A 57,671-nucleotide genomic window follows, 5' to 3' on the forward strand; every position below is an offset into this window, starting at 1 on the left:
ACCGCTTTCGGCGCTGACCTCGTCCTCAAAGTCCAGTCTCCCACCGAAGCCGAGTTGCCGCTCCTGAAACGCGGCGCGGTGCTGATCGGCATGCTCGATCCGTTCAACACGGAGAATGCGCAGAAACTGGCCGCGGCCGGCGTCACCGCCTTCGCGCTGGAAGCCGCACCGCGCACGACGCGAGCGCAAAGCCTCGACGTGCTGTCCTCCCAGGCCAACATCGCCGGATACAAGGCGGTGCTGCTTGCCGCGACGCTGTATCCGCGCTTCATGCCGATGCTGATGACGGCCGCAGGCACCGTAAAGGCCGCGCGCGTGCTGATTCTCGGCGCCGGCGTGGCCGGTCTGCAGGCAATCGCGACTGCGAAACGCCTTGGCGCCGTGATCGAGGCATCCGACGTGCGCCCGGCCGTGAAAGAGCAGATCGAATCGCTCGGCGCCAAGTTTCTCGACGTCCCCTACGAAACCGATGAAGAGCGCGAAGCCGCGCAAGGCGTGGGCGGCTATGCGCGGCCCATGCCGCCGTCCTGGCTCACGCGCCAGACGGCGCTCGTCCACGAGCGCGCAAAGCAGGCCGACGTGGTGATCTCCACCGCGCTGATTCCGGGCCGCGCCGCGCCCACGCTGCTGTCCGTCGAAACCGTGCAGGCGATGAAACCCGGCTCCGTGCTCGTCGACCTCGCCGCGGGCCGCGGCGCGGAATACGAAGGCCGGCGCGGCGGCAACTGTCCGCTCACCGAAGCGGACAAGGTCGTCGTGCGGCACGGCGTGACGATAGTCGGCTACACGAATCTCGCCTCGATGGTGCCCGCGGATGCGTCCTCGCTCTACGCGCGCAACCTGCTCGACTTCCTGAAGCTGATCGTCACCAAGGAAGGCGCGCTCAACATCGACCTCGCCGACGACATCGTCGCGGCCACGCTGCTCACCCGCGACGGCGACGTCGCGCGCAAGGTATAAAGCGAATTCACCTGGAGAAACGGCGATGGAAGTGCTCAACCACACCGTCATCAACCTGATTATTTTCGTGCTGGCGATCTACGTCGGCTACCACGTGGTCTGGAACGTCACGCCCGCGCTGCACACGCCGCTCATGGCCGTGACCAATGCGATCTCGGCGATCGTGATTGTCGGCGCGATGCTCGCCACCGGTCTCACGCTCGGCACGCCCGGCAAGTTCTTCGGCACGCTCGCCGTCGCTCTTGCGGCGGTGAACGTGTTCGGCGGTTTTCTCGTCACGCGGCGAATGCTCGAGATGTTCCGCAAGAAGGAGCCGAAGAAGCTGATCGCCGATAAATCGCAAAGCGGCAAGGAGAACGCGTAATGAGCCTGAACGTCGTCACGCTGCTTTATCTCGTCGCGTCGGTCTGCTTCATTCAGGCGCTCAAGGGGCTGTCGAATCCGAAGACCGCGCGCATCGGCAACACGTTCGGCATGGTCGGGATGGCGATTGCGATTCTCACGACCATCGCGCTAATCGCGAAACAGGCGAACGCGCTCGGCTCGAACCTCGCGCTCGGGCTCGGTTTGCTGCTGGTCGCGCTGATTGTCGGCGGGGCGATTGGCGCATTCGTCGCCGCACGCGTCGAGATGACCAAGATGCCGGAGCTGGTTGCTGCCATGCACTCGCTGATCGGTCTCGCCGCGGTTTGCATCGCGTATGCGGTGGTGTCCGAGCCCGCGGCGTTCGGTCTGATCGATCCGGAAAATCCGGTGCCGGGCTTCCTGCCTTACGGCAATCGCGTCGAACTCTTCATCGGCACGTTCGTCGGCGCGATTACGTTCAGCGGTTCGGTAATCGCGTTCGGCAAGCTGTCGGGCAAGTACAAGTTCCGGCTGTTCCAGGGCGCGCCGGTTGTCTACGCGGGCCAGCATCTGATCAACCTGATGCTCGCGGTCGCGATGCTCGGCTTCGGCATCATCTTCTTTTTCACGCAGTCGTGGCTGCCGTTCATCATCATGACGGCCATTGCGTTCGTGCTCGGGGTGCTGATCATCATCCCGATTGGAGGGGCGGACATGCCGGTGGTCGTCTCCATGCTCAACTCGTACTCGGGCTGGGCGGCAGCGGGCATCGGCTTCTCGTTGAACAATCCGATGCTGATCATCGCGGGCTCGCTCGTCGGGTCGTCGGGCGCGATTCTGTCGTACATCATGTGCCGGGCGATGAACCGCTCGTTCTTCAACGTGATTCTCGGCGGCTTCGGCAACGACGCGGGCGCGGCGGCCGCGGGCGGCACGGCGGAACAGCGTCCGGTGAAGTCCGGTTCAGCGGACGACGCCTCGTTCATGCTCGGCAACGCCGAAACGGTGGTGATCGTGCCGGGCTATGGGCTCGCGGTGGCGCGCGCGCAGCATGCGCTGAAGGAGTTGACCGACAAGCTGGTCGAGAAGGGCATCGAGGTGAAATACGCGATTCACCCGGTGGCCGGGCGCATGCCGGGTCACATGAACGTGCTGCTCGCCGAGGCGGAGGTGCCGTACGACATGGTCTTCGAGATGGAGGACATCAACGGCGAATTCGGCCAGGTCGACGTGGTGCTGGTGCTTGGCGCGAACGACGTGGTGAACCCGGCGGCGAAGAACGATCCGAAGTCGCCGATTGCCGGCATGCCGATCATCGAGGCGTACAAGGCGCGCACGGTGATCGTCAACAAGCGTTCGATGGCGGCGGGCTACGCGGGTCTCGATAACGATCTCTTCTACATGGACAAGACGATGATGGTGTTCGGCGACGCCAAGAAGGTGATCGAGGATATGGTCAAGGCAGTCGAATAAAGCCGGGGACTTTCACGCGGTGCGCGAGCGCCGCGTCGAGCCGCGTGGTCCAGCGCAACCTTCACCTGCGCCTCGCGTTCACGTGCCGCAACAGGTCGGCGAGGCGTCGGCCTTCCTGATCCGGATACTGCTCCCGCACTGCGAGCTGCTGGATTTTTTCGAGCCCGAAATTGCGGAACTCGCCGCGCAGTTCGCACCATGCGCCGAGCGTCCAGCGCGCGCCCCAATACGCGAGCGCGAGCGGCCACACGCGCCGCTCGCTGGCCGCTCCGTTGGCATCCGTGTATGCAAAGCTCACCACGTGCCGCGTGTCGATCGCACGGTGCAGCGTGTCGAGCTGGTCCGAAAAATCGCTTCTGATGTGAAACGACGGTGCGAAGATCGCGAGTCTTTCGAGCGATGCGCGCTTGTCCGCGGGCATCGCCGAGGCGATCTTGGCGAGCGCGCCGCGCGCGCCGCTTGCGAAGCCGGCGCCGCCCCACGATTCGAGCATGCGCGCGCCCGCAGCGAGCGCCGCGAGTTCGTCCGCGGTGAAGGTGAGCGGCGGCAGGCTCGCGCTGCGGCTCAACCGGTAGCCAATGCCCGCCTCGCCTTCAATCGGCACGCCCGACAACTGCAGATCGCGCACGTCGCGATAAACGGTGCGCAGCGAGATGTCGAGCCAGTCGGCGAGTTGTTGCGCGGTGGTCAGGCGCCGGCCGCGCAGCAGTTCGGCGATCTGGAACAGGCGGTCGGCGCGGCGCGTCATCGTGGGCGTTTTGTTGAAGAGGACAGGGACAGTCCCGCGATGATAGCGCCGCATGCCGCGCTCCGGTCAGCGTTCGGGTCAGGTCTCGGTGGCGTTCCCGGCACTTTTGTACCGGCGTCCAGCTGGCGAGCGCGGCGCGCGAGCGGCGACACGCGGCCCCCCTCGAGGCCCCCTGAAGGCCCGCTTTGCGCTCAGCCGTTGGTCCGCGAATGCAGGCCGAGGCGATTGCCTTCGCTGTCGATGAAAAACGCGATATAGCCGATCTCCTGCGGCAGCTTGATGACCGGCCCGTCGGTCTTGCCGCCGGCCTCTTCGATGCGCGCGAGCGCCGCGTCCACAGTCGGCTGCGCGTTCAGGTAGACGAGCACGCCGTCGCCATTCGGCTTCATCGACGGGTTGTGAACGATCGCGCCGCCGGTCGCCGGTTCTTCGTAGCCGAATACGGCAATCGGCTGGCCGCCTATTTCCTGGCGATTCAGTTTGACGTCGAGCGCGGCTTCATAAAAGCGCACGGCGCGGTCGAAATCGACGGAAGGAATTTCGAACCAGGCAACGACTTTGGGCGATGCGGACATGACACTCTCCTGTGAACGGCAGATAAGCCGGATGAATTGCCGGATGGCATGACGAGGAGTGTGCGTGGGTGCTACTGACAGCGTGGTGTCAGTAGGGTGAGCCTGCGGGCATGGGGACGCGGCCTTTGGCGAAAAAAACCGCGGAACGGTGTCCGCGGTTTTCGGGGCTGTGTGGCCATTTGCGCTTGTGTGTAACGTATCGCGTTTTGCCTGTCGCGCGGTCCACAACACGGCTCCAGGCTCGAACGACGCGACGGCGACTCAACCGGGATTGCCCTTTGGCCGGATTGAAGGCCGTGCTAGCCGCGCGCGTCTCAACCCGCCGGTGTCTCACCCTGTGTGCGCTGCCGTACGCTGCCCGCGATCAGATTGAAGCGGAACAGCCGGCATTCCAGCGCGCCGTTAAAGAGCGGCGTCTTGGTCGATTCGCGCAGACGCAACTGACCCGGCAGTTTGCGATCCGATGTCAGGATGAACGCGTGCCAGCCAGTGAAACGCTGCTTGAGCGCGTCACCGAGCGACTGGAAAAACTCGCTGTCCGGCGTTTCTTCCTGGGCGCGGCGAAAGCCGTCGTCTTCACGGTTGTCGCGATTGCGTCCTTCGCGGATTTCGCCGCGCGCGTTGCGCCCGCGAACTTCGATCCGCTCGCCATACGGCGGATTGGCGACCAGAATGCCCGGCTCGGTAGTGGGCGGCGTCATGCCGCGAGCGTCGACCTGTTTCAGCGGAATGGACGGCAAGCCCGCGCGGTTGAAGTTCGCGCGTGCTTTGTCCAGCATGTCGCCGGAAATGTCGCTGCCGAAAATCTGCAGGTCGGCGCGCGAGCTGCGCGCGGCGTGCTTCGCGTCGAGCGCGGCGGCTTTTAGCGTTTGCCAGGTCTTGCTGTCGAATTGCTTGAGCTTTTCGAAGCCGAAGCGGCGCTCCGCGCCCGGCGCGATGTTCAGCGCGACTTGTGCGGCTTCCGCGAGGAACGTGCCGCTGCCGCACATCGGGTCGTATAGGGGCGTGCCGGCATTCCAGCCGGTCAACCGCAGAATGCCCGCCGCGAGATTTTCGCGCAGCGGCGCCGCGCCCTTGTCCAGACGCCAGCCGCGCTTGAAAAGCGGGTCGCCGGAAGTGTCGAGATAAAGCGTGCAGTCCGTCGCGGTGAGAAACGCAAACACGCGCACGTCGGGCATGCCGGTGTCGATGCTCGGACGCGCGCCGCTCACTTCGCGCAGACGGTCGCAGATCGCGTCCTTCACGCGCAGCGTGGTGAACTCGAGGCTGCGCAGCGGTGACTTGATCGCGGTCACGTCCACGCGCAGCGTCTCGTTGGCGGAGAACCACTGCTCCCAGCGTTGTTCGACGGCGAGCGCGTAAATGTCCTGCTCGCTGCGATACGGACGATGCGCGATTTTCAGCAGTACGCGGCTCGCGATGCGCGAATGCAGATTCGCCGCCATGCCGGCCGCCCAGCCGCCGCGAAAGTGCACGCCGCCCGGCACTTGCGAGCCTGCCGTGAACGGCGCGCCGTGCAGATGCTTTGCCGCTATTTCGGCGAGTTCGGAGGCGAGCGACGCTTCAAGGCCGCGCGGGCAGGGGAGGAAGAAATCGAAGGACATGGGTGGGGCGAGCCGGAGGGCGGTGGGTAAGGGCGTATTGTACGCGGTCGCGGTAACGCTTCTTTAGGCCTGCGGCGGGTAGGCGGTTGATGGATTCGACGACTGGAAACCGCCGCCGCCGTACGCGCTACCTTACAGCCACTGATCCCGCTGCGACTTCAGACGGACAAGCCGGCACGCCTGCACGAACAACCCGCTTGTTGGCCGCCGAAGCGGAGGCAGCGGTAGCAGGAGCTGAAGCCGGGTTGGACCCAGATGTCGCCGAAGACGCCACCGCAGCCGCCGCCATCGCCTGCACGGCCCCCGCCACCTGCGCGGAAATTCGCTGCAACGCCCGCCGATGCCCATCGACAAGCGAGTCATAGCCACTGCCGACAGGCTCGCTCACCACGCTCCTGCATGTCATCACAGCCGTGCTGCGCACAGCCCGCACGCTCCACACCGCGTCGATCAACGCGTGCGATCCGGGCCACGATTCGAACCGCTGCACATTCATGCTCACCCGATACACGGGCGTCGTATCGGAATAAGCGGCGCCGTACACGTCGATCGTATTCAACTGCTGCGTGAGACTGGTTGACAGGGCACGGCGCAACTCGTCGCCCGGCAGCGACGCCCAACGCTCCTCCTCGAGCACCTTCACCTGCGTCGGTCCTGTCTGCACGACCAACTGGTTCTTCGCGACCTGCGGCGGCACATCGATCGGCGCGACCGCGATCAGCCACGCCGGCGCGGCCGCAGTCCGCACGCTCGGCGCGGCAGCCGGTGCGCCCGCGCTCACGTCGCCCAAGGTATAGAACCGGCTATTCGGCGACGAACACGCTGCAAGCGCAAACGCCGTGGCGAGCGCGCCGGCAAGAACGGTGCCGCGCACGGATCCACGCGGCAGGCGGGGGAGTCGATCGAACATCATGGTTTGTCTCCAGCTTTACCGCGCAACAACGATTCCGGATGGCGTTCCAGATAATCCGACAGCGCATTCAGTGACTGCAAGGTGCGCGTCAATTCCTGCAACGCCTGATGCACGTCCGACTGCAACGGCGAGTCCTGCTGCAAGGTCGCCTCCGCGGAGCCGAAGGTCTGCTTCGCGGCCGCGAGCGTGTCGCGGGCCTGCGGCACGACTTCGGAGTCGAGCCGCTTGAACAGCTGATCGGCATTCTTCAACGCGCTGTTCAGGTTGTTGCCGATCTGGTCGAAAGGCACCTTGTCGAGCTTTTTCGCGATGTCGGCGACCTGCAGCTGCAACTCGTCGAGCGTGTTCGGGATTGTCGGCAGTTCCAGCGGATCGCTTGCAACGTCGACGGTCGCGGGCGGCGCCTTCGGGAAGATGTCGAGCGCCACGTACAACTGGCTCGTGATCAGATTGCCGGTACGCAACTGGCCGCGCAAACCATGCTTGACCAGTTGTTGCAGCATGTTCTGACCGGCAAGGCTGCCCGGCGCGGGCGCGGTTTCGCGGAAGCGCTTGCCGAGGCGGTCCGGGTAAAGATTCATGGTCACCGGCATGGTGAAGCTGCGCGTTTTCGGATCGTAGTCGATGCCGATGTTCGTCACCTGACCGAGCACGATGCCCCGGAAATCGACCGGCGCGCCGACCGACAGCCCGCGCAGCGACTGGTTGAAGTTCATCACGACGCGCAGCGGCACGCCGTCCGGTTCACGCATCGCGTCGGCTTCGTCGGAACCGAGCCGGAAGGTCATGTTGTTCGGCGCCTGCGCGCCCACGCCCTGGCCCGGCGGCGACTGGAACGACAGACCGCCGACTATCACCGTCGCGAGCGATTGCGTGTTCAGCTTGAAGCCGCTCGAATCGAGCCGCAAATCCACGCCGCTTGCGTGCCACCAGCGCGAATTCGTGCCGACGTACTGATCGAACGGCGCGGACACGAATACCTGCATGGTCACGCCGGTGCCGTCCTTGTCGAGTGAGAAACCCACCACCTGGCCGACCTGCACGCGCCGGTAAAAAATCGGCGAGCCGATGTCGATGGAGCCGAGCGAATCGCCGTGCAGGATGAACTGGTGGCCCTTCTGGTCGCCGGTCACCGGAGGCGGTGTTTCGAGCCCGACAAAGTTCTTCTCGCTGTCCGGCGAATGGCCGGCGTCCGCGCCGATATACGCGCCCGAGAGCAGCGTGGTGAGGCCGGACACGCCGCTCGCGCCCACGCGCGGGCGCACGACCCAGAAGCGCGAATCCTTGACCGCGAAGTCTTCGCCTTCCTTGGTCAGTTGCACTTGAACGAGCACATGCGACAGGTCTTTGGACAGCCTGATTGACTTCACCGCGCCCACGTCGACGTCCTTGTACTTGACCTTGGTCTTGCCGGGCTCGAGCCCTTCGGCGCTGATGAAACTGATCGTGATGGTCGGGCCTTTCTCCGTTACCGACTTGATGACGAGCGCAATGCCGATCAGCGCGGCGATCAGCGGAATCAGCCAGACGAGCGACGGCAGCCAGCGGCTGCGGGGTTCGATGTCAGGGTCGGGCAGTTGGGGCGGCAGCTTCGGTCCGTTCGAATCGTTGCGCGGCGCATCGGAGGCGGGCGTCGGTCCTTGCGGGCTAGTCATGTTCGAGATCCTGAGGTTTTTGAGTACTGCCGTCCACGTCGTCCCAGATGAGTCGTGGATCGAATTGCATGGATGCCATCATCGTCAGGATCACCACCGAGCCGAACGCAATCGCGCCGGGGCCGGCCGTGATCACGGCAAGCGACTTGAAGCGCACCAGCGCGACTGTCAGCGTGACGACGAACACGTCGAGCATCGACCAGCGGCCGATGCGCTCGACCATCCGGTACAGCGTGGTGCGCTGCTGCGGCCGCCAGCGCGAGTGGCGCTGCACGGTGATGGTGAGCAGCGCGAGCACAGTGAGCTTGAGCATCGGCACCATGATGCTGGCGATGAACACGATCACCGCGAGCGGCCAGTCGCCGGATGTCCAGAAGTACACGACGCCGCTCATGATGGTGTCGTCCTCCGAACCGACCAGCGACGAGGTGTGCATGACCGGCAACAAATTTGCCGGAATATACAGCAAGGCCGCGGCGATCAGCAGCGCCCACGTGCGCATCAGGCTGTCGGGATTGCGCGAGTGCAGACGTGCGCCGCACCGTCCGCAATGCTGCGGCGTGACCGAGCGGATGCGCGGCTCGACGCGCCCGCACGCGTGGCAGGCGAGAAGCCCGGCGCGTTTCGCGGTGACGTACTTCATTGCGCGGGCCGTCCCTGGTGAGGCGTGGGCGCTGTGCCGGGGTTCGCGTCGCTCGGGCCGCCCGTGCCGCCCGTGCCTTCGTCGGGTTGCAGCAGCGGCGCAGCGGGCGGGCCGCTCAGCGAGCCAAGCGCGGCCGCCGCGCTGTCGGCCGAAGTGCGCGGCAGCGGGCGCCGGCTGCGCGCGCCGAGTTCGTCGGCAAGGTCCCATAGAATGCGCGGATCGAACGTGACGACGACCGCGAACATCAGCGTGAGCGCACCGAAAGCAAATAGTGCCGCCTCCGGGATCACGCGCGCAAGACTGACCATCTTCACGATGGTGATCAGCACGCCGAGCATGAACACTTCAATCATGCCCCACGGCCGCACGAACTGGATCGCGCGCAAGACGCGGTTAAAGCCCGCCGGCACATAGCCTGCGCGCAACGGCACCAGCACGTAGAGCAGCGCGACGAGTTCGGTGAGCGGAAACAGAATGGTCGAGCAGAACACCATGACAGCGACAATCTGCATGTTCTCGTTCCACAGCGCGACGAGCGCGCCGAACAGCGTGGTTTGCGAGGTGATGCCATTGGTTTCCAGTTCGACGATGGGAAAGCCCTGAGCGATCACGAACGTGATCAGCGCGGCAAGCGTCATTGCGCTGATGCCGTCGAGCCTGCGCGACACGCCGCTGTAGAGCGTCGCCCCGCAGCGCGGACAGCGGGCGACCCTGCGCCCGACAAGCCGCGGCTTGCGGAACAGCGTATCGCATTCATGGCACGCGATCAGGTTGTCATGTTCCATACGGCAGCGGGCCAACGAAAGGTGGGAAAGCGTGCAATGCCGGTCGCGAGGTGAGTCGATCTTGCAGGTTTGTGAAAAAATGTGCAGCAATAGTACCAAAACGCGTTCCAGCGTCGCGTCGGCGGGCTCAGGCTCGCCGGTTCACACTTTATGACCGTTCCGGTCCCCAATTGTTCAGCCGCGCGGCCAGGTGCACGCAATCAGCCTTGCGGTAAATTGCCGACGGGCGCAGCCAGCTTTTTCCGCTTCGGGTAGCATGGCGGCCTGGCGCGTCGCCAACCCTGCGACGCCAGGCCCTCTGCCGATGGACTTCAGGTCGGCGGGGAATAGCGGGGCATGCCGCGCCGTTAACCTCTCTTAGCAAGCGTTGACCTGTCATGGCACATAATCCTTCATTCGGTGGCTCGGAGTCGTACACGCGGACCGCCATTGCCTTTCATTGGCTGATCGCATTGCTGATTGTTTGCGGCTTTGCGCTCGGCTGGGTGATGACCGACATCCCCGGCTTCACGCCCACCAAGCTGCGCTATTTTTCCTGGCACAAATGGATCGGCGTGACCGTGTTCGCACTGGCTGTACTGCGCATTCTGTGGCGCGCCACTCACGGCGCGCCGGCAATGCCGCGCCGCATGCCCGCGTGGCAGCGCGGTGCCGCGCATTTCGTGCACCTGCTGCTGTATGCGTTGATGATCGTCATCCCTCTTTCCGGCTATCTGTACAGCTCGGCCGCGAACGTGCCGGTCGTCTATCTCGGGCTGATTCCGCTGCCGCGGCTGATCGCGCCTGATCCGCACCTGAAGGAACTGCTCAAGAACGTCCATATCGCGCTGAATTACACGCTGCTGGTGCTGGTCGGAATGCACGTGGCGGCGGCGCTCAAGCATCAATGGCTGGACCGCGACGGCCTGCTGTCGCGCATGCTTCCCTTCCTCAAATAAGGACAATCATGAAGGTCTCGTTTTATCGCTACATGCTGGCGGCATTCGCCGCTGCCTCGCTGAGCGCGGCCGGCGCCGCGTGGGCCCAGGTCGACACGGCCAAAAGTTCCGTGACGGCTACGTCCAGGCAGATGAACGTGCCCGTCGAAGGCAAGTTCGGCAAGTTCACCGCGCAGCTCAATTTCGATCCGGCCAAGCCCGCCGAAGGCAGCGCGCAGTTGAATATCGACGTGTCGAGCTACGATCTCGGCGACGAAACCTACAACGAGCAGGTGCGCGGCAAGGAATGGTTCGACGCGAAGACCTATCCCAGCGCGAGTTTCGTTTCGAGCGCGATTGCGCCGGCCGGCGGCAACCAGTACAAGGTGACGGGCAAACTTACCATCAAGGGCAAATCGCAGACGGTGGTGGTGCCCGTTACCGTGACGCAGCAAGGCCCGACGCAGACGTTCGACGGCTCTTTGCCGATCAAACGCTCGCAGTTCGATATCGGCACCGGCGAGTGGAAAGATACCTCCGTGGTGGCCGACGAGGTCGTCATCAAGTTTCATATCGTAGCCGCGCGCAAGTAGTTGAACTGCGCGTATAAAAAGCAGCCGTTCTTTCCTGACTGGGAGCATGACTTGAAGACATCCATGTTGATTGCCGCCGGTGCATTGGCCTCGTGTGTTTCGCTTGGCGCATTCGCCGCCGACACCTATCAGCTCGACCCTACTCACACCTATCCGAGCTTCGAGGCGGACCACTTCGGCGGTCTGTCGGTGTGGCGCGGCAAGTTCACCAAAAGCTCGGGCACCGTCACGCTCGACCGCGCGGCCAAAACCGGCACCGTCGAGGTCAATGTCGACGCCGCTTCGATCTCGACCGGAAACACCAAGCTCGACGATCACCTGAAAGAGGCCGAATTCTTCGACGTCGCGAAGTTTCCGACCGCAACGTACAAAGGCACGTCGATCCGGTTCGACGGCGACAAGCCGGCTGAAGTGGTCGGCAGCCTGACGCTGCACGGCGTGACGAAGCCGCTGAACCTGAAGATCGAGTCGTTCAAGTGCATGCCGCACCCCATGCTCAAGCGCGAAGTCTGCGGCGTGGAAGCCAGCGCACAGTTCAACCGCGCGGATTACGGCATGGATTTCGGCAGCAAGTACGGCTTCAGCATGGAGACCAAGCTGCATATTCAGGCTGAGGGCATCAAGCAATAAATGCCTGCCGTGCGCGCAGGCAGCCAGCCTGCGCAGGCGCTCGCGTTGCCGCTTGCGCGGCAGCCTGGCGCGCCGACGGGCACCCCGGCTTCCTGATGGTGCCGATGCCGCTGCGGCGTGGGCGCACCTGAGGCGCCGGTCGCGTGACCTGCCTCATCGCTTTTCCGACCGCTTCGTTCGCCTTTGCGACGAAGCGGTTTTTTCATGGCATCGCGGAAAAAGAACGACGCGAAATACTGGACGCGCTAAGGTAGAGCGCAACGGCCTCAGCCGTAAACGCCTACGGGCGCTCCTAAAGCAGGCAGTTGCGAAATTTCGCGCTCGCTTCGGTTTAATTTTTCAGGTACATAAAGCGTTGCACCCAAATTGGTTGTGCGCGCATCCAATCTGGAGAACTCGGGCCTGGACCCGCACCTATAAGATCAGCGCGCAATGGAGATCTGCATGAACGCAACGACAGCAGCAAGCCTTGCGGGAAGCCGGAAAAATTCGTGGCGGGCGGTGATTGCCGCATCCATCGGCAACGCGCTCGAATGGTTCGATCTGGTCGTCTACGGTTTTTTTGCGGTGGTGATCGCGAAGCTCTTTTTTCCAGCGGGCAACGACACGGTGTCGCTCCTGCTGACGCTCGGCACGTTCGGCGTATCGTTCTTCATGCGGCCGCTCGGCGCCGTTGTGATCGGCGCGTATGCGGACCGCGCGGGGCGCAAGGCGGCGCTCACGCTGTCCATTCTGCTGATGATGGGCGGCACGTTTATCATTGCGGTCTTGCCGACCTATCAGAGCATCGGCCTCGCGGCGCCTGTCATTCTGGTGCTTGCGCGTCTGATGCAGGGCTTTTCGGCCGGCGGCGAATTCGGCAGCGCAACGGCTTTCCTCGCGGAGCATGTGCCGGGCCGGCGCGGCTTTTTCGCGAGTTGGCAGGTGGCGAGCCAGGGGCTCACCACGCTCTTGGCGGCGGGCTTCGGCGTGCTGCTGACCGGCAGTCTGTCGCCGGATCAGATGGCTTCCTGGGGCTGGCGCGTGCCGTTCTTCTTCGGGCTGCTGATTGGGCCGGTTGCCTGGTACATTCGCACCAAGCTCGACGAAACGCCTGAGTTTCTCGCCGCGGAGACTACCAGCACGCCGCTGCGCGACACGTTTTCGAGTCAGAAACTGCGGCTCGTGATCGCAATCGGCACCGTGGTGCTGGGCACGGTGTCCACTTACCTGGTGCTGTTCATGCCCACCTTCGGCGTGAAGCAACTGGGGCTCGCGCCTTCGGTCGCTTTTTCGGCGATCGCGCTGACCGGGCTCATTCAGATGGTGTTCGCGCCGCTCGTCGGGCACCTGTCCGACCGGCACGGCCGCACCACGATCATGCTGATCGCCGGACTGTTGCTGCTCGTGCTGATTTATCCGGCGTTCGTCTATCTGGTCGCGCATCCGACCTTCGGCACGCTGATCGCGCTGCAAGTCGTGCTCGGCTTTCTGATGACCGGCTATTTCGCTGCGCTGCCGGGCCTGCTTTCGGAGATGTTCCCGGTGCAGACGCGCACCACCGGCATGTCGCTCGCGTATAACATCGCGGTGACCGTGTTCGGCGGCTTCGGGCCGTTCATAATCGCGTGGCTGATCAGCTTTACCGGCTCCAAGGCGGCGCCGAGTTACTACCTGATCTTCGCCGCGCTTCTCAGTGTGGCGGCGCTGGTGGCGGCAAGGCGGAAGCTGGGGTTCCGGTAGGCGGGGAGGGTCGCTAAAGGCGACAAAAAAAGGCCGGTTCATCACGAACCGGCCTTTTTCATTGGGACACTCGATTGCAGCTTTCAGGCGCCGTTATCAAAAGTCAACGTCAAGCGCCGTCCGCAAGCACCTTCACACCTGCGCGCCCGCATTCGGATCGTTAGGATCGACGCGTTCTTTCTTGTCCTTCACCAGGTCTTCGCGCTTCACGCCGAACCACATCGCGAGCGCTGCGGCGACGAACACCGACGAGTAGATGCCGAAGAGAATACCGACCGTCAGCGCCAGAGCGAAGTAGTGCAGGGTCGGGCCGCCGAACAGGAACATCGAGAGCACCATCATTTGCGTACAGCCGTGCGTGATGATGGTTCGCGACATGGTGCTGGTGATCGCGTGGTTGATGACTTCGATCACCGTCATCTTGCGCTCGCGGCGGAACGTCTCGCGAATCCGGTCGAAAATAACCACCGACTCGTTCACCGAATAGCCGAGCACCGCCAGCACGGCGGCCAGCACCGAGAGCGAGAACTCCCACTGGAAGAACGCGAAGAAGCCGAGAATGATCACCACGTCGTGCAAGTTGGCGATCACGCCCGCCACCGCGTACTTCCATTCGAAGCGGAACGACAGATAGATCACGATGCCGACCACCACGCAGGCGAGCGCAAGCAGGCCGTCGGTGGCGAGTTCCTTGCCGACCTGCGGGCCGACGAACTCGACGCGCTGCAACTGCACCTGCGGCGTGTCGGTCTTGAGCGCGCTCATTACCTGGTCGCTCTGCTGCGCGGAGGTCAGCCCCTGCTTGAGCGGCAGACGGATCAGCACGTCGCGCGAGGTGCCGAAGTTCTGCACCTGCGCGTCGGCATAGCCGAGGCTGTTCAACGTGCCGCGCACTGGATCGAGCGGCGCGGCGCCGGGATACTGGACTTCGATCACCGTGCCGCCCGTGAACTCGACCGACAGATGCAGCCCGCGGTGCAGCAGAAAGAACACGGCGGCGAGGAACGTCAGCAGCGAAATGGCGTTGAAGATCAACGCACGCTGCATGAACGGAATGTCTTTGCGGAAGCGGAAAAATTCCATGGTCTTGTTCTCCGGGACTCAGCGGGATGAACCCGGTTTTTGCGTCGTGCCCGGCGTGCCGGGAGCGTTGCGGCGACGCACGGTCGGCTTGCCCGCGCGCGATTGGGCGGCCGCGGCCGGCGCTTTCTGCTTGCCTGCCGCCGCGCTTGTGGCGCGCATGGCTGCTGCGGTGTCGGTGGCGTCGTCGTTGTTGGCGAGGTAGGCAGCGGAACCCGCGGGCGCGGCCTCCGGACGCCACACCTGGCCGATTGCCAGCGTCTTGAGCTTCTTCTTGCCGCCGTACCAGAGGTTGACGATACCGCGCGAGAAGAACACCGCGGAGAACATCGACGTAAGAATGCCGATACAGTGCACGATCGCAAAGCCGCGCACCGGCCCGGAGCCGAACGCGAGCAGCGCTACACCCGCAATCAGGGTGGTGACGTTCGAGTCCAGAATCGTCGCCCATGCATGCGCATAGCCGTTCTGGATGGCCAGTTGCGGCGGCGCGCCGTTGCGCAGCTCTTCACGCACGCGTTCGTTGATCAGCACGTTCGCGTCGATCGCCATACCGAGCGCGAGCGCAATAGCGGCAATGCCCGGCAAGGTGAGCGTGGCCTGCAGCATCGACAGCACCGCGATCAGCAGCAGCAGGTTCACCGAGAGGCCGATCATCGAGATCACGCCGAACAGCATGTAGTACGCGACCATGAAGACGGCGATGGCCGCAAAGCCCCACACGACAGAGTGGAAGCCCTTCTTGATGTTGTCGGCGCCGAGGCTCGGGCCGATGGTGCGTTCCTCGATAATGTCCATTGGCGCCGCGAGCGAGCCGGCGCGCAACAGCAGCGCGAGGTCCGCGGCGGCTTGCGGCGTCGGCTGGCCGGTGATCTGGAAGTGGTCGCCGAGTTCGGACTGGATGGTCGCGACCGTCAGCACCTCGCCCTTGCCCTTTTCGAACAGCACCATGGCCATCGGCTTGCCGATGTTGTCGCGCGACACGCTGCGCACCGCGCGCCCGCCTGCCGAGTCGAGGCGAATGTTGACGGACGGACGCTGATGATCGTCGAAGCCCGCCGACGCGTCGATAATCCGGTCGCCGGTGAAGATGATCTGCTTTCTCAGCAGCACGGGTGTCTGGTTGCCTTGCGTGAACAGCTCGTCGCCCGGCGGCACGGGGTCGGACGGGTTCGGACGCGTGTTGACCGGGTCGGCGAGGCGCGCTTCGAGGGTCGCCGTGCGGCCGATGATGTCTTTCGCCTTCGCCGTGTCCTGCACGCCGGGCAGTTCGACCACGATGCGGTCGGCGCCTTGCTGCTGGATGACCGGCTCGGCCACGCCGAGTTCGTTCACGCGGTTATGCAGCGTGGTGATGTTCTGCTTGAGCGCGGCGTCCTGCACGGCCTTCTGCACCGTCGGCGTGAACGTGCCGACGAGCTGCACGGAGCCGTCCGGACCGTTCTGCGACGCCCATTGCAGCTCGCCGATGCTGCGGCTCAACTGCTTCGCCGCTGCGTCGGCAGTTGCCTGGTCCGGGAAATTGATGACCACCGTCTGGTTGACGCGGTTCACGCCGCCGTCGCGGATATTGTTGTCGCGCAACAGCGTGCGGGCGTCCGACGCGTCGGAGTCGAGCTTCTTGTTCAGCGCGCCCGCCATGTCGACCTGCAGCAGGAAGTGCACACCGCCTCGCAAGTCGAGACCGAGGTACATGGGCAGCGCGTGCAGGGCGGTCAGCCAGCGCGGCGACGCGCTTTGCAGGTTGAGCGCGACCACGAACTGCGGATCGCTCGGGTCGTTGTTCAGCGACTTCTGCAGCAGGTCTTTCACGCGCAGCTGCATGTCGGTGTCGACGAGCCGCACGCGAATGTTCGCGTTGGCCGACGTGTTGTCGAACGTGACGTCTTCCGGCTTGATCTGATTGGCTGCAAGCGTGGCTTCGACCGCCGACAGCGTGGTCGAGTCGAGCTTGACCGTTGCCTTGCCGCTCGACACCTGCACCGCCGGCGCTTCGCCGAACAGGTTGGGCAGCGTGTAGACGAGGCCGATGACGAGAGCCACCAGCATCACGGCATATTTCCAGAGGGGGTAACGATTCATGAGTAGTCCAACGGGAGGTTGGCTTGAAAGCGATGCGCCCGGCGATGAGCGCGGGCGACCCGCAGCAGCTTTGCGTGGATCGCCGGCGAGGCCGCGCCGGACGCGAGAGCAGGCCTTACAGCGACTTGATCGTGCCCTTCGGGAGAATCGTCGTGATCGACGCTTTCTGCACGGTGATTTCCGTGCCTTCCGAAATTTCGACGCCGACGTAAGCCTCGCCCACCTTGGTCACCTTGCCGACGATGCCGCCATTCGTCACCACTTCGTCGCCCTTGGCCATTGCGGCGAGCATGCTGCGATGTTCCTTCTGGCGCTTCATTTGCGGGCGAATCATGATGAAGTACAACACGCCGAACATCAGGATCAGCGGCAGGAAGCTCATCAGATTCGACTCGACGCCACCGGCTGCGGTGCCTTGGGCGAAGGCATTGGAAATGAACGACACGTTGGTCTCTCCGTTATAGATCAATTCAATCAAAAAAATCAGCCGGTCATTCTACCACCGGCATCGTGCGCGTCGGCGCGGCGATTCGGCTTTGCGATCAACCGCTTAAAGCCGATTTTCGCCGTCCGCGAAAGTAGATTGTAAGGTTTTCCGCAAGCCGCTGACGGATTGATTCGCATGATCCGACAGCGTTTGCCGTCACGGCGCCTCGTCTATGCCGCGTGCGCGGTTCTCGTGAAAGCGCTTGCGGAACGGCTCGAACATTTTCGCGTCGATCGCATCGCGCATTTCCTGCATGAGTTCCAGGTAATAGTGCAGGTTGTGAATCGTATTCAGCTGCGCGCCAAGAATTTCCCCGACACGATGCAGATGATGCAGATATCCGCGAGTGAAATTTCTGCATGTGTAGCAGCCGCATTGTTCGTCGAGCGGACGCAGCGAATTCTTATGCGTGGCATTGCGGATCTTGATGTCGCCAAAGCGCGTGAAGAGCCAGCCGTTGCGCGCGTTGCGCGTGGGCATCACGCAGTCGAACATGTCCACGCCGGCTGCGACGCCCGCCACCAGATCTTCCGGCGTGCCCACGCCCATCAGGTAGTGGGGCTTGTTGGCCGGCAGCTTTGGACCGATGTGGTTGAGCACGCGCATCATGTCTTCTTTCGGCTCGCCGACCGAAAGCCCGCCGATCGCGAGGCCGTGAAAATCTTTCTCTGCGAGGCCGGCGAGCGACTCGTCGCGCAGGTCCTCGAACATGCCGCCCTGAACGATGCCAAACAGCGCGTTCGGATTGCCGAGCCGGCGAAATTCGTCGATCGAGCGCTGCGCCCAGCGCATCGACATACGCATGGAGTCGGCTGCTTCCTGACGGGAGGTCGGCACATTATTGGTCGCGTAGGGCGTGCATTCGTCGAACTGCATGACGATGTCCGAGTTCAGCACTTTCTGAATCTGCATCGACACTTCCGGGGACAGAAACAGCTTGTCGCCGTTGATGGGCGAGGCGAACGTCACGCCGTCTTCGGTGATCTTGCGCAGCTCGCCGAGCGAAAACACCTGGAAGCCGCCGGAGTCCGTCAGGATCGGCTTTTTCCAACCCATGAAGCCGTGCAGGCCGCCGTGCGCGGCGATGGTTTCCAGCCCCGGACGCAGCCACAGGTGAAACGTGTTGCCGAGGATGATCTGCGCATGCATTTCCTCGAGCTCGCGCGGCTGCACCGCTTTGACGGTGCCGTAAGTGCCGACCGGCATGAAGATCGGCGTCTCGACCACGCCGTGATTGAGCGTGACGCGGCCGCGGCGCGCGAGGCCGTCCGTGCCGAGCAGTTCGAACTGGAGGCCGTCGGCGGGTTGGGGGAGGGGATGACCTGTGGTCATTGAAATAACTCCAAAAGCAACCGGAAAACAGTCCGGCGCGATAAGAAAGCACCGCCGCGAGCATTCGCGGCGGCTGCGAAGAACCACAGAACCAGAACGCGGTGTGTCAGATCAGCCGTCGCGCCGCGTCAGCAGCATGGCGTCGCCGTAGCTGAAAAAGCGGTAGCGCTGCTCGATTGCGTGACGATACGCGGCGCGTATCGTCTCCACGCCCGCGAATGCGGACACCAGCATCAGCAGCGTCGACTTCGGCAAATGGAAATTCGTGACGAGCCGGTCGACCACGCGAAACTGGTAGCCCGGCGTGATGAAAATGTCGGTTTCCGTGCTCGCGGCGGCAAGCGGGCGGCCGGCCGCTTCGGCGTCGCGCGCGGCGGCTTCGAGCGCGCGCATCGACGTGGTGCCTACCGCGATCACCCGGTTGCCGCGCGCCCGGGTCGCGGCGATTTTATCGGCGAGCGATTGCGGCAGGTGATACCACTCGCTGTGCATCTTGTGCTCGGCGAGGTTCTCCACGCGCACCGGCTGGAACGTGCCGGCGCCAACGTGCAGCGTCAGCGTCGCGCGTTGCACGCCGCGCGCGTCGAGCCGCTCGAACAGCGCGTCGTCGAAATGCAGACCCGCCGTGGGCGCCGCCACCGCGCCTGGGTTTTGCGCGTACACGGTCTGATAGCGGGTTTCGTCGGTAGAGTCGGGATCGTGCTCGATGTATGGCGGCAGCGGCAAGCGCCCGTACTGTTCGATCAGCGTCAGACAGTCGGCGGGAAAGTGCAGCGTGTAGAACGGCTCGACGCGCTCGCCGACCGTCACGTCGAAAGCGTCTGCCAGACGGATCGTGGTGCCCGGCTGCGGGCTCTTGCTCGCGCGAATCTGCGCGAGCGCCGTGCGCTCGCCAACCAGGCGCTCGACCAGCACTTCGATCTTGCCGCCACTGGCCTTCTGGCCGAGAAAGCGCGCCTTCAGGACTTTGGTATCGTTAAAGACCAGCAGATCGCCGGCGTTGATGCATTCGGGCAGCTCGGAGAAGCGGCGGTCGGTCAGACGCGCGGCGCGGTCGGCGTCGGCCGCGTTGTCGACCTGGAGGAGGCGGCTCGCGCTGCGCTCTGGCAGCGCGACTTGCGCGATCAGCTCGGGCGGCAGGTCGAAATCGAAATCGGAAAGCGTAAGCATGCGAACCACTGGAAGCGAATGGAGACGGAATTGAGCCGAAGCCTCGGCCGGGCGGCTATGATTGCGGGACGCCGCGGCGGCCCGCGAGCCGGCGCGCTTGCGCGGCGGGCACACAGCCGTGCAGCCTTCGATATTTTTGACAGCCGATATTGTACTTGCGAAGCAGCCCATGCCTTTGTCCGATCGCCGATTGCCTTCCGCTACCGATGAAGTGAGCGCCGAGCCGGCAGCCCGCGTCGCGCAGGGCGGCGAATCGGCGCAGCCGGCGGCGAGGTCGGGGAGGTCGGGGGACAAGGTTGCCAGCGGGTCTGCCGGGCAGCCCGCGGTCGAGCCCAAGGTTAAGTCCACGGTCAAGACCACTACGAAGCCCGCCGACAAAACCGCGGTCAAAACCGCCGTCAAAACCGCCGTCAAAACCGCCGACAAACTCGCCAAGCTCGGCCTTACGCGCGACATCGACCTCGTGCTGCATCTGCCGATGCGCTACGAGGACGAAACCTCGCTCACGCCGATCGGCCATCTGCTGCCCGGCGGCATTGCGCAAACCGAAGGCGTGGTGTTCGACAACGAGATCGCCTATCGTCCGCGCCGCCAGTTGCTCGTCAAGCTGCGCGACGATGCGGGCGACGAGCTCGTGCTGCGCTTTCTCAACTTCTACGGCTCGCAGGTCAAGCAAATGGCGATCGGCGCGCGCCTGCGCGTGCGCGGCGACGTCCGGGGCGGCTTTTTCGGCATGGAGATGGTGCACCCGGCGGTGCGCGTCGTCGACGAAGACACCCCGCTGCCGCAAGCGCTCACGCCGGTTTATCCGAGCACCGCGGGCGTGACCCAGGCGTATTTGCGCAAGGCTATCGACAACGCGTTGTCGCGTACGTCGCTGCCCGAACTGTTGCCCGAAGCAGTCGCGCGTCAATGGCTGGAGCCGCTGGGCGTGCCCTCGCTGATGGACGCGGTGCGCACGCTGCATCATCCGGGCGCGCAATCCGACGAGACCGCGTTGATCGACGGCACGCATCCGGCGTGGGTGCGCATCAAGTTCGAGGAACTGCTCGCGCAGCAGATGTCGCTCAAGCGTGCGCACGAAGAGCGCCGCACGCGCGCCGCCCCCGCCATGCCGCGCCGCAAGCTCGGCGACGAATCGGCGCTGGTCGCCCGTCTGCTCGCAGCGCTGCCGTTTTCGCTCACGAAGGCGCAGGAGCGCGTGGGCGGCGAAATCGCACTCGACCTGACGCAGCCGCACCCGATGCAGCGCCTGCTGCAAGGCGACGTCGGCAGCGGCAAGACGATCGTCGCGGCGCTGGCCGCCGCGCAGGCAATCGACGCGGGCTACCAGGCCGCGCTGATGGCGCCCACCGAAATCCTCGCCGAGCAACACGCGCGCAAGCTGCGCGGCTGGCTCGAGCCGCTCGGCGTGAGCGTTGCGTGGCTCGCCGGCAGTCTCAAGGCGAAGGAAAAGCGCGCCGCCATCGAGGCGGCCGCCCTCGGCACCGCGCAACTCGTGATCGGCACGCACGCGATCATTCAGGACACCGTGGAGTTTGCCCGGCTCGGGCTCGTGATCGTCGACGAACAGCACCGCTTCGGCGTCGAACAGCGGCTTGCGCTGCGCGCCAAGGCCCGCAACGCAGCGGACGGCGCGCGCGATTTCCAGCCGCATCAACTGATGATGTCGGCCACGCCGATTCCGCGCACGCTCGCCATGACCTATTACGCCGACCTCGACGTGTCGACCATCGACGAATTGCCGCCCGGCCGCACGCCGATCCTGACCAAGCTCGTCTCCGACGCGCGCCGCGAGGAAGTGATCGGCCGGGTGCGCGAAGCCGCGTTGACGGGGCGCCAGGTCTACTGGGTCTGTCCGCTGATCGAGGAAAGCGAGACGCTGCAATTGCAGACCGCCGTGGAAACTTACGAAACGCTGGTGGCCGCGTTGCCCGAGCTGAACGTCGGTCTGGTGCACGGGCGGCTTGCGCCCGCGGAGAAGGCCGCGGTAATGGACGCATTCACACGCAACGAGGTGCAATTGCTGGTTGCGACCACGGTGATCGAAGTCGGCGTCGACGTGCCGAACGCGTCGCTGATGGTGATCGAGCACGCCGAGCGCTTCGGACTCGCGCAGTTGCACCAGTTGCGCGGGCGGGTAGGGCGCGGCAGTGCGGCTTCGGTGTGCGTGCTGCTCTACACCGGTCCTCTTTCGATGACGGCCCGCGCCCGGCTGCAAACCATGCGCGAGACCACCGACGGTTTCGAGATTGCGCGCCGCGATCTCGAGATACGCGGCCCCGGCGAGTTTCTCGGCGCGCGGCAGTCCGGCGCGGCGATGCTGCGCTTCGCCGACCTGGAAAACGACCAATGGCTGATCGAGCCGGCGCGCGAAGCGGCCGCGGCCTTGCTCGAACAGTACCCGCACGTGGTCACGCAGCATCTGACGCGCTGGCTTGGCGCGCGCGAGCATTACCTGAAGGCGTGAGCGGGTGCGGCAAAGCCGCACGCCTCGGCCTTGTGCGCTCGCGCTGGCCGATTTCGCAGGCAGCGACAGGGCAAAACCCGGCGAACCGGGTTGGCGAACCGACCCTATGGGTGTATAACTAGAACCTATCGAATCCATCGCCCTGATTGGTCCCCCAATGACGCTCACCGAATTGAAGTACATCGTTGCCGTGGCCCGCGAGAGGCACTTTGGCCGGGCCGCCGAAGCGTGTTTCGTCAGCCAGCCGACGTTGTCCGTGGCCATCAAGAAGCTGGAGGACGAGCTCAACGTGCAGATTTTCGAGCGTGGCACAAGCGAAGTGAGCGTCACGCCCATCGGCGAGCAGATCGTCACGCAGGCGCAGCGGGTGCTGGAGCAGACGCTCGCCATCAAGGAAATCGCCAAGCAGGGCAAAGACCCGCTCGTCGGACCGCTGCGGCTGGGCGTGATCTATACGATCGGGCCGTACCTGCTGCCCACGCTAGTCAAGCAGATGATCAAGCGCGTGCCGCAAATGCCCTTGATGCTGCAGGAAAATTACACCCTCAAGCTGATCGAACTGCTCAAGCAGGGCGAAATCGACGTCGCCATCATGGCGCTGCCGTTTCCGGAAACCGGGCTGATGCTGCGCCCGCTCTACGACGAGCCGTTTGTCGTCGCTCTGCCGTCGGGCCACGCGTGGGAAAACCGCCCCAAGATCGACGCCGACGACCTGAAGCAGGAAACCATGCTGCTGCTCGGCAGCGGTCACTGCTTCCGCGACCACGTGCTAGGCGTGTGCCCGGAATTGATGCGTTTCTCGCAGAACGCCGACGGCATCCAGAAGACGTTCGAGGGATCGTCGCTGGAAACCATCCGCCATATGGTGGCAAGCGGCGTAGGCATCACGGTGTTGCCGCGCATGTCGGTGCATGAGGTGAAGCCGCACGCGGGCGGCATCGACTCGGGCCTGCTTTCCTATGTCGCGTTCGACGAGCCGGTGCCCGACCGCCGCGTCGTACTGGCGTGGCGCAAGAGCTTCACGCGCATGCCCGCCATCGACGCGATCTGCGACGCAATCAGCGCTTGCGATCTGCCCGGCGTGAAAAAACTGGACCTTCCGGTCGCGGTGAACTGACCGGCTGGCGGTTGACGGCAGGCGGCAGACGGCAGACGGCAGCGCGTGCGGCGCTCGCGCGAGCCGCCGCGCCGCCCGCCTCGCTTCGCCGCTTTGCGTTGCCCCCAAGGGCCAACGAGCGCCTATCAGATAGATAAAATTTATAAAACACGAGAATTCGATAGTCTTGATATAGTCGTCTCCATGGATCGCCCGATCGTTTGTAACCGGAGTACAACATGACGCAATCGAATTTGCCGCAAACTGCCACCTTCGCTGCTGGACCGGCCGCTGCACCGGCCGGTCTTGCGGCGGCCATGCTGGGCGTGCGCACGGTCGCGCTGTCGTTGCTGGTGGACCGCGCCTTGTCCGCATAATCGCGCGGGCAGTGCGTTCGCGCAGTTGCCCGCCCAAGCGTTCCGCGTTGCCTCGCCGCGCTTCTCCCACAATCCGCTTTAACGAAAATCAACCAGGAGTCCCGCATGTCCGAACGTAAGCTCACCAATGCCGCCGGCGCGCCCGTCGCCGACAACCAGAATTCCATGACCGCCGGCGTGCGCGGCCCGGTCGTCCTGCAGGACGTGTGGCTGCTCGAAAAGCTCGCGCACTTCGACCGCGAGGTGATTCCCGAGCGCCGTGTTCACGCCAAAGGCTCTGGCGCCTTCGGCACGCTGAAGGTGACGCACGACATCTCGCGCTACACGAAGGCCAAAGTGTTTGCCGAGGTCGGCAAGGAAACGCCGCTGTTCATGCGTTTTTCGACGGTGGCGGGCGAGCGCGGCGCGGCCGACGCGGAACGCGATGTGCGCGGTTTCTCGATCAAGTTCTACACCGAAGAAGGTAACTGGGACGTGGTGGGCAACAACACGCCGGTGTTCTTCATTCGCGATCCGCTGAAGTTCCCCGACTTCATCCACACGCAAAAGCGCGACCCGTACACCAACCTGCGCAACAACATCGCCGCGTGGGATTTCTGGACGCGTCATCCGGAATCGATGCATCAGGTCACGATCCTCATGAGCGATCGCGGCATTCCGAAGAGCTACCGCCAGATGCACGGCTTCGGTTCGCACACGTACTCGTTCATCAACGCGAACAACGAGCGTTTCTGGGTGAAGTTCCACTTCAAGTCGCTGCAGGGCATTGAGAATTTCACCGACGCGGAAGCAGCGCAAGTGGTCGCGCAAGACCGCGAAAGCGCGCAGCGCGATCTGGTGGGCAACATCGACGCCGGCAATTTCCCGAAGTGGCGCTTTGCGATCCAGGTCATGCCGGAAGCCGAAGCCGCCGCGTATCGCTTCAACCCGTTCGACATCACGAAGGTGTGGTCGCAGAAAGACTACCCGTTGATCGACGTCGGCACGATCGAATTGAACCGGAATGCGGCCAACTATTTCGCGGACGTCGAGCAGGCAGCGTTCACGCCGGCCAACGTGGTGCCGGGCATCGGCTTTTCGCCGGACCGTCTGTTGCAGGGCCGTCTGTTCTCGTATGGCGACACGCAGCGCTACCGCCTCGGCATCAATCACCATCAGATTCCGGTGAACGCGTCGCGCGTGCCGAGCCCGCATTCGTTCCATCGCGACGGCGCGATGCGCACAGACGGCAACCTCGGCGGCAACGTGAACTACGAGCCGAACCGCTTCGGCGACTTTGCGCAGGACGCCAACGCGTCGGAGCCGCCGCTCGCAGCGGGTGCGGTCGATCGCTACGACCATCGCGCGGATGACGACTACTACACGCAGCCGGGCATGCTGTTTGCCCTCTTCGACGCAGCGCAGCGCGAGCGTCTGTACGGCAACATCGCGCGTCATATCAACGGCGTGCCGCAGGAGATCGTTGCGCGTGCAGTCGAGCATTTCCGCCGCATCGACCCGGCGTATGCCGAAGGCGTGATCGCGGCAATGGCCGAACTTGCGGAAGGCGGCAAGAAGTAACGCAGTAAGCGAAGCGGGGCGCGTGGACGTCCCGCGAGTACCGATACGAACCGGAGCACGCTGATGATAGACATGATGAAAGCCACTATCGGCAGAACGTCCGCCGGGCATCGCGCGCAACAGCAGCATGCGCTGAAGTTGCGCAGAGCCGTGGGCCTTGCGATTGTGACGAGCGGTCTTGCGCTGATCGCCGTGCAAGCGCTGCAACACGCGCTGTAACACACGTTCGGCGGCTGAGCAGCGCGAAGCCAGGCGGTGTTCGCGTGCGCATCGCACAAGGCCGAGAGGCGCGAGGCGCAGTGGCGTCACGCCACACGAACATTTCGTCTTTCTAAGATAAACTGTCGAGCGCTCGTTTTGCCGGACCTGACGTTAGCGGGCTTCTGGCATTCCGTTACTTCACTGCCGGTTCGTATCACTCTTCGAAGGAGTCATCATGGCCAAAAAAGAAGCTGTACAGCACGTCAATATCGGGATCAGCGACAAGGACCGCAAGAAGATCGCGGAAGGTCTGTCACGTCTGCTCGCGGACACCTACACGCTGTACCTGAAGACCCACAACTTCCACTGGAACGTGACGGGTCCGATGTTCAATACGCTGCACCTGATGTTCGAAACGCAATACAACGAACTGGCGCTGGCGGTGGACTCGATCGCTGAACGGATTCGCGCGCTCGGCGTGCACGCACCGGGCAGCTACAAGGATTTCGCGAAGCTGTCGTCGATTCCCGAGGCGGACGGCGTGCCTTCCGCGGAAGAGATGATCCGTCAGCTGGTGGAAGGTCAGGAAGCCGTGGTGCGCACCGCGCGCGCGATTTTCCCGTCGACGGAAGCGGCCAACGACGAGCCCACCGCCGACCTGCTGACGCAGCGCATGCAGACGCATGAAAAGACGGCGTGGATGTTGCGCTCGATGCTGGCTTGATCGTTCCCAGTGGATGCTCGCTCAGACCGGTTCGCAAAACCGGACGAGCCGGACGCAGGCAGATGCAATGAACAAAGCCTCCCTTTGCGGGAGGCTTTGTTTTTCTGGCTACAGCTTTGATAGCTCTGCGCCCCGTCGACGCACAAGCTGGTAGTCGCTGCGCCTCACGGCCAGGGAGGCTGCCGCCCGCATCCCGTAAAATAGCGGCACCGTCATTGCAATCCACCCGCGTTCGCCGAGTCCGTCATGTTCGCCCGACTTCCCCTGTATCTGCGCCTCGTGCGCATGGACAAGCCTATCGGCAGCCTGCTGCTGCTGTGGCCGACGCTCAACGCGCTGTGGATCGCCTCGGACGGTCATCCGTCCTGGCCGCTGCTCGCTATCTTCACTATAGGCACCGTGCTGATGCGCTCGGCGGGCTGCGCGATCAACGACTACGCGGATCGCGATTTCGACCGCTACGTGAAGCGCACTGAAAATCGCCCGATCACGTCCGGCAAGATCAAGGCGTGGGAAGCGGTGGCGCTCGCGGCCGGACTGTCGTTGCTGGCGTTCCTTCTGATCCTGCCGCTTAACACGCTGACGAAGGAACTCTCGGTGGCGGCGCTGTTCGTAGCGGGTTCGTATCCGTTCACCAAGCGCTTTTTTGCTATCCCGCAGGCGTATCTGGGCATTGCGTTTGGCTTTGGCATTCCGATGGCGTTCGCGGCGGTACAGAATCAGGTGCCCGTGCTCGCCTGGGTCATGTTGCTTGCCAACGTGTTCTGGTCGGTCGCGTACGACACCGAATATGCGATGGTCGATCGTGACGACGACCTCAAAATCGGCATCCGGACCTCGGCGCTCACATTCGGCCGCTTCGACGTGGCCGCGATCATGCTGTGCTATGCGGTAACGCTCGGCATCTACGCCGGCATCGGCGTGCTGCTCGGTTACGGCGTGGTGTACTGGCTTGGATGGGCGGTTGCGGCAGGCTGCGCGGTCTATCACTACACGCTGATCCGTAACCGCGAGCGCATGCCGTGTTTCAAGGCGTTCCTGCACAACAACTGGCTGGGCGGCGCCTTGTTCGTCGGCATTGCCGCGCATTATGCGGTGGCTTCGTTTTAGGTTTCAGGTTCCAGGCGCGCCACGGGTGGCGCTTGCCGCCGTGGGCGCGCGGTCCGCTGTTGCAGACTTAGGCCAGTAGAGGCCGCGCGCCGACGGTGTACTCCGTTCCCGCAAACGGCCACTCGCAGACAGCAGTCGATAACCGTCTACTGCCTGCCGAACTCCTCGCCCATTTCTTTCGCGCGCGCATCGGCGGCGAGCGCGCCGCGCACGATCGCGTCCTTCACGCCGCTCGCGTCGAACGACGCTAGCGCCGCGGCGGTCGTGCCACCCTTCGAGGTCACGCGTTCACGCAATACGCTCGGCGGTTCGTCGGAGTTTGCCGCCAGTTGCGCGGCTCCGGTGAAGGTCGCAACCGCGAGCGCGCGGCCCTGGGCTTCGTCCATGCCGAGTTGGCGCGCGGCCTCCTGCAATGCTTCGATGAAGTAGAACACGTAGGCCGGGCCGCTGCCCGAGATCGCGGTGACGGCGTCGATTTTCGCTTCGTCGTCGAACCATACGGTTTCGCCCACCGCGCCGAGTACCTGCGAGGCGAGCGCGCGGCCCGCTTCGTCGACGCTTGCGGTCGCGGTCAATCCGGCGACACCCATGCCGATCAGCGCGGGCGTATTCGGCATGACGCGCACGACGCGCGCGTGACCGTTCAGCCAGCGCGACATGTCGTCCATGCGAATGCCGGCGACGATGCTGATGACCAGTTGCGACGCCTTCAGGTGCGCCGCAAGCGCCCCGGCGACGCTTTTCAGGATCTGCGGTTTCACCGCGAGCACGACGGCGTCATAGTCGGCGAGCGCCGCGTCGGCGGCCGCGCCGGTCTTGATACCGAACTGCTCTTCGTTGCGCTTGCGCGCGTCTTCATTCGGATCGATCGCATACAGGTCGGCGGGCGCGACGCCGCGCTTGATAAGGCCGCCGATCAACGCCGCAGCCATGTTGCCGCCGCCGATAAAAGCAATTTTCATGATGTTCCGCGAAGGTTTGATTGAGATCGTGAAGCTGGACTGGTCAGGACTGCGCAGCCGCTGAATGAACCTGCATGAGCACGACGTGAGCGCTGCATGGGCACTTGCGCAGCCGCTAATGCGAGTAGTCGCGTGCGCCGAATATCGCAGTGCCCACCCGCACGATCGTCGCGCCTTCGAGCACGGCCGCCTCGAGATCGCTCGACATGCCCATCGAAAGGGTATCGAGCGGCAAGCCTTCGCCTCGCAGACGTTCGAATAGCTCCCGTAGGCGGCGATGCGGCACCCGTTGCTGGTCGATGTTGCCGGCGGGCTCGGGAATCGCCATGAGCCCGCGCAACCTGAGCCTCGGCAGCGCGGCGATTTCTTTTGCCACCTGCACGGCCTCTTCGGCGCTGACGCCGCTTTTCGACGCCTCGCCGCTGATATTGACCTGCAAGCACACGTTCAGCGGCGGCAGGTGCTCTGGACGCTGCTCGGAAAGGCGCTGCGCGATCTTCAGCCGATCCACCGAATGCACCCAATCGAAATGCTCGGCCACTGGCCGCGTCTTGTTCGACTGCAACGGACCGATGAAATGCCATTCGAGGGAAGTGCGCAAATCGCCGAGCGTTTCGATCTTGGTGAGCGCTTCCTGCACGTAGTTTTCGCCGAACGCGCGCTGGCCGGCCGCGTGGGCGGCGCGCACGTCTTCGGCGGGAAAGGTCTTGGACACCGCGAGCAGCGCGATGGAACGCGCGTCGCGTCCGGCAACGTGGGCGGCCGTTGCGATGCGTTGCTGCACCGCTTCGAGGTTATGAATCAGATCGGGCATGGAGCGAACTGGAGCGAACCTGAGGTCGATAAGGACAATGCCCCGATTATACGGACAGCATGTGCTCGACCAGTTCGATCCAGTGCGCGACCGGCGTCGACGTACCGCTTTGCAAGTGCGAAATGCAGCCGACGTTCGCCGAGACGATCACCTGCGGCTCCTGCGCATGCAGCCGTTCGAGCTTCTGGTCGCGCAGCGCGTAGGAGAGCTTCGGCTGCGTCAGCGAGTACGTGCCTGCAGAGCCGCAGCACAGGTGGTTGTCCGTGGGCAGACGGACTTCCACGCCGAGCTTCGTCAACAGATGCTCGACCCTGCCGCGCACCTGCTGTCCGTGCTGCAGCGTGCATGGCGGATGAAACGCTACCGTGTGGATCGCGCGGCGGCGCGTAACCGCTGCGAGTTCTTCCTCGAAGTCCGGCAGGATCTCGGCAATGTCGCGTGTCAATTCGACGATGCGGCGCGCTTTCTCCGCATACGCCGGATCGTGCCGCAACAGGTGCGCATATTCCTTGACGGTTGCGCCGCAGCCCGACGCGTTCATCACGATAGCCTCGACGCCCGTTTCGACATGAGGCCACCATGCGTCGATGTTGGCGCGCATGTCGTCGAGCGCTTCGTCGTTGTAGCCAAGATGCAGACGGATCGCGCCGCAGCAGCCGGCATCCGGCGCGACCACCGTTTCAATGCCGAGCGCGTCCAGCACGCGCGCGGTCGCGGTGTTGACGTTGGGCATCATCGACGGTTGCACGCAGCCCGCGAGCATCAGCATCTTGCGGTCGTGTTTGGCGCTCGGCCACGCGAGCGGACGCTGCCGGGCCGGCACCTTGTCGCGCAGTTTTCTCGGCAGCAGCGCGCGGAAATGCTGGCCGAGTCGCATGGTCGGCGTGAAGAGCGCGCTATTCGGCACGAAGCTCGCGAGCAGTCTGCGCGTAAGGCGCTGGCCGAGCGGGCGCGTCACTTTTTGCTCGGTGATCTTGCGGCCGATTTCCACCAGCTTGCCGTACTGCACGCCGGACGGGCAGGTGCTCTCGCAATTGCGGCAAGTGAGGCACCGGTCGAGGTGGACCTGCGTGCTGCGCGTGACCTGCGCGCCTTCCACCATCTGCTTGATCAGATAGATGCGACCGCGCGGACCGTCGAGCTCGTCGCCGAGCAGTTGATAGGTCGGGCAGGTGGCCGTGCAGAAACCGCAGTGCACGCAGTTGCGCAAGATGGCGTCGGCTTCGTCGCCATCGGGGGTGTTGCGAATGAAGTCCGCGAGATTGGTTTGCATCGCGCGCTCAGAAGTCGGGGTAGAGACGTCCGCGATTGAAGATGCGGGCCGGATCGAAAGCGGTTTTCAGGCCGCGATGGATCTTCATCAGCGGCGCGGGAAGCGGTGTGAACACGCCGGCGCCGCGGTCGTAGCCGAGGCCGGTGCGAAAAATCGTGGCGTGGCCGCCGGCCTGTTTCGCGCTGATGCGCACCGTTTGCGCGTCGGTGTCCGTGATCCACCAGCGCTGGGCGCCGCCCCATTCCATCAGTTGCGCGCCCGGCAGTTGCAGCGGCTCTGTGATGGACGGCAACGCGAGCCGCCAGAGCGCGGCTTTCGGCGGAATCGCGGCAAAGAACGAGTCGGTCTGCTCGCGCAAACCCGCCCAGAAGCGCTCCGCCTCGACCGCGTCGACGACTTCGCCGCCGAGCGACGAACGCGCCGACTTCACCGCACTTTCTGCGCCTGCGAGACGCACGGCGAGTGTGCCGTGACGCCAGGCGCTCGCGGTAATCGGCAACGGCCGGCCGCCCCATTCGTTGAGCTTGCGCACGGCGTCAGTGCCATTCATGTCGAACTTGAGCGTGGCCTCGGCCTGCGGCTGCGGCAGCACTTTCAGCGACAATTCCAGGATCAGCCCGAGCGTGCCGAGCGAGCCCGCCATTAGACGCGAGACGTCATAGCCGGCGACGTTCTTGACCACCTGGCCGCCGAAGTGCAGTGTTTGCCCCTGGCCGTTCATGATGACCGCGCCCAGCACGAAGTCGCGCGCCGCGCCCGCCGCCGGACGGCGCGGACCGGCGATGCCCGCTGCCACGCAGCCGCCGAAGGTGGCCTGCGGCCCGAAGTGCGGCGGCTCGAAGGCCAGCATCTGGTTGTGTTCGGCGAGCGCGGCTTCGATTTCGAGAAGCGGAGTGCCGGCGCGTGCGGTGATCACCAGTTCCGCCGGGTCGTACGCGATGATGCCGCGATAGGCGCGCGTGTCGAGGATCTCGCCTTCCAGCGTCTGACCGTACCAGTCTTTCGTGCCGCCGCCGCGCACGCGCAACGCGCGTCCCTCGGCGCTGGCGGAACGCACGCGCTCCGACCACATGGCGACGATGTCGTCCTCTTCCATGATGCCCTGCTTCGTTGTGTTTCGAACGATTGTACCGGGCGGGGGCTCGCTGGCAACCCGGAGCGGACCCGCATCGGGTAATCAGGGTGGGATGCGAGAAACCCCGTCGCGACGGGCTATGCGCGATGCGTGACGCTAGAAGCGCGGCAGCTCCGGATGCGGCAGCAGACCGCCGCGCACATGCATCCTGCCGTATTCGGCGCAGCGCGCCCGGGTGGGGATTCCCTTGTCCGGATTCAGCAGGCCGGGCGGATCGAAAGCGCGTTTGACGGCGTGAAACGCGTCGCGCTCTTCCGGCGAGAACTGCACGCACATCGAGTTGATCTTTTCGATGCCGACGCCGTGCTCACCCGTCACCGTGCCGCCCAGCTCGACGCACGCTTCGAGAATGTCCGAGCCGAATGCTTCGGCGCGGTGCCATTCGTCCCGGTCGTTGCCGTTGAAAAGAATGAGCGGATGCATGTTGCCGTCGCCCGCATGAAACACGTTGATGCAGCGCAGTCCGTACTTCTTTTCCATTGCTTCGATGCGCGACAGCAGTGGTCCGATACTGCGGCGCGGCACGGTGCCGTCCATGCAGTAGTAGTCGGGCGAAATGCGGCCCGCGGCCGGGAACGCGTTCTTGCGGCCGGACCAGAAGCGCAGCCGCTCGTTTTCCGTGCGCGAGATCTGGATGCGGGTCGCGCCGTGCTCGCGCAGCACCGCGGTCATGCGCACGATCTCGTCGGCGACTTCCTCGGGCGTGCCGTCGGATTCGCACAGCAGGATCGCCGCCGCGTCGAGGTCGTAGCCGGCGTGCACGAACTCTTCCACGGCGCGCGTGGCGGGCTTGTCCATCATTTCGAGACCCGCCGGAATGATGCCCGCCGCGACGATGCCGGCGACGGCATCGCCGCCTTTCACGACGTCGTCGAAACTTGCCATGATGACCTGCGCCGTTTGCGGTTTGGGTATCAGCTTGACGGTGACCTCGGTGACGATTGCAAACATGCCTTCGCTGCCGATCAGAACCGCAAGCAGGTCGAGGCCGGGCGCGTCCGGTCCGAGCGAACCGAATTCGACGATCTCGCCTTCCATGGTCACGGCGCGCACGCGCAGCACGTTGTGCACGGTGAGGCCGTATTTCAGGCAGTGCACGCCGCCCGAATTCTCGGAAACGTTGCCGCCGATCGTGCAGGCAATCTGCGACGACGGGTCAGGGGCGTAGTACAGGCCGTAAGGGGCGGCCGCTTCCGAGATCGACAGATTGCGCACGCCCGGCTGCACCGTGGCGGTCCGCGCGTAGGAGTCGACTTCGATGATCTTTCTGAAGCGCGCGAGTGACACGACCACGCCGTGACGAATCGGCATAGCGCCGCCGGAAAGGCCGGTGCCCGCGCCGCGCGGCACGATCGGCACGCCGAGGCGATGACAAATCTGCACGATGCGCTGCACCTGCGATTCGGTTTCCGGCAGAGCGACGGCAAGCGGTAGACGGCGATATGCCGCGAGGCCGTCGCAGTCGTAGGCGACGGTGTCTTCTTCGCGATACAGCAGACAGTGGTTCGGAAGTACCGCCATCAACGCCTGCACGACTTCGCGCTGGCGTTCTGCGAGAACTTCGGCCGTCAGTTCGGCGGGTGCGTTCATGTGCATCGTCTCCTCTTGCCTTTCGCCCATCGCTCGTTGGCGCGGGCGTTGCAGGGGGCCGCCGTGGCGGTCCAACCCGCTCGCTTGCTGCTCAGTTACCCCTGATCCTGCCTCGGCGATGCACGGCCTCGCAGATCATGCCGCCCAGCTGAAAATCTTGCCTGGGTTCATCAGATTGTGCGGGTCCAGCGCATGTTTGATCGAGCGCATTGTGTCGACCGCGACATCGCCGTGTTCTTCCAGCAGAAAGCTCATCTTGTGCAGGCCCACGCCGTGCTCGCCGGTACAGGTGCCGTCCATGCGCAATGCGCGCTGCACGATGCGATGGTTCAGACGCTCGGCCTCGGCCAGTTCCTCCGGCTTGTTCGGATCGATCAGAATTGCGACGTGGAAATTGCCGTCGCCGACATGGCCTACGATGGGGCAGGGCAGCGGCGAGTCCTTCAGGTCCTGCTCCGTTTCGACGACGCATTGCGCGAGGCGCGAGATCGGCACGCAGACGTCGGTAGTGACGGCGCGGCAACCCGGCTTCAATTGCAGCATGGCGAAATAGGCGTTGTGACGCGCGTTCCACAGACGGCTGCGATCTTCCGGCCGCGTCGCCCATTCGAAGCCTTCGCCGCCGTTCTGCCCGGCGAGTTCCTGCACGAGTTCGGCCTGTTCCTGGACGCCGGCTTCGGTGCCGTGGAACTCGAAGAACAGCGTGGGCGCCTCGCGCAGCGTCAGGTTCGAATGCCGGTTGATGGAGCGGATCGCGAGCGCGTCGACGAATTCGACGCGGGCGATCGGCACGCCGATCTGAATCGTTTCGATGACGGCGCGCACCGCATCGCCCATCGACGGAAACGCGCAGACCGCGGCGGACACCGCTTCCGGCTGCGGGTACAGACGCACGGTGATTTCCGTGATGACGCCGAGCGTGCCTTCCGAGCCGACGAAAAGCCGCGTGAGGTCGTAACCCGCGGATGACTTGCGCGCCCGCGTTCCGGTTTTGATGACGCGTCCGTCGGCCAGCACGACGGTTAGCCCGAGGACGTTCTCGCGCATCGTGCCGTAGCGCACCGCATTTGTACCGGACGCACGCGTCGCCGACATGCCGCCGATGCTGGCATCCGCGCCAGGATCGATGGGAAAGAACAGGCCCGTGTCGCGCAGCGCCTCGTTCAGCTGCTTGCGCGAGATGCCGGGCTCGACAGTGACTGTCAGATCTTCAGCGTCGATCGACAGCACGCGGTTCATTTCCGACAGATCGATGGATACACCGCCCTGCACGGCGAGCAAGTGCCCTTCAAGCGAGGAGCCGTTGCCGTAGGGGATGATCGGCACGTTGTACTGGCCGCAGAGCCGGACGACGGTCTGGACCTCTTCGGTGTTGCGCGCGAAGACGACGGCGTCGGGCAGTTGCGGGTCGAACGGCGATTCGTCGCGGCCGTGGTGCTCGCGCACGGCTTGCGCGATGGACACGCGTTCGCCGAAGGCGTCGGTAAGCGCGCTGAGCAGCTCGGAGGGGAACGGCCGGCGCAGCGGGGCCGGCGTAACGAGGTTATTCACGCATGTCTCCGTTATCGACCAGAGTTAGCGCTTTGGCGCTTACTCTGGTCACCTGAAAATACTCCCTGCGAATTCCTGGCGAAGCGTTGCAAAGCGCTTTGCAGCAGGTGTTTCATTCTACGCCGATCGCTTGTGAGCGATGCTTGGTTCAGCGCAACTCGTACTGCACCCCTGCGCCTCCGAGGGGGCTCGCCCGTCGCTCCTATAATGGCGGCGAGCGGCGGATGCGCGCAAGATGGTCACCGCGTGGCACACGCGGCGTATGGTCAAGCCTCGGTGCGCGCCGACTGCCCTCTCGCCTGGCGCGCCTGAAAAGCCGAACGGCGCCCGCATCATCACCGATCGAATGGGAAGACATCATGGGTAACCGCCTGAGCAAGATTGCCACGCGTACCGGCGACGACGGCACCACCGGCCTCGGCGATGGCCGGCGCGTGCGCAAAGACAGCGCACGCATTGCCGCAATCGGCGACGTGGACGAACTTAACTCGAATCTGGGCGTGCTGTTGTGCGAAACCCTGCCGGAGGACGTGCGGGCCGCGTTGCTGGCAATCCAACACGACCTGTTCGATCTCGGCGGCGAGCTTTGCATTCCCGGCCACACCATGATCACCGAGCGCCACCTTGCCCAACTCGACGGCTGGCTTGCCGAGCACAACGCGGCCTTGCCTCCGCTCAAGGAATTCATCTTGCCGGGCGGCTCGCGGGCGGCGTCGCTCGCGCACGTCTGCCGCACCGTCTGCCGCCGCGCCGAGCGGGCGATCGTCGCGCTCGGCGAACAGGAAGCGCTCAACGCGGCGCCCCGTCAATATGTGAACCGTCTGTCAGACTTGCTCTTTGTGCTTGCGCGCGTACTCAATCGCGCTGACGGCGGCACCGACGCCCTCTGGCAGCATGATCGCGGCCACGCCTAGGCGGTGGATGCGCTTGGCGTAGGCGTGCACGAGGCAGGTTCCGCCTGCGACAATCTGTCTGAGCGAAACTGTAATCTTAAAGATGTATCTTATGCGCATCTTTAAGGAGAAGTACAGATGACCGCCCTTACCGCCGATCAGATTGCTCGCGTCAAAGCAACAGTTCCCGTACTCGCCGAACATGGCACGACCATCACCAGGCATTTCTACAAGCGCATGTTCGCGCACCATCCGGAACTGAAAAACCTGTTCAATCAGACGCATCAGCAAAGCGGCAACCAGCCGGAAACGCTCGCTCGCGCAGTGTATGCGTACGCGGCCAACATCGACAATCTCGGCGCGCTGGGGCCCGCTGTCTCGCGAATCGCCAACAAGCACGCGAGCCTGAACATCCGCCCCGAACACTATCCGATTGTCGGTCGCCATCTGCTGGGCGCGATCGTCGACGTGCTTGGCGACGCGGTCGATCAGCCGACGCTCGACGCATGGGAAGTCGCTTACGGGCAGCTCGCGAACATTTTCGTCGGCACTGAGGCGAAGCTTTATGAGGGCGCGGCGTGGAGCGGCTTCCGCCCGTTCAAGGTGGCGCGCAAGCAGGTGGAGAGCGACGAAATCACGTCTTTCTACCTGACTCCGGCCGACGGCGCTGCAGCGTGCGGCTTCGAACCGGGCCAGTACGTCAGTGTGACGCGCTTTGTCGACAAGCTCGGTGTGGACCAGCCGCGCCAGTACAGCCTGTCGGATGCGCCGCATGGCAAGTGGCTGCGCATTTCTGTCAAGCGCGAAGACGGTCGCGAAGATGCGGCGCCCGGCCATGTGTCGAATCTGCTCCACGCCGATGTGGAAGAGGGCACTGTCGTACATGTGAGCGCGCCGATGGGCGACTTTACGCTCGACCGCAAGAAGAGCACGCCGCTCGTGTTGATGAGCGGCGGCGTGGGCGTCACGCCGATGACCTCCATGCTCTCGACGCTGCTTGCCGACAACAGCGAGCGCAGCGTGAGCTTCGTGCACGCTTGCCGCAACGGCCGCGTGCATGCGTTTCGCGAGTGGCTCAACGAGACCGTGGCCGCGCATCCGAACGTGAAGCGCGTGGTGTTCTATGAAGCCGTGGAGGCGGCCGACCGGCAGGGCGTCGACTACGATTTCGAAGGTCGTCTGGATGTGGCGAAGATCGCGGACCGCGTAATTGTGCCGGACGCGGATTACTACATCTGTGGCCCCGTGCCCTTCATGCGCGCGCAACGCGATGCACTGACGACGCTCGGCGTCGATCCGGCGCGGATTCACACCGAAGTGTTCGGTTCGGGTACGGTGGAGTAAGTCGCGCCGGTGAAACGGGCGCGGGTTAGTAATCTCGCGTCCGGCCAACTCGTCTGCCAGCCGGCGATAAGCTGTTAGGTACATGGCGGCCGTCTACCGCAACATTCGTCCGTTCGGCCAGCCAGACAAAAAAACCCGGCTCACCGAGCCGGGTTTTTACATACTTCGTGCAGCAAGACCGCGTCGTCGAGATGCGGCGATGCGCGGCTCAGTTACCGCTTCCGCGCGCCACGCGTCGCTGCTTGACCGAGTCGGCGAGGCCTTCCAGCACGGCGACGCTCTCGTCCCAGCCAATGCATGCGTCCGTCACGCTCTGGCCATACGTCAGTGCGCAGCCTTCCTGCAAATCCTGGCGGCCTGCCACCAAATGCGATTCCACCATCACGCCGACGATTCTTTCGTCGCCCGAAGCAATCTGGCGGCCGATGTCGGCGCACACCGGAATCTGGTTCTCGTGCTTCTTCGAGCTGTTCGCGTGGCTCGCGTCGATCATCAGACGCGCGGCGAGTCCGGCCTTGCCGATGTCCGAGCACGCCGCGTTCACGCTGTCCGCGTCGTAGTTCGGCGCTTTGCCGCCGCGCAGAATGATGTGGCAGTCCTCGTTGCCGGCCGTCGACACGATCGCCGAATGCCCGCTCTTCGTGACCGACAGGAAGTGGTGCGGCTGCGAGGCGGCCTTGATCGCGTCGACGGCAATCTTGACGTTGCCGTCCGTGCCGTTCTTGAAGCCGACCGGGCACGACAGTCCCGAAGCGAGTTCACGGTGCACCTGCGACTCCGTGGTCCGTGCGCCGATCGCACCCCACGAAATCAGATCGGCAATGTACTGCGGGCTGATCATGTCGAGGTACTCGGTGCCGGCCGGCAGACCCAGTTCGTTGATGCGCAACAGCAGTCCGCGCGCGGTGCGCAAGCCTTCGTTGATCTTGAAGCTGTTGTCCATGTGCGGATCGTTGATGAGACCCTTCCAGCCGACCGTCGTGCGAGGCTTTTCGAAGTACACGCGCATCACAACTTCCAGTTCGCCCGCAAAACGCTTGCGCTGTTCGACGAGACGCCTTGCGTATTCCATTGCCGCTTTGGTGTCGTGAATCGAGCACGGGCCGATAATCACGATCAGGCGGTCGTCCATGCCGTGCAGAATGCGATGCATCGCGGTGCGCGAGTTGTAGATCAGGTCGGAGACGGCTTCGCCGCACGCGAACTCGCGGATCAGGTGTGCCGGGGGAGTGAGTTCTTTCAATTCTCGAATACGGACATCGTCGGTGTTGTGCGGGGGCATATTGTTTTCCTCGTTCGGTTCGTAGCGTGTTTGCGCGGGCGGCGCGTGCAAGACGGAATGTTCAAAAACTCGATGTGCAAAGACTCGGGGCGAAAAAAAACCGCCAGACTCGCTGGCGGTTTTTCGGGAATTCTCGGTGTTCTGCGTGCGCTAACACCCCTCTCGATCCGCCAGCGGTCTGAGATACCAGAAAAAGTAAAAGTAAAACTTGGCGGACATGGCGAAAGAGAGTCGCTGGTCAAAAAAGGTGAATGACTTTATAACCCGGGCAAGCTCGGTTGGCAAGCGGGATGCGGGAAAAATGCGGGAAATCCGCATGCTTCGCCGTTTTCGTGCGCGAAGCATGCGGAGGTCTCAGGTTCAGGCCGTGCCGCCCACGGTCATCCGGTCGATGCGCAGCGTTGGCTGGCCCACGCCCACCGGCACGCTCTGGCCTTCCTTGCCGCACACGCCGACGCCCGAGTCCAGCTTCATGTCATTGCCGATCATGCTCACGAACTTCAGCGATTCGGGGCCGCTGCCGATCAGCGTCGCACCCTTGACCGGGTAGGTGACCTTGCCGTTCTCGATCATGTAGGCCTCGGAGGCCGAGAACACGAATTTCCCGTTCGTAATGTCGACCTGGCCGCCGCCGAAATTCACCGCGTACAGGCCGTTCTTGACCGACTGGATGATCTCCTGCGGATCCTTGTCGCCGTTCAGCATGTACGTGTTGGTCATGCGCGGCATCGGCAGCGCCGCGTACGATTCGCGGCGCGCGTTGCCTGTGACCGGCATTTTCATCAGCCGTGCGTTGAGCGTGTCCTGAATGTAACCCTTCAGAATTCCGTCTTCGATCAGCGTCGTGCACTGGGTCGGGTTGCCTTCGTCGTCGATATTGAGCGAGCCGCGGCGGTTCGGCAGCGTGCCGTCGTCGACGACCGTCACGCCTTTCGCCGCGACCTGCTCGCCAATGCGTCCCGCGAATGCGGACGACCCCTTACGGTTGAAGTCGCCTTCGAGGCCGTGGCCGATCGCTTCGTGCAGCAGCACGCCCGGCCAGCCCGGGCCGAGCACCACCGTCATCGCGCCGGCCGGCGCCGGGCGCGCTTCCAGATTCACGAGCGCCGCGTGCACCGCGTCGTCGACATAGCGCGACAGCACTTCGTCGGTGAAGTAGCTGTAGTCGAAGCGGCCGCCGCCGCCGCCGCTGCCCACCTCGCGGCGGCCGTTCTGCTCCGCGATCACCGTGACGGAGACCCGCACCAGCGGGCGGATGTCGGCCGCGAAGCCGCCGTCGCTGCGCGCAACCAGCACGACGTCGTATTCGCCCGCGAGGCCCGCCATGACCTGCTGGATGCGCCGGTCGCGGCCGCGTGCCATGTGTTCGATGCGCTCCAGCAGCTTGACCTTGGCGGTTGCGTCGAGCGAATGCAGCGGATCGGCGGGCAGGTACAGATCGCGCCCGGCAATGCCTGTCAGCGACGAGGCCACCTTGATCTTCTGCTTGCCGCCGCCGGCCTTGGCGATCGCGCGTGTGGCGATGGCCGCCTGGCGGATGGCCTCCGGCGAGAGGTCGTCGGAATAGGCGAAAGCCGTGCGGTCGCCCGACACGGCGCGAACGCCCACGCCCTGGTCGATGCTGAAACTGCCCGACTTCACGATGCCTTCTTCGAGACTCCAGGCTTCGCTGCGAGTCGCCTGGAAATACAGGTCGGCATAGTCGACCCGATGCGTGAAGATTTCGGCGAGTGTGCGGGTGAGCAGGGATTCGTCGAGACCGTAGGGCGCGAGGAGGATGTCCTTGGCGGTGGCGAGATTACGGATACCGGGTTCGATGATGTTCATGCGAAGTATGTTCTGCTCGATACGAAGGGTTCGGTTGGCGCCACCGTCACTATATGAGTGAGGCAGGCCGCAGTTTCAATCTCTGTTGCTAGCCCAGCACCCGATGACGCCAGGCCGGCAGGCTCTGCCGCACTTCGTCGATGCGGGCGCGCTCCAGCGTACCCGCGACCACGCCGGCGCCCTCGTCGCGCACCGCGACGATTTCGCCCCACGGGTCGATCAGCATGCTGTGGCCCCAGGTGCGGCGGCCGTTCTCATGCTTGCCGCCTTGCGCCGCGGCCAGCACGTAGCACTGGTTTTCGACGGCGCGAGCGCGCAGCAGCATTTCCCAATGCGCGCGGCCCGTCGTGTAAGTGAACGCCGAGGGCACCACCATCAGCGCGCAATCGCCCATGCGCCGATACAACTCGGGAAAGCGTAAATCGTAGCAGACCGATAAGCCCACGCGCCCGAACGGCGACTGGAAGGTGCGGACTTCGCCGCCGGGGCAGATGGTGCGCGCCTCGTCGAACGATTCCTCGCCCTTTTCGAAGTTGAACAGGTGGATTTTGTCGTAGCGCGCGGCCTCGTTGCCTTGCGGGTCGAACACCAGTGTGGTGTTGAGCACGCGCGACGGCTCGGGCGCGGCGATCGGCAGCGTCCCGCCGATCACCCACAGCTTGTGGCGGCGCGCGGCATCCGCGAGAAAACGCTGGATCGGGCCGTCGCCATAAGCCTCGCGCACCGCGAGCTTGTCGGTGTCCTTGAAGCCCATGAAGCAGAAGTACTCGGGCAGCAGAACGAGCTGCGCGCCGTCCGCCGCCGCTTCGGCCATCAGGCGTTCGGCCTCGGCCAGATTGCGTTCGGGCTCCGGCGTGCTCACCATTTGCAGCGCGGCTACGCGCAAGGCGCTGTGCTCGCCGCCCGCAGACTCTGACTGCGCGGCACGCGGCGCAGCGGCGGAGATTGAAGTTGAAGAGACGTGTGTTTCGCTCATGAGCGTTTCGGAAAACTCCCGGCAGGACGGCGGCGCAACAATTGGCGCCGCCTGTGTCGTTCAGGGCAGACCCAAGCCGCCGGCACCGCGCCACGCGCTGCACCAGAAAAGCGGCCATGTATGCGCCGGGCCGCCGAGCGCTGCCCCGACCGCGCGGCTTTCGCCCCGCCGCAGCGCAATTCCGGCGCAATCGCCCGGAGAGCCTGGCTCGCCGCTCAGTTGGCGCCGGCGGTCGAAGCTGGAGCGTCCATCTTACCCCGATCGCTCTTGACCCGCTCGATGTGCGGTTTCGACCACGAGCCGGTAATCGCGTACTCGCGCGCGAACGCATGCGACACCGATTTGCTGAACGCCAGATCCGCCACCAGCGCGCCGAGGCCGAGCAGCGGATTCACCACGGCAGCCGCGACGACCGCTGCGCCCGCGCTGACGGTCGGCACGATCTGCACATGCAGGTCCTGCGTTTCCTGCGCAAGGTCGACGGAGCCCTTCATCTGGGCACGCGCCGGCGCGGTCACCATTTCGAAGTTATCCGTGCGGCCGATGCCGTTGCGGACCTGCGCGGTGCCCGTCACATGTTCGAAGGGAAGACCTTCGCCGATCACGTCGCGGAAATTGAGTGTGGCGAAGCGCGCGAGGCTTTGCAGACTGAGCACGCCAAGCAGCTTGGCGACGCCTGGATCGACCTTGAGAATTTGTCCGTGGCGCAGGTCCACGGCGAGATTGCCGTTGAGCGTCGGATAGTCGATTGCCGTCGGGCCGCCTCGCCACACCATCTTGCCGGACAGCGTGCCGCTGCCCGCCTTCAGCGTGCGCGGCTGGCCGAAGCGCTCGAGCAGCCCGCCCGCGTCCTTGATGTCGAGCTTGAAATCGAACACGGTGCGCCGCGGGGTGGTTTCGTCGGCGGCGTTGCCGAGTTCGGTGGAGGTGCGCCAGTTCGCCGTCGCCGTGAGTGTGGCCGACGGGTTCGTTATGTCCAGCTTGTCGAGTTGCCAGACCGGCACGCCGTCTTCGTTGAAGTTGTGCGCGGCGACTTCGAGCCGGCCGATATTGCGGTCGCGCACAATCAATTCGCTGACGACGAGATCGATCGACGGCATGTTCTGCACCGGTGCCGACATGGCCTGGCCGAGCAGGTCCTTGTCCGCGACCGACGGAATCACGACGCGCGCAAAGCGCGCCTGCAGCGTGCCGGGCGATGCCTTGTTTGCGCCGGGCAGCCACGAGACGTGGCCGGACACCTGATTGGAGGCGATGTTCGCCTGCCATTTGCCGTCCGCGTGGGAAGCGCCGACGATCACGCTCTCCCAGTGGCGCTTGAGCAGCGTCAAGGTGCCGATGTGCAGCGCAAAGCGGCTCGGCAGGAACTGCGCGACGGTCGGGTTCGGCGCCGCGGGCGCGGCCGGCGCGGCGGGGGCCGCGGGCGCTTCGTTGCTGCGCAACTGCGTGATCAGTGCTCGCCAGGCGTCGGCGTCGAAGGCGTCCACGTCGACCGCGGCGATCACGCCTTCTGACGGCAGGTCAGCCGGCCGGTTGACGCCGATTGCGCCGCGCACCACCGTCGGCGGGCTTTTCGGCTCATAGTGCAGCAGATAGCGCGCGGCGATCGGGCCAAAATTCAGCTCGGCACGCTCGAGCCCGCTTTCGCCTGCCACCGTGGACGGGCCGGCGGCGAGGCGCAGCGGCATCGGCGCGCCCACCGGCTTGTTGAACGGCGCGGGGAAGTCGAGCGCGAGCCCGGTCAGATCGGAGTTCGCAGTTACTTGCGGCAGCTTGCCCTTGGCGCCATGCACGCTGAGCGCATACGGCGCGCTGCCGCTCATGCGCGTGAGCACCTGCGCCGCCGGGCCGTGCAGATCGAGGCCGCGTGCGGCATCGACCGCGATGTGGCCGTCCACGTCGAGCGCGTAAGTGCCGTCCTGCCTGAGACCGCCGCTCGCGCGCAGGTCGCCGCCGAGAAACCGCGCGGTGAGCCGCTCAGTCTGCGCACTGCGTTCCGTAAAGCGCACCTTGCCCTTGACTTGCGAGAGCGGCGGCACATTCTCCACGCTCAAACGGTTGTTCTGGAAGCCGAGCGCGCCTTCCACGCCGATGTGCGGCTTGGGCGTGCGCGGTACCGTCAGTTTGAGCGCGAGCGAGGCCGGCCCTTCAGCGCGAATCTTCTCGGTCTGATGCTTCGCCATGATGCCGAGCGAGCTTTCGTTCACGTAGTCGAGCATGTCGGCGAGCGGACCCAGGCCGTCGCCCTTGATGACGAGACTGGACTCGCGCGTGCCGAGGTCGTCGATCCGGCCATTCACGCTGCGCAGCGCAACCCGCTTGTAGCGCGCCCGGTCGATGTCGAAGCGCAGCACGTTCTGCCTGATTTCGAACACGCCGTCGATGCCGTCGAGCGGCGGCCACACGTTCGGCGTGCCGTTGCGCATGTTGCGCGGGGGGTAGGGCGTCGGGTCGAACTTGCCGCCTTTGAACGGCGCGACGATATGGAAGATGCCCGCTTCGGGATCGCGCGAGTACGGGAATTTGGTCAGATCGCCGTGCACTTCGATCTTCGCGCCGCGCGACATGCCCGCCTGCAGGCCGTGACCGAGATAGATGCGCAGTTTCTCGCTGATGCTGGTCGGCAGATAGCGGACGATGCGCGACACCTGCGCGCGCTCGAAGTCGGCTGTGAGGTCGAGCGAGCCGCGGCCGTGGCCGGGGTTGCTGTAGTCGGCGCTTGCGGTGGCCGCCACGTCCGCGTTCGAGACGCCGAAGTCGGCCAGCTTGACCGTGAACGCCGGGTGGTTTTCACCGGGCGCCTTCGGCGAGATGGTCCAGTCGGCGCGGCCATGCAGGCGGTCGAGTAGCAGGCGCGGATCGTCGAACACACCTGGCAGCGTGATCGCGACGTTGCTGGTGTCGAGCGTGGCGGTGCCGCGGTGCTGATCGGCATCCACGCTGCCCCACAGGTTTTCGATGCCCGGAATGCCCGCGCGTGGGTGGTTGCGAGCGGTCAGCCCAGGTGGCGGTTCCTGCGCGGCGACGCTGATGCCTTGGAGATCGCCCTTGAAGCGGTAACGCTCGATGGGCTCGGCGCCCGTGCCGTGCCGGTCGCCGCCGGGCTCGCCCGACTCCGGCTTCGCGCGCTCCACTTCGATCACATAGTTGGCGACGAGCCCGCGTGGGTTATAGCGCACGAGGTTATTGAGGAGCCGCCGCGGCAGCGGCAGCGCGCGGCTGAATTCCGCGAGAATGCCCAGGTCGACGCGGTCGCCCGACACGCTGATGAGCTGGCCGTGCTGCTGCGAGGCCACCCGGTAGTGGCCGTCCAGCGTGCGGAACGCGAGCGTGCGCGTGAGCGGCGTGCCGTCCTCGAGCGGTGGCTGGCCGAGTTCGGCGCGCAGGTCGTTCAGTTGCAGTTTGTAGTCGCCTTGCTGACCCTCCACGCGCCAGCCGAAACTGGCCACCGGCAGCAGCAGCTTGGGCTGCGTGGGCCGCACGCGCAAGGCGACCTCGGCGCCGCTCATCTGGCCGCTTGCCGAACTCATGCGGCCGTCGGCGAAATCAACCCAGATTGCGTTGTCGATGCGGCCTGCAAACGTCTCGATCGGGAATTTGATGTAGCGCGCGAGCGTGGGCAGGTCGACCGGTCCCGTCGACACATAGGCTTGCCCTTTCCAGTTCACGGGCTTGCCGATGGCGGCAAGCGGCGCGTGCCGGAAATGCGTGCGGAAGTCCAGCGGGCCGCGCAGCAGATGGCCGTCCGGCGGCGCCTGAAGCGCGAGGCGGTGGTCGTAGCCGTCGTTGAGAATCGCAATGCGGATATCGCGCAACGCGAGTTCGGGCGCGTCGCGCTGGGCGTCGCGCCAGCGCAGCACGCCGCCGCGCACCACGATCGCCTGCTGGCGCATGAGCCACGTCGACAATGTGTCGTTGCCGCTATGACGTGTCGGCACCGGCACGCCGGCAACCGACAGCACGCCGTCGCTGCCGCGCGCGATCAGCACGTCGGGCTGGTCGACGATCAGACTCGAGAGCACGGGACGAAACTGCCACAGCGAACGCCACGACAGCGTTGCGGTGGCGTGCGGGATAGTGAGTGCGGGTTTGCCTTCGCGGTCGCGAATCACCAGATTCGTGATGTCGAGCCCTGGCTGGAAGCCGCTCCAGTGCGGCGCGAGTTTGCCGATGCTGAACTGTGCATGCAGCTTGTCGGAGACGGTTGCCTCGATGCGCGGACGGAACGCGTCGGCGCGCGGCAGCACCACATAACGCAAGCCGAGAAAGAGTCCCGCCGCGATGAAATACAGGACAAGCGCAAGCGCGAGAACGGCGTGAAGAGTCCGGCGCAGCACGACATGGTCGCTTCCGCTCACAGGCCGGGCCTGCCCGGTTTCCTGCGGGTCGGCGGATTCGTTTCGCTCGGACATGCTGCGGCGGGTGGGCGTATGGTAGTTTTGCGAGTTAACGACGAAATGTAACACACAGGAAAGCGTCGACAGGACTTCGTGAAACCCTGTCTGCGCGCCGCTGCACGGCCGGCACCGGCGTGCCGCCAGTCGTCGTGCGACGAGCCGGTGATGCCGGTTCATGCCAATCAAGCAACGAGCGAGCCAGACTTTTGATGACCCACGCCACACTGCTGAGTTCCAGCTATTCGCACTACGCGGCGCGCGCCGTGGCAGCACGTCCGCAACTCGCCGCGCAGGTGGCGGAACTTGCGTCCGGTTCGCTGACGCGCGAGCGCATCGACACGCGCTTCGACGCGCTCTGCGCGCAGGCTGCCGGCGGGCCTGGCGCACCGCTGACCGAGGACGGGCTCAAACGTGCGCTGCGTCAGTTGCGCACCGAGGTTTTCTGCGCGGTGATGGAGCGCGATCTGGCCGGCAAGGCGGACGTCGCCGAAGTAACCGGCGCGATGACCGATCTCGCCGAAACTGCGATCCAGCGCTCGCTCACGGTGCTTTCGGCCGAGCTCGAAGCGCTCTTTGGCGAGCCGCGCGGCCCGCAGGGCGAGCGGCTCACGTTGGGCGTCGTCGGCATGGGCAAGCTTGGCGGGCGCGAGCTGAACGTGTCCTCGGACATCGACCTGATCTTCATTTATGAAGACGACGGCGAGACGGCGGGCGGACAGCGCGCGCCCATCGCCACGCAGGACTTTTTCACGCGCCTCGGCAAGCGCCTGATCGGCGCGCTAGCCGAAGTGACCGCCGACGGCTATGTGTTTCGGGTGGACATGCGCCTGCGGCCGAACGGCGATTCGGGACCGCTGGTTTGCAGTCTCGGCATGCTCGAGGAATATTTCTACGTGCAGGGCCGCGAGTGGGAGCGCTATGCGTGGATCAAAGGGCGGCTGGTTTCGGAAGGCACGAGCGAGTCGGCGCAGCGCCTGCAGAAACAGCTCGGTGCTATCGTCACGCCGTTCATCTATCGCCGTTATCTCGACTACGGCGTCATCAGCGCGATTCGCGCGCTGCATCTGCAGATTCGCCAGGAGGCGCAGCGCCGCGCGTCGATGCGCCCCGACAAGGCTGACGACATCAAGCTCGGGCGCGGCGGCATCCGCGAAATCGAATTCAGCGCGCAGGTCTTTCAACTGATTCGCGGCGGCCAGGACGCCGGCTTCCGGGTGCGGGCGACGCTCGCCGTCCTGCGGCATGCGGCGGCGCACGGGCTGATCGACACGTCGGTGTGCGAGAAGCTGTCGCAGGCGTATCGCTTCTTGCGCGAGCTCGAACACCGTCTGCAATATCGAAACGACGCGCAAACGCATGCCATTCCCGTCGATCGAGAAGAACGCGCGGCGCTCGCGCACGCGATGGGTTGCGACGACTATCCGATGCTGCTCGCGCGGCTCGACGCGCATCGCGAGTTCGTGGAACAACAGTTCGACCAGATTTTTGCCGACAAGGTGAGCGGCCGCGACGGCTGCGGCGCGCCCGAAGACGGCGCGGCGGTGTGGGTGTGGAGCAGCGCGCTCGCGGACGACAGCGCGGAAGACGCACTGCGCGCGCGCCTCGTCGAACTGGGCGTTGCCGAGCCCGCCGATCTGCTCGCGCGGCTGCGCGGCGTCTGGCAGTCGTCGCGCTATGCGGGGCTCGCCGAGCGCAGCCGGCAGCGCTTCGACACGGTCGCGCAGCGCGCGCTCGAAGCCGGGCGCACGTTGGAGCCGCCCGAGCGCCGCGGCGACACGCTCGCGCGTCTGTTCGACCTGCTCGAAGCGGTGGGCCGGCGCGGCGCATACCTCGCGCTACTGAACGAATATCCGCAAGCGCTGCACCGCGTGTTGTCGGTGCTCGGTGCGTCGCGCTGGGCGGCGGGTTATCTGATCCGCCATCCACAACTACTCGACGAACTGCTCGACGACGAAGCACTCAACACGCCGTTCGACTGGCCCGAGTTCAAACGCACGCTGCGCTTGCGGCTTGCCGCGGCGGACGGCGTCGAGCAGCAGATGGACCTGCTGCGTCACGCGCACCAGGCGGAGGTGTTCCGTATCCTGCTGATCGATCTCGCCGGCAAGCTCAGCGTCGAGCACGTAAGCGACCGCCTGTCCGAACTCGCCGACGCGGTGCTCGACGTCACGCTCGAAGCTGTGTGGAACCAGTTGCCCAAGCGCCATCGCGACGCGCCGCGCTTCGCGGTGATTGCCTACGGCAAGCTGGGCGGCAAGGAACTGGGCTATGCGTCGGACCTCGACGTCATCTTTCTCTACGACGATCCAGACGACGCCGCTTCGGACATCTATTCCACCTACACGCGCCGGCTGATCACATGGCTTACGACCGCGACCGGCGCGGGCACCCTGTTCGACATCGACCTGCGGCTGCGGCCGAATGGCGAGTCGGGCCTGCTCGTCACCGATCTGGACGCGTTTCGCCGCTATCAGTTGCGCGAGGGCGACGCGGCCAACACCGCGTGGGTGTGGGAGCACCAGGCGCTGACGCGCGCGCGTTACTGCGCCGGCGACGCGCAGATCGGCGCGCAGTTCGAGGCGATTCGCGAACAGGTGCTGACCACGCCGCGCGACGCCGCGCAACTAGCGCGCGAGATCGTCGAGATGCGCGAGCGCGTCGAAGCCGGGCATCCGAACCATACGACGCTGTTCGACCTGAAGCACGATCGGGGTGGCATGGTGGACATCGAATTCGCTGTGCAGTACTGGGTGCTGTTGCACGCGGCGCGCGATCCCGAGCTGATCCGCAATACGGGGAACATTGCGCTGTTGCGCGAGGTGTCGCGCCTCGGGCTGATGAGCGAGGCCGAAGCGGAAACGGTGGGCGCCGCCTATCGCACTTACCGCAAGCTGCAGCACAAGCTGCGGCTCGACGGAATGGAGAAGGCACGCGTGGAACCGGCGCTGGTGGCAGCCGAGCGCGATGCCGTGCTCGGCCTGTGGGAGCGGGTGTTCGGCGACCAGCCCCGCGCCGCCTAGGCGGCGAGCATTTCCTTCGCGTGCTTGCGGGTGGTCGGCGTGATCTCCAGACCGCCCAGCATGCGCGCGACTTCTTCCACGCGGCTTGCCTTGTCGAGCGACACCACGCTGCTCACCGTTCCGCCCTTGCCGTTGCCGGTCTTGGCGACCTGGAAATGGTGATCGCCGCGCGCGGCGACCTGCGGCAAATGCGTCACGCAAAGCACCTGGCGGGCCTCGCCGAGCTGATGTAACAGCCGTCCGACTACTTCCGCCACGCCGCCGCCGATTCCGGTATCCACTTCGTCGAAGATCAGCGTGGGCGTCGGGCTCGCGGCACTTGCGATCACGGCGAGCGCGAGGCTGATACGCGCCAGTTCGCCGCCGGAGGCGACTTTCGCCAACGGCCGCAGCGGCACGCCCGCATGACCGGCGACGCGGAACTCGACCTGCTCCAGCCCATGCGCGCCGCCTTCGGGCAGGGGCACGAGCGCCACTTCGAAACTGCCGCCTTTCATCGACAGTTCCTGCATGCCCGTGGTGACCGCGGCGCCTAGCGCCTTGCCGGCCTTGGCGCGCGCCTTCGAAAGCTTCTTCGCTTCAGCGAGGAAGTCCTCGCGCGCGCGGGCTTCGGCTGCGTGCAGGCTGTCGAGATCCGCGGCGGCGTCGAGCGCGGCCAGTTGCGCGCGGCGCGTTTCGTGTTCCTCGGGCAGTGTCTCCGGTTGCAGGCGGAACTTGCGTGCCGCCGAATGCAACGCGTCGAGGCGCTTTTCGACTTGCGCGAGCCGGTCGGGGTCGAGTTCGAGCTTCTGTGCGTAATGGCTGAGCGAATACGCGGCTTCCTGCAGTTGGATCTCGGCGGGTTCGAGCGCGGCAAGCACATCGTTCAGGGCCGGGTCGATTTCCGCCAGATCGCGCACTTTCGAGACGATCGACGCGAGATGCGTGATCATTGCCTCGTCCGATTCGGAGAGCGCGTTCAGCGCGCCTTGCACCCCGTCTATCAGATTGGCCGAATGGGAGAGCCGCCGGTGCTCCGAGTTGACTTCTTCCCATTCGCCCGGCTGCGGCGCGAGCTTCTCCAGCTCGGCAAGCTGCCAGGCGAGCCGCTCGCGTTCCAGTTGCAACTCGCGGTCGCGCGTTTGCGCATGCTCGACCGCCTGCGCCTTCTCGCGCCATGTGCGCCACGCCCGCGTGACGCTCGCGGAAAGCTCGGTGAGGCCCGCGTGCGTGTCGAAGAGTTCGCGCTGCGCGTCCGGCCGCATCAGCAACTGGTGCGCGTGCTGGCCGTGAATATCCACCAGCATTTCGCCTACCTCGCGCAGTTGCGCGAGTGTCGCCGCCGTGCCGTTGATGAACGCGCGGGAGCGTCCATTTGCGTCCACCACGCGGCGCAGCATCACCGTGCCGCCGTGCTGGCCGTCGGCTGCCGAGGCGCTCAGCGCCTGCTCGTCGAGCCACTGGTCGACGAGCGCGTGCGTGTCGAACTCGGCGGTAATGTCGGCGCGGCTCTCGCCGGTCCGCACGACGCTCGCGTCGGCGCGCGCACCCAGTGCGAGCGCCAGTGCGTCGATCAGGATCGACTTGCCGGCGCCGGTCTCGCCGGAGAAAACGGTAAAGCCGCTGTCGAATTCGAGGTCGAGCGCGGCGACGATGACGAAGTCGCGTATCGAGAGGTGGCGAAGCATGGAAGTCGTCTGTGAGCTGTCTATGAGCTTGGTATTCGGGTTTCTGGAGCGCGGGTTTCGCGAGCGGCGCCTGCGCTCCGGCATGCCCGCCGGTCAGGGCTTGGCGTCTTCCTCGTGCGACGGGTATTCGTTCCAGTGGAGCTTCTTGCGCAGCGTGGCGTAATAGCTGTAGCCGACCGGGTGCAGCATCGGCACCGTATGGCGCGAGCGGCGCACTTCGATTGCATCGTTCAGTTCGAGCGACGTGAACGACTGCATGTCGAAATTGACGTTGACCTCACGCCCGGAAACGATCTGGATGCTGACCTTGGAGTCGTCCGGCAGCACGATGGGGCGGTTCGACAGCGCATGCGGAGCAATCGGCACGAGCACGATGCCCTGCAACTGCGGGTGCAGGATCGGACCCTGCGAAGACAGCGCGTAGGCGGTCGAGCCGGTAGGCGTGGCGACGATCAGGCCGTCTGAGCGCTGGTTATACATGAAGCGGCCGTCCACCGAAACGTGCAGCTCTGCCATGCCCGAGAAACCGCTGCGGTTGACCACCACGTCGTTGAAGGCGAGTGCGTGGTAGATCGGGTTGCCCTGGCGCATGATGCGCGCTTCGAGCAGCACGCGCTCTTCCCGCTCGAAGTTGCCTGCCAGCATTTGCGGCACGATCTCGCTCATGTGGGAGATCGGGATGTCGGTAATGAAGCCCAGCCGGCCGTGGTTGATGCCGATGAGCGGCGTGCGGTACGGCGCCAGTTGACGGCCTATGCCGAGCATCGTGCCGTCGCCGCCGAGCACGATTGCGACGTCGGCGCGCGCACCGATCTCGGCCGGGCGCAGCGCCGGATACTCAGTCACGCCGATTTCCGCCGCGGTGTCGGCTTCGAACACGACTTCGAAGCCGCGCTTCGCGATGCAGGAGGCGAGCGCGGTCAGGGGCTCGCGGATGCCCGGCGTGTTGTTGCGCCCGACGAGCGCGACCGTCTTGAACTGGCTGGTTACTTGCATGCCGGCATTACACCATAGGTAGGGCCTGAAAAGAACCGTGCCGCAACCCGGCGGCCGGCCAACGGCAGCGGGCCGTGAGCGCAGTTCGGGATTATCGTTAGAATGGTGAAGCCTTGATGACATGCGCGTGGGGCAAACTGCACCGCCACGTTGCCATTCGGGCCGCCCGCAGCGGCCCGAACGGCGCGCCGCACGGTTCGCTGTGCGAGGCTTTGCAACGAGCGCAAGGCGCGGTCCCGGCAGGCGGCCGCAAACCCGCCGGCGATGGGCGCCGTTCGCGCTCGCGGTAGTCGCATCATTGAGCTAAAATTTTTCGCCATGCTAGATCCTCGTGCACAAACCCTCCTGAAAACCCTGATCGAGCGCTACATTGCCGAAGGTCAGCCGGTCGGCTCGCGCACGTTGTCGCGCTACTCCGGCCTGGAACTGAGCCCGGCGACCATCCGCAACGTCATGTCGGATCTCGAGGATCTGGGGCTTGTCATCAGTCCGCATACTTCCGCCGGCCGTATTCCCACGCCGCGCGGCTATCGGCTCTTCGTGGACACCATGTTGACGGTGGAATCGGCCGCGGACGAAGAGGCGGTCACCCGCACCGTCAAGACTACGCTGCAGGCCGGCGAGCCGCAGAAAATCGTCGCGGCGGCGGCGAGCGTGCTCTCGAATCTGTCGCAGTTCGCCGGTGTGGTGCTCACGCCGCGGCGCAGCCACGTGTTCAAGCAGATCGAATTCATGCGCCTGTCCGACAAGCGCATTCTGCTTATCATCGTGACGCCGGAAGGCGACGTGCAGAACCGCATGATGGCGACCCAGCGCGACTTTTCGCCCTCCGAACTGGTGGAGGCGTCCAACTACATCAACGCGCACTTCGCGGGGCTTTCTTTCGACGAAGTGCGGCGCCGCCTGCGCGAAGAAATCGACCAGTTGCGCGGCGACATGACCACGCTGATGCACGCGGCGGTTACCGCGAGCACTGAGGAGCCCGACACCGGGGAAACGGTGCTCATCTCGGGCGAGCGCAAACTGCTGGAAGTCGCCGACCTTTCCTCGGACATGGCGCGCCTGCGCAAGCTGTTCGATGTGTTCGACCAAAAGACGAGCCTCCTTCAGTTGCTGGATGTGTCGAGCCATGCCGCCGGCGTGCAGATCTTCATAGGCGGCGAGTCCAACCTCGTGCCTATCGAGGAAATGAGCGTCGTTACCGCGCCGTACGAAGTGAACGGCAAGATTGTCGGCACGCTCGGCGTAATCGGTCCGACGCGCATGGCCTACAACCGCGTCATTCCGATCGTGGACATTACCGCCAGACTGCTTTCGCTTACGCTCAGTCAACAATAGCGCCTGGTCGCTGCGGCGGTCTATGCGGCACATCATGCGCGAGCTCGCGCCGCTTGCCAATTGGCCGAACGGCCAGGGGCGCCTAAGGCAAGCGGCCGCAAAGCGCGCCGCTATAATGAATCCACCTCGTTCCATTTCCCGCCTAGAGCGGGGCATCTCTGCCAGCCTATGCGCTTCGATCTCGAGCGGCCCTCCCAGAACGCCACGTCGCACCGCGTTGCCGTACTGCTGATCAATCTCGGCACGCCCGACGCGCCCACGCCGCGCGCGGTCCGCCGCTATCTCGCCCAGTTCCTCTCAGATCCGCGCGTGGTGGAAATTCCCGCGCTCGCCTGGCAAATCATTCTGCGCCTGCTGATCCTGCCGTTCCGAGGGCGGGCGTCCGCGAAGAAATATGCGGCGGTGTGGCTGCCGGAGGGCTCGCCGCTGCGCGTCTATACGGAAAAGCAGGTGGAGGGCTTGCGTCACCTGCTGCAACTGAACGACTACACGGTGCTCGTGGACTACGCGATGCGTTACGGCACGCCCGGCATTCCCGCCATGCTCAATCAGCTCAAGCTCGCGGGCGCCGAGCGGGTGCTGCTCGTGCCGATGTATCCGCAATACTCGTCGTCGACCACGGCCACCGCTTTCGACGACGCCTTCGCGGCCCTGAAGCGCATGCGCAATCAGCCGGAAATCCGCACGGTGCGCCAATATGCAGACCATCCGGCATACATTTCGGCGCTGGCCGCACAGGTGCATCATTACTGGCACCTTCATGGCCAACCGGATTTCGCCGCGGGCGACAAACTGGTATTGAGCTTTCACGGCGTGCCCAAACGCACGCTGGATCTCGGCGATCCTTATCACGACCAGTGTCAGACAACGGGCGCGCTGCTTATGCAGGCGTTGGGGCTGACGTCGGTCGAATGCCGCATCACATTCCAGTCGCGTTTCGGCAAAGCCGAATGGCTGCAGCCCTACACGGCGCCCACCTTGAAGGAATTGGGGGCTGCGGGCGTGCGGCGTGCTGACGTGTTTTGTCCGGGCTTTACCGCCGATTGCCTGGAGACAATCGAGGAAATCGGCATGGAAGTGCGCGATGAATTCCTGCATGCCGGCGGCAAGGAGTTTCATCGCATTCCGTGCGTGAACGCGTCGCAGGCGTGGATTGCCGCGCTTGGCGAAATCGTCGCGCAGAATTTGCAAGGCTGGCCGGTGCAGGCCGTCGCGGTTCCGCACATCCCGGCGCATAACACAGCGGCTTGACGAGACCTATGAATTACAGGATTTCAACCGAACCCGGCGCGAAACTGCGCATCGACAAATGGTTGTGGGCGGCGCGCTTCTTCAAGACGCGCTCGCTTGCGGCGGATGCTGTCGAGAAGGGCCGGGTGCGCATCGGCGGGGCCAACGTGAAGCCGGCCAAAGACGTGCGAGTCGGCGACCTGGTGGAAATCGAGATCGAGCGCTTCGTGTGGCAGGTGCAGGTGCTGGGCGTATGTGACGTGCGCGGGCCGGCCACCGTTGCGCAGACGCTCTACGCGGAAACCGACGAAAGCCGGGGAAAGCGCCAGGCGGAGCATGAACGCCGCAAGACGTACCGCGAGCCGGCCGAGACGCTGCACGGCCGCCCGACCAAGCGCGACCGCCGCATTATCGACAGATTTTCAGGTGGGGATTGAACAGTTGTTCCATGGTCGCGTTCACGCCGCCGTATTCGGTGGTGTGATCGTTGACCGCCCCGGACATACAGATGGTCGTGGTGCCCGCAACGAGTACCAGCGCGACCACCGAGATTGCAAAGGTCAGCTTCACGGTACCCCCTTATGGGATGGTGCAGGAAAGAAACGAGCTAGCCAGGTGGAAATTGCAAAGGCGCGGAAAGCGTTACGTCAGATTAGGGTTAACGAGGTTTTCCCGCCGCGTAACTGGAGCATAGGTCACTTGCTCGCGCCGCTCAATCTGAATCTGATTGCGCCGCGCTCATGGTTGTAACCGGGCATTTCCGCGTTTCGCCGGCGCCGTGAAAATTTGCCGGGAGGCGCTTGAAATGGTCATTCGCGGCCCCAACTGCCGTTCCGATACGCGGTGGCGGGCCTGCATCCTTGTCGCAATTTTGCAACGCACAAATCGCGGCAGCATACGCGCCGCCGCCGTGGGCCTTTAATTCTTAACGACTTTCAGCGACATGGAAAACACGCAAGAGAACCCGACGAGCCAGAATCCCACGCCCGCGGAAGAAGCCGCGCGCCCGGCCGCCGAGGCGGCCACTCCGGAGCAGGAAGCCGCAGCGAGCGTGGCCACGGACGCGCCGGCAACGGGTGCGGAAGCCGCGTTGGCTGAAGCGCAGGCCAAAATCGCCGAACTGCAGGAGAGCTTCCTGCGGGCCAAGGCCGAAACCGAAAACGTGCGCCGTCGCGCGCAGGAAGACGTCGCGAAGGCGCATAAGTTTGCTATCGAGAACTTCGCGGAACACCTGCTGCCGGTCATCGACAGTCTGGAAGCGGCCGTTGCCCATTCGTCCGACGACCTCGCGAAAGTGCGCGAAGGCGTCGAGCTCACGCTGCGCCAGCTGACCGGCGCGTTGGAGAAGGGCCGCGTCGTCGCGCTGAATCCGGTGGGCGAGAAGTTCGACCCGCATCGCCATCAGGCCATCTCGATGGTCCCGGCGGATCAGGAGCCGAACACCGTGGTCGCCGTGCTGCAAAAAGGCTTCGTTATCGCCGACCGCGTGCTGCGTCCGGCGCTCGTAACGGTGGCGGCGCCCAAGTAGGTCCGCAAGCCCGTGTAAGGCGCTTCGCGGGCGTTTCGCTATTCGACACCAGGCGAACCTCATCATGGCCAATGTTCCGGTAGACGCTACTGCGTTTTCGGTATTCGACATGAAGGAACTGGGCGCGGACTCGTTCGACGCCGGCCTTGCTGAAGCGGGCGACGAACTCGCGGTCGTGTTCTTCTGGGGGCTTGACTGCTTCAACTGCGAAATTGCCAAGAAGGCGATGCTGGCGCAACCGGAGGCGGTCCGGGCGCTCGGTCTGCGGTGGTTTCACAGCAATGTCTACGAGCATCGTGAGCTCGGCCGTCGCTTCATGCTGCACGGCGTGCCCACGTGGTTTTTCTTTCATCGTGGCAAACGGCTTGGGCGGGCGACGGGCTGGCATGGCCTCGCGCAGTTTCAGGCTGCTGTGGCCGCCGCGCGGGACAAAATCCGGGCGGGCGGCCCACAGGCCGGTTCGGCGGCCTCAGGCACGAGCACGGGCGGCGCGCCGCACGATTGAAAAAAATTAAAGACCGCATCGTAAAAGAGGTCTTGAAAACGGTGCGGACGCACTTATGTTGAGTGCAGGTATGAATTCAGGGGCGCAGCGCCTTACGGCCGAACGGCGAACAGGGCGCTTGCCGCAGCGATCAAAGTCAGGAGATTAGTAAAAATGGGCAAAATCATCGGTATCGACCTCGGCACGACCAACTCGTGCGTGGCGATCATGGAAGGCAATTCGGTCAAGGTGATCGAGAACTCGGAAGGCGCGCGCACCACGCCGTCGATCATTGCGTACATGGAAGACGGCGAGATTCTCGTCGGCGCGCCTGCCAAGCGTCAGTCGGTCACCAACCCGAAGAACACGCTGTACGCGGTCAAGCGCCTGATCGGCCGCCGCTTCGAAGAGAAAGAAGTCCAGAAGGACATCGGCCTCATGCCGTACAAGATCATGAAGGCCGACAACGGCGACGCATGGATCGAAGTGCGCGAACAGAAGCTCGCTCCGCCGCAAATCTCCGCGGAAGTGCTGCGCAAAATGAAGAAGACCGCTGAAGACTACCTCGGCGAGCCGGTCACCGAAGCTGTGATTACGGTTCCCGCGTACTTCAACGACAGCCAGCGCCAGGCAACCAAGGACGCTGGCCGCATCGCCGGTCTGGAAGTCAAGCGCATTATCAATGAACCGACCGCAGCCGCTCTGGCATTCGGTCTGGACAAGAACGAGAAGGGCGACCGCAAGATCGCGGTGTATGACCTGGGCGGCGGTACGTTCGACATTTCGATCATCGAAATCGCGGACGTGGACGGCGAGAAGCAGTTCGAAGTGCTGTCCACCAACGGCGACACGTTCCTTGGCGGTGAAGACTTCGACCAGCGCATCATCGACTACATCATCGGCGAGTTCAAGAAGGAGCAGGGCGTCGATCTGTCGAAAGACGTGCTCGCACTGCAGCGCCTGAAGGAATCGGCTGAAAAGGCCAAGATCGAGCTGTCTTCGAGCCAGCAGACCGAAATCAACCTGCCGTACATCACGGCTGACGCGTCGGGTCCGAAGCATTTGAACCTGAAGATCACGCGCGCCAAGCTCGAAGCGCTGGTCGAGGAACTGATCGAACGCACGATCGAACCGTGCCGCGTGGCGATCAAGGACGCAGGCGTGAAGGTCGGCGAGATCGACGACGTGATTCTGGTCGGCGGTATGACCCGTATGCCGAAGGTGCAGGAAAAGGTTAAGGAATTCTTCGGCAAGGACCCGCGCCGTGACGTGAACCCGGACGAAGCCGTGGCCGTCGGCGCCGCGATTCAAGGTCAGGTTCTGTCGGGCGACCGCAAGGACGTTCTGCTGCTCGACGTGACCCCGCTGTCGCTCGGCATCGAAACGCTCGGCGGCGTGATGACGAAGATGATCAACAAGAACACCACGATCCCGACCAAGCACTCGCAGGTCTATTCGACGGCCGACGACAATCAGAGCGCCGTGACGATCAAGGTGTATCAGGGCGAACGCGAAATGGCGGCGGGCAACAAGCTGCTGGGCGAGTTCAACCTGGAAGGCATTCCGCCGGCACCGCGCGGCACGCCGCAGATCGAGGTGAGCTTCGACATCGACGCGAACGGCATTCTGCACGTCGGCGCGAAAGACAAGGCAACCGGCAAGGAAAACCGCATCACGATCAAGGCGAACTCGGGTCTGTCCGAAGCCGAAATCGAGAAGATGGTGAAGGACGCCGAAGCGAACGCGGAAGAAGATCACAAGCTGCGTGAGCTGGCCGATGCCCGCAACCAGGGCGACGCGCTGGTGCACAGCACGAAGAAGGCGCTCACCGAATACGGCGATAAGCTGGAAGCCGGCGAGAAGGAGAAGATCGAAACCGCGCTGAAGGACCTCGAAGATACGCTGAAGAGCGGTTCGAGCGACAAGGCCGCGATCGAAGCCAAAATCGAAGCAGTCGCAACGGCCTCGCAGAAAATGGGCGAGAAGATGTACGCCGACATGCAGGCTGCGCAAGGTGCGCAAGCCGCGGCAGCAGGCGCGGCGGGCGCGAGCGCGGGTTCGGGCGCTTCGGCTGGTGGCGCGAGCCAGCAGCAGGACGATGTGGTCGACGCC

At 64.5% G+C, this 57,671-nt stretch carries 49 protein-coding genes (2 of these 49 cut by a window edge); 24 read left to right on the forward strand and 25 right to left on the reverse strand.

Annotated features, from left to right (window positions below):
* The 3 genes in view from F757_RS0112590 to F757_RS0112600 are tightly spaced (at most 25 nt apart) and all read left to right on the forward strand, a layout consistent with a single transcriptional unit that may run on beyond the window.
* Positions 1-960, forward strand: partial view of a Re/Si-specific NAD(P)(+) transhydrogenase subunit alpha gene (locus F757_RS0112590; protein ID WP_027211697.1) — the 3' portion only. 183 nt of this gene lie to the left of the window's left edge; only the last 960 of its 1,143 coding nucleotides appear in the window; the start codon falls outside the window, past its left edge; its stop codon occupies positions 958-960.
* Positions 961-985: 25 nt separating this feature from the next.
* Positions 986-1,324 carry an NAD(P) transhydrogenase subunit alpha gene (locus F757_RS0112595; protein WP_013338051.1) on the forward strand — a complete coding sequence of 113 codons (339 nt, stop codon included), beginning with the start codon at positions 986-988 and terminating at the stop codon, positions 1,322-1,324.
* Complete coding sequence (locus tag F757_RS0112600) at positions 1,324-2,778, forward strand: NAD(P)(+) transhydrogenase (Re/Si-specific) subunit beta (protein WP_027211698.1); 1,455 nt, start codon at positions 1,324-1,326, stop codon at positions 2,776-2,778. The genes F757_RS0112595 and F757_RS0112600 overlap by 1 nt, the downstream gene beginning before the upstream one ends.
* 61 nt (positions 2,779-2,839) lie before the next feature.
* On the opposite strand, the gene F757_RS0112605 is transcribed toward F757_RS0112600, so the two are convergent.
* From F757_RS0112605 to F757_RS0112635, 7 genes are all read right to left on the reverse strand, one after another.
* Positions 2,840-3,580, reverse strand: coding sequence for a helix-turn-helix transcriptional regulator (locus F757_RS0112605; protein ID WP_027211699.1), 741 nt, complete (start codon positions 3,578-3,580; stop codon positions 2,840-2,842).
* A gap of 137 nt (positions 3,581-3,717) precedes the next feature.
* Positions 3,718-4,101, reverse strand: a complete 384-nt coding sequence (locus F757_RS0112610) for a VOC family protein (protein WP_027211700.1) — start codon at positions 4,099-4,101, stop codon at positions 3,718-3,720.
* 314 nt (positions 4,102-4,415) lie between these two features.
* A complete protein-coding gene (locus F757_RS0112615) occupies positions 4,416-5,705 on the reverse strand; it encodes a THUMP domain-containing class I SAM-dependent RNA methyltransferase (RefSeq protein ID WP_027211701.1) in 1,290 nt (429 codons plus the stop codon).
* A gap of 127 nt (positions 5,706-5,832) precedes the next feature.
* A complete protein-coding gene (locus F757_RS0112620; protein WP_027211702.1) occupies positions 5,833-6,618 on the reverse strand; it encodes a PqiC family protein in 786 nt (261 codons plus the stop codon).
* Complete coding sequence (locus F757_RS0112625; protein WP_027211703.1) at positions 6,615-8,273, reverse strand: PqiB family protein; 1,659 nt, start codon at positions 8,271-8,273, stop codon at positions 6,615-6,617. Before F757_RS0112625 ends, F757_RS0112620 begins: the two co-directional genes overlap by 4 nt.
* Positions 8,266-8,916 carry a paraquat-inducible protein A gene (locus tag F757_RS0112630; protein WP_013338058.1) on the reverse strand — a complete coding sequence of 217 codons (651 nt, stop codon included), beginning with the start codon at positions 8,914-8,916 and terminating at the stop codon, positions 8,266-8,268. Before F757_RS0112630 ends, F757_RS0112625 begins: the two co-directional genes overlap by 8 nt.
* On the reverse strand, positions 8,913-9,701 hold the full coding sequence (locus F757_RS0112635; protein ID WP_027211704.1) for a paraquat-inducible protein A: 789 nt from the start codon (positions 9,699-9,701) through the stop codon (positions 8,913-8,915). The genes F757_RS0112630 and F757_RS0112635 overlap by 4 nt, the downstream gene beginning before the upstream one ends.
* Positions 9,702-10,078: 377 nt before the next feature.
* On the opposite strand from F757_RS0112635, the gene F757_RS0112640 reads away from it, so the two are divergent.
* The 4 genes from F757_RS0112640 to F757_RS0112660 all read left to right on the forward strand — a co-directional run bounded on the left by F757_RS0112640 (position 10,079) and on the right by F757_RS0112660 (position 13,563).
* Positions 10,079-10,639: a cytochrome b gene (locus F757_RS0112640; RefSeq protein WP_027211705.1), complete on the forward strand. Its 561-nt coding sequence runs from the start codon at positions 10,079-10,081 to the stop codon at positions 10,637-10,639.
* Positions 10,640-10,647: 8 nt separating this feature from the next.
* Entirely contained in the window at positions 10,648-11,211 is a 564-nt protein-coding gene (locus F757_RS0112645; protein ID WP_027211706.1) for a YceI family protein, read from the forward strand.
* A gap of 63 nt (positions 11,212-11,274) precedes the next feature.
* A complete protein-coding gene (locus tag F757_RS0112650; RefSeq protein ID WP_027211707.1) occupies positions 11,275-11,841 on the forward strand; it encodes a YceI family protein in 567 nt (188 codons plus the stop codon).
* Positions 11,842-12,285: 444 nt separating this feature from the next.
* Positions 12,286-13,563, forward strand: a complete 1,278-nt coding sequence (locus F757_RS0112660) for an MFS transporter (RefSeq protein WP_027211708.1) — start codon at positions 12,286-12,288, stop codon at positions 13,561-13,563.
* 132 nt (positions 13,564-13,695) lie between these two features.
* Here F757_RS0112660 and secF read toward each other — a convergent pair whose 3' ends face one another.
* The 5 genes from secF to queA all read right to left on the reverse strand — a co-directional run bounded on the left by secF (position 13,696) and on the right by queA (position 19,714).
* Complete coding sequence (secF, locus tag F757_RS0112665) at positions 13,696-14,646, reverse strand: protein translocase subunit SecF (RefSeq protein ID WP_027211709.1); 951 nt, start codon at positions 14,644-14,646, stop codon at positions 13,696-13,698.
* Between the two features lie 18 nt (positions 14,647-14,664).
* Complete coding sequence (secD, locus tag F757_RS0112670) at positions 14,665-16,725, reverse strand: protein translocase subunit SecD (RefSeq protein ID WP_027211710.1); 2,061 nt, start codon at positions 16,723-16,725, stop codon at positions 14,665-14,667.
* Positions 16,726-16,840: 115 nt separating this feature from the next.
* A complete protein-coding gene (yajC, locus tag F757_RS0112675) occupies positions 16,841-17,170 on the reverse strand; it encodes a preprotein translocase subunit YajC (RefSeq protein WP_027211711.1) in 330 nt (109 codons plus the stop codon).
* A 198-nt stretch (positions 17,171-17,368) separates the two neighbouring features.
* Positions 17,369-18,544, reverse strand: coding sequence for a tRNA guanosine(34) transglycosylase Tgt (gene tgt, locus F757_RS0112680; RefSeq protein WP_027211712.1), 1,176 nt, complete (start codon positions 18,542-18,544; stop codon positions 17,369-17,371).
* A gap of 111 nt (positions 18,545-18,655) precedes the next feature.
* Complete coding sequence (queA, locus tag F757_RS0112685; protein WP_027211713.1) at positions 18,656-19,714, reverse strand: tRNA preQ1(34) S-adenosylmethionine ribosyltransferase-isomerase QueA; 1,059 nt, start codon at positions 19,712-19,714, stop codon at positions 18,656-18,658.
* A gap of 169 nt (positions 19,715-19,883) precedes the next feature.
* On the opposite strand from queA, the gene recG reads away from it, so the two are divergent.
* The 7 genes from recG to ubiA all read left to right on the forward strand — a co-directional run bounded on the left by recG (position 19,884) and on the right by ubiA (position 27,252).
* Positions 19,884-22,184 carry an ATP-dependent DNA helicase RecG gene (recG, locus tag F757_RS0112690; protein ID WP_027211714.1) on the forward strand — a complete coding sequence of 767 codons (2,301 nt, stop codon included), beginning with the start codon at positions 19,884-19,886 and terminating at the stop codon, positions 22,182-22,184.
* A gap of 157 nt (positions 22,185-22,341) precedes the next feature.
* A complete protein-coding gene (locus F757_RS0112695; protein WP_027211715.1) occupies positions 22,342-23,301 on the forward strand; it encodes a LysR substrate-binding domain-containing protein in 960 nt (319 codons plus the stop codon).
* A 218-nt stretch (positions 23,302-23,519) separates the two neighbouring features.
* A complete protein-coding gene (locus F757_RS36155) occupies positions 23,520-23,657 on the forward strand; it encodes a hypothetical protein (RefSeq protein ID WP_198021389.1) in 138 nt (45 codons plus the stop codon).
* A 105-nt stretch (positions 23,658-23,762) separates the two neighbouring features.
* Positions 23,763-25,217: a catalase gene (locus F757_RS0112705; RefSeq protein WP_027211716.1), complete on the forward strand. Its 1,455-nt coding sequence runs from the start codon at positions 23,763-23,765 to the stop codon at positions 25,215-25,217.
* 72 nt (positions 25,218-25,289) lie between these two features.
* Entirely contained in the window at positions 25,290-25,436 is a 147-nt protein-coding gene (locus tag F757_RS36160; protein ID WP_198021391.1) for a hypothetical protein, read from the forward strand.
* Positions 25,437-25,653: 217 nt separating this feature from the next.
* Positions 25,654-26,142, forward strand: coding sequence for a Dps family protein (locus F757_RS0112715; RefSeq protein WP_013338077.1), 489 nt, complete (start codon positions 25,654-25,656; stop codon positions 26,140-26,142).
* 246 nt (positions 26,143-26,388) lie between these two features.
* A complete protein-coding gene (ubiA, locus tag F757_RS0112720; protein WP_027211717.1) occupies positions 26,389-27,252 on the forward strand; it encodes a 4-hydroxybenzoate octaprenyltransferase in 864 nt (287 codons plus the stop codon).
* A gap of 146 nt (positions 27,253-27,398) precedes the next feature.
* Here ubiA and proC read toward each other — a convergent pair whose 3' ends face one another.
* From proC to F757_RS0112750, 6 genes are all read right to left on the reverse strand, one after another.
* Positions 27,399-28,214, reverse strand: a complete 816-nt coding sequence (gene proC, locus F757_RS0112725; protein ID WP_027211718.1) for a pyrroline-5-carboxylate reductase — start codon at positions 28,212-28,214, stop codon at positions 27,399-27,401.
* 115 nt (positions 28,215-28,329) lie between these two features.
* Positions 28,330-29,028: a YggS family pyridoxal phosphate-dependent enzyme gene (locus tag F757_RS0112730; protein WP_027211719.1), complete on the reverse strand. Its 699-nt coding sequence runs from the start codon at positions 29,026-29,028 to the stop codon at positions 28,330-28,332.
* 46 nt (positions 29,029-29,074) lie between these two features.
* A complete protein-coding gene (gene glcF / locus F757_RS0112735) occupies positions 29,075-30,301 on the reverse strand; it encodes a glycolate oxidase subunit GlcF (protein ID WP_027211720.1) in 1,227 nt (408 codons plus the stop codon).
* A gap of 7 nt (positions 30,302-30,308) precedes the next feature.
* Positions 30,309-31,397: a glycolate oxidase subunit GlcE gene (gene glcE / locus F757_RS0112740; protein WP_027211721.1), complete on the reverse strand. Its 1,089-nt coding sequence runs from the start codon at positions 31,395-31,397 to the stop codon at positions 30,309-30,311.
* 135 nt (positions 31,398-31,532) lie between these two features.
* The gene (locus F757_RS0112745; protein ID WP_027211722.1) at positions 31,533-33,026 is read right to left on the reverse strand and encodes an FAD-linked oxidase C-terminal domain-containing protein; all 1,494 of its coding nucleotides are present in this window, start codon (positions 33,024-33,026) and stop codon (positions 31,533-31,535) included.
* A 135-nt stretch (positions 33,027-33,161) separates the two neighbouring features.
* Entirely contained in the window at positions 33,162-34,577 is a 1,416-nt protein-coding gene (locus tag F757_RS0112750; protein WP_027211723.1) for an FAD-binding oxidoreductase, read from the reverse strand.
* 359 nt (positions 34,578-34,936) lie between these two features.
* Between F757_RS0112750 and F757_RS0112755 the strand changes: the two genes are divergently transcribed.
* Positions 34,937-35,491 carry a cob(I)yrinic acid a,c-diamide adenosyltransferase gene (locus F757_RS0112755; RefSeq protein ID WP_027211724.1) on the forward strand — a complete coding sequence of 185 codons (555 nt, stop codon included), beginning with the start codon at positions 34,937-34,939 and terminating at the stop codon, positions 35,489-35,491.
* Between the two features lie 117 nt (positions 35,492-35,608).
* Entirely contained in the window at positions 35,609-36,814 is a 1,206-nt protein-coding gene (gene hmpA, locus F757_RS0112760) for an NO-inducible flavohemoprotein (protein WP_027211725.1), read from the forward strand.
* 208 nt (positions 36,815-37,022) lie between these two features.
* Here the strand turns inward: hmpA and aroG are convergent, their stop codons facing one another.
* Positions 37,023-38,096 (reverse strand): 3-deoxy-7-phosphoheptulonate synthase AroG, encoded by a 1,074-nt coding sequence (gene aroG / locus F757_RS0112765; RefSeq protein ID WP_027211726.1) that lies wholly within the window; start codon positions 38,094-38,096, stop codon positions 37,023-37,025.
* Positions 38,097-38,153: 57 nt separating this feature from the next.
* Here aroG and F757_RS35775 point away from each other — a divergent pair, with 57 nt between their 5' ends.
* A complete protein-coding gene (locus F757_RS35775; RefSeq protein WP_156923604.1) occupies positions 38,154-38,351 on the forward strand; it encodes a hypothetical protein in 198 nt (65 codons plus the stop codon).
* 105 nt (positions 38,352-38,456) lie between these two features.
* On the opposite strand, the gene tldD is transcribed toward F757_RS35775, so the two are convergent.
* The 3 genes from tldD to F757_RS0112780 all read right to left on the reverse strand — a co-directional run bounded on the left by tldD (position 38,457) and on the right by F757_RS0112780 (position 45,311).
* On the reverse strand, positions 38,457-39,923 hold the full coding sequence (tldD, locus tag F757_RS0112770) for a metalloprotease TldD (RefSeq protein WP_027211727.1): 1,467 nt from the start codon (positions 39,921-39,923) through the stop codon (positions 38,457-38,459).
* Between the two features lie 88 nt (positions 39,924-40,011).
* Positions 40,012-40,899 (reverse strand): carbon-nitrogen hydrolase family protein, encoded by an 888-nt coding sequence (locus F757_RS0112775; protein ID WP_027211728.1) that lies wholly within the window; start codon positions 40,897-40,899, stop codon positions 40,012-40,014.
* A gap of 215 nt (positions 40,900-41,114) precedes the next feature.
* Positions 41,115-45,311 (reverse strand): YhdP family protein, encoded by a 4,197-nt coding sequence (locus F757_RS0112780; RefSeq protein WP_027211729.1) that lies wholly within the window; start codon positions 45,309-45,311, stop codon positions 41,115-41,117.
* A gap of 194 nt (positions 45,312-45,505) precedes the next feature.
* Between F757_RS0112780 and glnE the strand changes: the two genes are divergently transcribed.
* Complete coding sequence (gene glnE, locus F757_RS0112785; protein WP_027211730.1) at positions 45,506-48,316, forward strand: bifunctional [glutamate--ammonia ligase]-adenylyl-L-tyrosine phosphorylase/[glutamate--ammonia-ligase] adenylyltransferase; 2,811 nt, start codon at positions 45,506-45,508, stop codon at positions 48,314-48,316.
* On the opposite strand, the gene recN is transcribed toward glnE, so the two are convergent.
* Positions 48,313-49,983 (reverse strand): DNA repair protein RecN, encoded by a 1,671-nt coding sequence (gene recN / locus F757_RS0112790; protein ID WP_027211731.1) that lies wholly within the window; start codon positions 49,981-49,983, stop codon positions 48,313-48,315. The genes glnE and recN overlap by 4 nt on opposite strands.
* 93 nt (positions 49,984-50,076) lie before the next feature.
* Positions 50,077-50,979 carry an NAD kinase gene (locus F757_RS0112795; protein WP_027211732.1) on the reverse strand — a complete coding sequence of 301 codons (903 nt, stop codon included), beginning with the start codon at positions 50,977-50,979 and terminating at the stop codon, positions 50,077-50,079.
* 318 nt (positions 50,980-51,297) lie between these two features.
* On the opposite strand from F757_RS0112795, the gene hrcA reads away from it, so the two are divergent.
* The 3 genes from hrcA to F757_RS0112815 all read left to right on the forward strand — a co-directional run bounded on the left by hrcA (position 51,298) and on the right by F757_RS0112815 (position 53,984).
* Positions 51,298-52,317, forward strand: coding sequence for a heat-inducible transcriptional repressor HrcA (gene hrcA, locus F757_RS0112805; RefSeq protein WP_027211733.1), 1,020 nt, complete (start codon positions 51,298-51,300; stop codon positions 52,315-52,317).
* A gap of 168 nt (positions 52,318-52,485) precedes the next feature.
* Positions 52,486-53,568: a ferrochelatase gene (hemH, locus tag F757_RS0112810; protein ID WP_027211734.1), complete on the forward strand. Its 1,083-nt coding sequence runs from the start codon at positions 52,486-52,488 to the stop codon at positions 53,566-53,568.
* A gap of 8 nt (positions 53,569-53,576) precedes the next feature.
* Entirely contained in the window at positions 53,577-53,984 is a 408-nt protein-coding gene (locus tag F757_RS0112815; protein WP_027211735.1) for an RNA-binding S4 domain-containing protein, read from the forward strand.
* On the opposite strand, the gene F757_RS36165 is transcribed toward F757_RS0112815, so the two are convergent.
* On the reverse strand, positions 53,956-54,117 hold the full coding sequence (locus tag F757_RS36165; protein WP_006047884.1) for a hypothetical protein: 162 nt from the start codon (positions 54,115-54,117) through the stop codon (positions 53,956-53,958). The two genes, F757_RS0112815 and F757_RS36165, sit on opposite strands and share 29 nt — an antisense overlap.
* Before the next feature lie 373 nt (positions 54,118-54,490).
* Between F757_RS36165 and grpE the strand changes: the two genes are divergently transcribed.
* From grpE to dnaK, 3 genes are all read left to right on the forward strand, one after another.
* Entirely contained in the window at positions 54,491-55,075 is a 585-nt protein-coding gene (grpE, locus tag F757_RS0112820; protein ID WP_027211736.1) for a nucleotide exchange factor GrpE, read from the forward strand.
* Between the two features lie 64 nt (positions 55,076-55,139).
* Complete coding sequence (locus F757_RS33445; protein WP_035466734.1) at positions 55,140-55,580, forward strand: thioredoxin family protein; 441 nt, start codon at positions 55,140-55,142, stop codon at positions 55,578-55,580.
* 153 nt (positions 55,581-55,733) lie between these two features.
* Positions 55,734-57,671, forward strand: partial view of a molecular chaperone DnaK gene (gene dnaK / locus F757_RS0112830; RefSeq protein ID WP_027211737.1) — the 5' portion only. It continues 27 nt past the right edge of the window; 1,938 of the gene's 1,965 nt are visible here — the first part of the coding sequence; the start codon lies at positions 55,734-55,736; the stop codon falls past the right edge of the window.

Source organism: Burkholderia sp. WSM2232, from assembly GCF_000472545.1.
GTDB lineage: Bacteria > Pseudomonadota > Gammaproteobacteria > Burkholderiales > Burkholderiaceae > Paraburkholderia.

What these genes read in the sequence shown, in the direction of transcription:
- F757_RS0112595 (WP_013338051.1), top strand. Translation starts at nt 986, where the DNA reads ATGGAAGTGCTCAACCACACCGTCATCAACCTGATTATTTTCGTGCTG.
- F757_RS0112600 (WP_027211698.1), top strand. Translation starts at nt 1,324, where the DNA reads ATGAGCCTGAACGTCGTCACGCTGCTTTATCTCGTCGCGTCGGTCTGC.
- F757_RS0112605 (WP_027211699.1), bottom strand. Translation starts at nt 3,580, where the DNA reads ATGCGGCGCTATCATCGCGGGACTGTCCCTGTCCTCTTCAACAAAACG.
- F757_RS0112610 (WP_027211700.1), bottom strand. Translation starts at nt 4,101, where the DNA reads ATGTCCGCATCGCCCAAAGTCGTTGCCTGGTTCGAAATTCCTTCCGTC.
- F757_RS0112615 (WP_027211701.1), bottom strand. Translation starts at nt 5,705, where the DNA reads ATGTCCTTCGATTTCTTCCTCCCCTGCCCGCGCGGCCTTGAAGCGTCG.
- F757_RS0112620 (WP_027211702.1), bottom strand. Translation starts at nt 6,618, where the DNA reads ATGATGTTCGATCGACTCCCCCGCCTGCCGCGTGGATCCGTGCGCGGC.
- F757_RS0112625 (WP_027211703.1), bottom strand. Translation starts at nt 8,273, where the DNA reads ATGACTAGCCCGCAAGGACCGACGCCCGCCTCCGATGCGCCGCGCAAC.
- F757_RS0112630 (WP_013338058.1), bottom strand. Translation starts at nt 8,916, where the DNA reads ATGAAGTACGTCACCGCGAAACGCGCCGGGCTTCTCGCCTGCCACGCG.
- F757_RS0112635 (WP_027211704.1), bottom strand. Translation starts at nt 9,701, where the DNA reads ATGGAACATGACAACCTGATCGCGTGCCATGAATGCGATACGCTGTTC.
- F757_RS0112640 (WP_027211705.1), top strand. Translation starts at nt 10,079, where the DNA reads ATGGCACATAATCCTTCATTCGGTGGCTCGGAGTCGTACACGCGGACC.
- F757_RS0112645 (WP_027211706.1), top strand. Translation starts at nt 10,648, where the DNA reads ATGAAGGTCTCGTTTTATCGCTACATGCTGGCGGCATTCGCCGCTGCC.
- F757_RS0112650 (WP_027211707.1), top strand. Translation starts at nt 11,275, where the DNA reads ATGTTGATTGCCGCCGGTGCATTGGCCTCGTGTGTTTCGCTTGGCGCA.
- F757_RS0112660 (WP_027211708.1), top strand. Translation starts at nt 12,286, where the DNA reads ATGAACGCAACGACAGCAGCAAGCCTTGCGGGAAGCCGGAAAAATTCG.
- secF (WP_027211709.1), bottom strand. Translation starts at nt 14,646, where the DNA reads ATGGAATTTTTCCGCTTCCGCAAAGACATTCCGTTCATGCAGCGTGCG.
- secD (WP_027211710.1), bottom strand. Translation starts at nt 16,725, where the DNA reads ATGAATCGTTACCCCCTCTGGAAATATGCCGTGATGCTGGTGGCTCTC.
- tgt (WP_027211712.1), bottom strand. Translation starts at nt 18,544, where the DNA reads ATGACCACAGGTCATCCCCTCCCCCAACCCGCCGACGGCCTCCAGTTC.
- queA (WP_027211713.1), bottom strand. Translation starts at nt 19,714, where the DNA reads ATGCTTACGCTTTCCGATTTCGATTTCGACCTGCCGCCCGAGCTGATC.
- recG (WP_027211714.1), top strand. Translation starts at nt 19,884, where the DNA reads ATGCCTTTGTCCGATCGCCGATTGCCTTCCGCTACCGATGAAGTGAGC.
- F757_RS0112695 (WP_027211715.1), top strand. Translation starts at nt 22,342, where the DNA reads ATGACGCTCACCGAATTGAAGTACATCGTTGCCGTGGCCCGCGAGAGG.
- F757_RS36155 (WP_198021389.1), top strand. Translation starts at nt 23,520, where the DNA reads ATGACGCAATCGAATTTGCCGCAAACTGCCACCTTCGCTGCTGGACCG.
- F757_RS0112705 (WP_027211716.1), top strand. Translation starts at nt 23,763, where the DNA reads ATGTCCGAACGTAAGCTCACCAATGCCGCCGGCGCGCCCGTCGCCGAC.
- F757_RS36160 (WP_198021391.1), top strand. Translation starts at nt 25,290, where the DNA reads ATGATGAAAGCCACTATCGGCAGAACGTCCGCCGGGCATCGCGCGCAA.
- F757_RS0112715 (WP_013338077.1), top strand. Translation starts at nt 25,654, where the DNA reads ATGGCCAAAAAAGAAGCTGTACAGCACGTCAATATCGGGATCAGCGAC.
- ubiA (WP_027211717.1), top strand. Translation starts at nt 26,389, where the DNA reads ATGTTCGCCCGACTTCCCCTGTATCTGCGCCTCGTGCGCATGGACAAG.
- proC (WP_027211718.1), bottom strand. Translation starts at nt 28,214, where the DNA reads ATGAAAATTGCTTTTATCGGCGGCGGCAACATGGCTGCGGCGTTGATC.
- F757_RS0112730 (WP_027211719.1), bottom strand. Translation starts at nt 29,028, where the DNA reads ATGCCCGATCTGATTCATAACCTCGAAGCGGTGCAGCAACGCATCGCA.
- glcF (WP_027211720.1), bottom strand. Translation starts at nt 30,301, where the DNA reads ATGCAAACCAATCTCGCGGACTTCATTCGCAACACCCCCGATGGCGAC.
- glcE (WP_027211721.1), bottom strand. Translation starts at nt 31,397, where the DNA reads ATGGAAGAGGACGACATCGTCGCCATGTGGTCGGAGCGCGTGCGTTCC.
- F757_RS0112745 (WP_027211722.1), bottom strand. Translation starts at nt 33,026, where the DNA reads ATGAACGCACCCGCCGAACTGACGGCCGAAGTTCTCGCAGAACGCCAG.
- F757_RS0112755 (WP_027211724.1), top strand. Translation starts at nt 34,937, where the DNA reads ATGGGTAACCGCCTGAGCAAGATTGCCACGCGTACCGGCGACGACGGC.
- hmpA (WP_027211725.1), top strand. Translation starts at nt 35,609, where the DNA reads ATGACCGCCCTTACCGCCGATCAGATTGCTCGCGTCAAAGCAACAGTT.
- aroG (WP_027211726.1), bottom strand. Translation starts at nt 38,096, where the DNA reads ATGCCCCCGCACAACACCGACGATGTCCGTATTCGAGAATTGAAAGAA.
- F757_RS35775 (WP_156923604.1), top strand. Translation starts at nt 38,154, where the DNA reads ATGTTCAAAAACTCGATGTGCAAAGACTCGGGGCGAAAAAAAACCGCC.
- tldD (WP_027211727.1), bottom strand. Translation starts at nt 39,923, where the DNA reads ATGAACATCATCGAACCCGGTATCCGTAATCTCGCCACCGCCAAGGAC.
- F757_RS0112775 (WP_027211728.1), bottom strand. Translation starts at nt 40,899, where the DNA reads ATGAGCGAAACACACGTCTCTTCAACTTCAATCTCCGCCGCTGCGCCG.
- F757_RS0112780 (WP_027211729.1), bottom strand. Translation starts at nt 45,311, where the DNA reads ATGTCCGAGCGAAACGAATCCGCCGACCCGCAGGAAACCGGGCAGGCC.
- glnE (WP_027211730.1), top strand. Translation starts at nt 45,506, where the DNA reads ATGACCCACGCCACACTGCTGAGTTCCAGCTATTCGCACTACGCGGCG.
- recN (WP_027211731.1), bottom strand. Translation starts at nt 49,983, where the DNA reads ATGCTTCGCCACCTCTCGATACGCGACTTCGTCATCGTCGCCGCGCTC.
- F757_RS0112795 (WP_027211732.1), bottom strand. Translation starts at nt 50,979, where the DNA reads ATGCAAGTAACCAGCCAGTTCAAGACGGTCGCGCTCGTCGGGCGCAAC.
- hrcA (WP_027211733.1), top strand. Translation starts at nt 51,298, where the DNA reads ATGCTAGATCCTCGTGCACAAACCCTCCTGAAAACCCTGATCGAGCGC.
- hemH (WP_027211734.1), top strand. Translation starts at nt 52,486, where the DNA reads ATGCGCTTCGATCTCGAGCGGCCCTCCCAGAACGCCACGTCGCACCGC.
- F757_RS0112815 (WP_027211735.1), top strand. Translation starts at nt 53,577, where the DNA reads ATGAATTACAGGATTTCAACCGAACCCGGCGCGAAACTGCGCATCGAC.
- grpE (WP_027211736.1), top strand. Translation starts at nt 54,491, where the DNA reads ATGGAAAACACGCAAGAGAACCCGACGAGCCAGAATCCCACGCCCGCG.
- F757_RS33445 (WP_035466734.1), top strand. Translation starts at nt 55,140, where the DNA reads ATGGCCAATGTTCCGGTAGACGCTACTGCGTTTTCGGTATTCGACATG.